The organism is Candidatus Methanomassiliicoccus intestinalis Issoire-Mx1 (assembly GCF_000404225.1).
Lineage (GTDB): Archaea > Thermoplasmatota > Thermoplasmata > Methanomassiliicoccales > Methanomassiliicoccaceae > Methanomassiliicoccus_A > Methanomassiliicoccus_A intestinalis.
The window spans coordinates 57,672-115,342 of sequence record NC_021353.1 but is presented as its reverse complement, the minus strand read 5'-3'; the positions used below and the strand labels follow the sequence as shown (position 1 = coordinate 115,342).

40 protein-coding genes and 3 tRNA genes (1 of these 43 only partly in view) are annotated in these 57,671 nt (G+C 38.5%); 20 read left to right on the top strand and 23 right to left on the bottom strand.

Features of this window, described 5'->3' with window-relative positions; all coding sequences use genetic code 11:
- Positions 1 to 84: 84 nt before the first annotated feature.
- Positions 85 to 159, bottom strand: a tRNA-Thr gene (locus H729_RS00465).
- Positions 160 to 1,317: 1,158 nt separating this feature from the next.
- On the opposite strand from H729_RS00465, the gene H729_RS00460 reads away from it, so the two are divergent.
- A complete protein-coding gene (locus tag H729_RS00460) occupies positions 1,318 to 4,656 on the top strand; it encodes a hypothetical protein (protein WP_020448033.1) in 3,339 nt (1,112 codons plus the stop codon).
- A 262-nt stretch (positions 4,657 to 4,918) separates the two neighbouring features.
- On the opposite strand, the gene H729_RS00455 is transcribed toward H729_RS00460, so the two are convergent.
- Positions 4,919 to 7,753 (bottom strand): hypothetical protein, encoded by a 2,835-nt coding sequence (locus H729_RS00455; RefSeq protein ID WP_020448032.1) that lies wholly within the window; start codon positions 7,751 to 7,753, stop codon positions 4,919 to 4,921.
- Positions 7,754 to 8,744: 991 nt separating this feature from the next.
- Here H729_RS00455 and H729_RS00450 point away from each other — a divergent pair.
- Together H729_RS00450 and H729_RS09355 are read left to right on the top strand one after the other, a co-directional pair.
- On the top strand, positions 8,745 to 9,005 hold the full coding sequence (locus H729_RS00450; protein ID WP_147554359.1) for a hypothetical protein: 261 nt from the start codon (positions 8,745 to 8,747) through the stop codon (positions 9,003 to 9,005).
- A 383-nt stretch (positions 9,006 to 9,388) separates the two neighbouring features.
- Positions 9,389 to 10,819 carry an NYN domain-containing protein gene (locus H729_RS09355; RefSeq protein ID WP_020448030.1) on the top strand — a complete coding sequence of 477 codons (1,431 nt, stop codon included), beginning with the start codon at positions 9,389 to 9,391 and terminating at the stop codon, positions 10,817 to 10,819.
- A 5-nt stretch (positions 10,820 to 10,824) separates the two neighbouring features.
- On the opposite strand, the gene H729_RS00440 is transcribed toward H729_RS09355, so the two are convergent.
- The 7 genes from H729_RS00440 to H729_RS09350 all read right to left on the bottom strand — a co-directional run bounded on the left by H729_RS00440 (position 10,825) and on the right by H729_RS09350 (position 17,483).
- Complete coding sequence (locus H729_RS00440) at positions 10,825 to 11,253, bottom strand: hypothetical protein (RefSeq protein WP_147554358.1); 429 nt, start codon at positions 11,251 to 11,253, stop codon at positions 10,825 to 10,827.
- A 25-nt stretch (positions 11,254 to 11,278) separates the two neighbouring features.
- On the bottom strand, positions 11,279 to 12,205 hold the full coding sequence (locus tag H729_RS00435; RefSeq protein WP_020448028.1) for a tetratricopeptide repeat protein: 927 nt from the start codon (positions 12,203 to 12,205) through the stop codon (positions 11,279 to 11,281).
- A complete protein-coding gene (locus tag H729_RS00430; protein WP_020448027.1) occupies positions 12,205 to 14,145 on the bottom strand; it encodes a DEAD/DEAH box helicase in 1,941 nt (646 codons plus the stop codon). Before H729_RS00430 ends, H729_RS00435 begins: the two co-directional genes overlap by 1 nt.
- Positions 14,146 to 14,209: 64 nt before the next feature.
- A complete protein-coding gene (locus H729_RS00425) occupies positions 14,210 to 15,028 on the bottom strand; it encodes an aldo/keto reductase (RefSeq protein WP_020448026.1) in 819 nt (272 codons plus the stop codon).
- A gap of 47 nt (positions 15,029 to 15,075) precedes the next feature.
- Positions 15,076 to 15,987 (bottom strand): hypothetical protein, encoded by a 912-nt coding sequence (locus H729_RS00420; protein WP_020448025.1) that lies wholly within the window; start codon positions 15,985 to 15,987, stop codon positions 15,076 to 15,078.
- Between the two features lie 75 nt (positions 15,988 to 16,062).
- On the bottom strand, positions 16,063 to 16,623 hold the full coding sequence (locus tag H729_RS00415; protein ID WP_020448024.1) for an MBL fold metallo-hydrolase: 561 nt from the start codon (positions 16,621 to 16,623) through the stop codon (positions 16,063 to 16,065).
- Entirely contained in the window at positions 16,620 to 17,483 is an 864-nt protein-coding gene (locus H729_RS09350; RefSeq protein ID WP_020448023.1) for a rhomboid family intramembrane serine protease, read from the bottom strand. Before H729_RS09350 ends, H729_RS00415 begins: the two co-directional genes overlap by 4 nt.
- Positions 17,484 to 17,594: 111 nt before the next feature.
- Between H729_RS09350 and H729_RS00405 the strand changes: the two genes are divergently transcribed.
- A tRNA-Phe gene (locus tag H729_RS00405) sits at positions 17,595 to 17,667 on the top strand.
- 883 nt (positions 17,668 to 18,550) lie between these two features.
- Entirely contained in the window at positions 18,551 to 20,905 is a 2,355-nt protein-coding gene (locus H729_RS00400; RefSeq protein WP_020448022.1) for an InlB B-repeat-containing protein, read from the top strand.
- A gap of 223 nt (positions 20,906 to 21,128) precedes the next feature.
- On the opposite strand, the gene H729_RS00395 is transcribed toward H729_RS00400, so the two are convergent.
- Complete coding sequence (locus H729_RS00395) at positions 21,129 to 24,023, bottom strand: hypothetical protein (RefSeq protein ID WP_020448021.1); 2,895 nt, start codon at positions 24,021 to 24,023, stop codon at positions 21,129 to 21,131.
- Between the two features lie 1,198 nt (positions 24,024 to 25,221).
- Between H729_RS00395 and H729_RS00390 the strand changes: the two genes are divergently transcribed.
- From H729_RS00390 to H729_RS00375, 4 genes are all read left to right on the top strand, one after another.
- Positions 25,222 to 25,294, top strand: a tRNA-Val gene (locus H729_RS00390).
- 735 nt (positions 25,295 to 26,029) lie between these two features.
- Complete coding sequence (locus tag H729_RS00385; RefSeq protein WP_020448020.1) at positions 26,030 to 26,212, top strand: hypothetical protein; 183 nt, start codon at positions 26,030 to 26,032, stop codon at positions 26,210 to 26,212.
- 639 nt (positions 26,213 to 26,851) lie between these two features.
- Entirely contained in the window at positions 26,852 to 27,055 is a 204-nt protein-coding gene (locus H729_RS00380) for a helix-turn-helix transcriptional regulator (RefSeq protein ID WP_020448019.1), read from the top strand.
- A gap of 91 nt (positions 27,056 to 27,146) precedes the next feature.
- Positions 27,147 to 27,575 carry a hypothetical protein gene (locus H729_RS00375; protein ID WP_020448018.1) on the top strand — a complete coding sequence of 143 codons (429 nt, stop codon included), beginning with the start codon at positions 27,147 to 27,149 and terminating at the stop codon, positions 27,573 to 27,575.
- Between the two features lie 10 nt (positions 27,576 to 27,585).
- Here the strand turns inward: H729_RS00375 and msrA are convergent, their stop codons facing one another.
- The 6 genes from msrA to H729_RS00350 all read right to left on the bottom strand — a co-directional run bounded on the left by msrA (position 27,586) and on the right by H729_RS00350 (position 33,194).
- Complete coding sequence (gene msrA / locus H729_RS00370; protein ID WP_020448017.1) at positions 27,586 to 28,539, bottom strand: peptide-methionine (S)-S-oxide reductase MsrA; 954 nt, start codon at positions 28,537 to 28,539, stop codon at positions 27,586 to 27,588.
- 110 nt (positions 28,540 to 28,649) lie between these two features.
- Positions 28,650 to 28,823, bottom strand: a complete 174-nt coding sequence (locus H729_RS09925; protein WP_172618638.1) for a hypothetical protein — start codon at positions 28,821 to 28,823, stop codon at positions 28,650 to 28,652.
- A complete protein-coding gene (locus H729_RS00365) occupies positions 28,823 to 29,401 on the bottom strand; it encodes a hypothetical protein (RefSeq protein ID WP_020448016.1) in 579 nt (192 codons plus the stop codon). The genes H729_RS09925 and H729_RS00365 overlap by 1 nt, the downstream gene beginning before the upstream one ends.
- On the bottom strand, positions 29,398 to 29,727 hold the full coding sequence (locus tag H729_RS00360) for a hypothetical protein (RefSeq protein WP_020448015.1): 330 nt from the start codon (positions 29,725 to 29,727) through the stop codon (positions 29,398 to 29,400). Before H729_RS00360 ends, H729_RS00365 begins: the two co-directional genes overlap by 4 nt.
- A gap of 646 nt (positions 29,728 to 30,373) precedes the next feature.
- Entirely contained in the window at positions 30,374 to 32,113 is a 1,740-nt protein-coding gene (locus H729_RS00355; RefSeq protein ID WP_020448014.1) for a leucine-rich repeat protein, read from the bottom strand.
- A 121-nt stretch (positions 32,114 to 32,234) separates the two neighbouring features.
- Entirely contained in the window at positions 32,235 to 33,194 is a 960-nt protein-coding gene (locus tag H729_RS00350) for a tyrosine-type recombinase/integrase (RefSeq protein ID WP_020448013.1), read from the bottom strand.
- A gap of 253 nt (positions 33,195 to 33,447) precedes the next feature.
- Between H729_RS00350 and H729_RS00345 the strand changes: the two genes are divergently transcribed.
- The 11 genes from H729_RS00345 to H729_RS00290 all read left to right on the top strand — a co-directional run bounded on the left by H729_RS00345 (position 33,448) and on the right by H729_RS00290 (position 47,666).
- A complete protein-coding gene (locus H729_RS00345; RefSeq protein ID WP_020448012.1) occupies positions 33,448 to 34,809 on the top strand; it encodes a hypothetical protein in 1,362 nt (453 codons plus the stop codon).
- 10 nt (positions 34,810 to 34,819) lie between these two features.
- Positions 34,820 to 35,836, top strand: coding sequence for an InlB B-repeat-containing protein (locus H729_RS00340; protein WP_020448011.1), 1,017 nt, complete (start codon positions 34,820 to 34,822; stop codon positions 35,834 to 35,836).
- Positions 35,833 to 37,128, top strand: coding sequence for an InlB B-repeat-containing protein (locus H729_RS00335; RefSeq protein ID WP_020448010.1), 1,296 nt, complete (start codon positions 35,833 to 35,835; stop codon positions 37,126 to 37,128). The genes H729_RS00340 and H729_RS00335 overlap by 4 nt, the downstream gene beginning before the upstream one ends.
- Complete coding sequence (locus tag H729_RS00330; protein WP_020448009.1) at positions 37,128 to 39,032, top strand: hypothetical protein; 1,905 nt, start codon at positions 37,128 to 37,130, stop codon at positions 39,030 to 39,032. The genes H729_RS00335 and H729_RS00330 overlap by 1 nt, the downstream gene beginning before the upstream one ends.
- Positions 39,029 to 39,874, top strand: coding sequence for a hypothetical protein (locus H729_RS00325; RefSeq protein WP_020448008.1), 846 nt, complete (start codon positions 39,029 to 39,031; stop codon positions 39,872 to 39,874). The genes H729_RS00330 and H729_RS00325 overlap by 4 nt, the downstream gene beginning before the upstream one ends.
- Positions 39,871 to 40,323 (top strand): hypothetical protein, encoded by a 453-nt coding sequence (locus tag H729_RS00320; RefSeq protein WP_020448007.1) that lies wholly within the window; start codon positions 39,871 to 39,873, stop codon positions 40,321 to 40,323. Before H729_RS00325 ends, H729_RS00320 begins: the two co-directional genes overlap by 4 nt.
- Complete coding sequence (locus tag H729_RS00315) at positions 40,313 to 40,840, top strand: hypothetical protein (protein ID WP_020448006.1); 528 nt, start codon at positions 40,313 to 40,315, stop codon at positions 40,838 to 40,840. Before H729_RS00320 ends, H729_RS00315 begins: the two co-directional genes overlap by 11 nt.
- On the top strand, positions 40,837 to 41,910 hold the full coding sequence (locus H729_RS00310; RefSeq protein ID WP_020448005.1) for a hypothetical protein: 1,074 nt from the start codon (positions 40,837 to 40,839) through the stop codon (positions 41,908 to 41,910). The genes H729_RS00315 and H729_RS00310 overlap by 4 nt, the downstream gene beginning before the upstream one ends.
- 140 nt (positions 41,911 to 42,050) lie before the next feature.
- Complete coding sequence (locus tag H729_RS00305; RefSeq protein ID WP_020448004.1) at positions 42,051 to 43,049, top strand: hypothetical protein; 999 nt, start codon at positions 42,051 to 42,053, stop codon at positions 43,047 to 43,049.
- A complete protein-coding gene (locus H729_RS00300) occupies positions 43,046 to 43,393 on the top strand; it encodes a hypothetical protein (protein ID WP_020448003.1) in 348 nt (115 codons plus the stop codon). The genes H729_RS00305 and H729_RS00300 overlap by 4 nt, the downstream gene beginning before the upstream one ends.
- A gap of 943 nt (positions 43,394 to 44,336) precedes the next feature.
- A complete protein-coding gene (locus H729_RS00290) occupies positions 44,337 to 47,666 on the top strand; it encodes an InlB B-repeat-containing protein (RefSeq protein WP_020448002.1) in 3,330 nt (1,109 codons plus the stop codon).
- Positions 47,667 to 47,924: 258 nt separating this feature from the next.
- On the opposite strand, the gene H729_RS00285 is transcribed toward H729_RS00290, so the two are convergent.
- The 7 genes from H729_RS00285 to H729_RS00255 form a co-directional block, all read right to left on the bottom strand.
- Entirely contained in the window at positions 47,925 to 50,774 is a 2,850-nt protein-coding gene (locus H729_RS00285) for a hypothetical protein (RefSeq protein WP_020448001.1), read from the bottom strand.
- A 1,415-nt stretch (positions 50,775 to 52,189) separates the two neighbouring features.
- A complete protein-coding gene (locus H729_RS00280; RefSeq protein ID WP_020448000.1) occupies positions 52,190 to 52,834 on the bottom strand; it encodes a hypothetical protein in 645 nt (214 codons plus the stop codon).
- A 1-nt stretch (position 52,835) separates the two neighbouring features.
- Positions 52,836 to 53,450, bottom strand: coding sequence for a hypothetical protein (locus H729_RS00275; RefSeq protein WP_020447999.1), 615 nt, complete (start codon positions 53,448 to 53,450; stop codon positions 52,836 to 52,838).
- A 64-nt stretch (positions 53,451 to 53,514) separates the two neighbouring features.
- Positions 53,515 to 54,732, bottom strand: coding sequence for a hypothetical protein (locus tag H729_RS00270; protein ID WP_020447998.1), 1,218 nt, complete (start codon positions 54,730 to 54,732; stop codon positions 53,515 to 53,517).
- Between the two features lie 398 nt (positions 54,733 to 55,130).
- Positions 55,131 to 55,631: a rubrerythrin family protein gene (locus H729_RS00265; RefSeq protein WP_020447997.1), complete on the bottom strand. Its 501-nt coding sequence runs from the start codon at positions 55,629 to 55,631 to the stop codon at positions 55,131 to 55,133.
- A gap of 41 nt (positions 55,632 to 55,672) precedes the next feature.
- The gene (locus tag H729_RS00260; protein WP_020447996.1) at positions 55,673 to 56,605 is read right to left on the bottom strand and encodes a branched-chain amino acid transaminase; all 933 of its coding nucleotides are present in this window, start codon (positions 56,603 to 56,605) and stop codon (positions 55,673 to 55,675) included.
- A gap of 39 nt (positions 56,606 to 56,644) precedes the next feature.
- Positions 56,645 to 57,671: the 3' portion of a glycosyltransferase family 4 protein gene (locus H729_RS00255; RefSeq protein ID WP_020447995.1), read on the bottom strand. 83 nt of this gene lie beyond the right edge of the window; 1,027 of the gene's 1,110 nt are visible here — the last part of the coding sequence; its start codon lies off the right edge, out of view; the stop codon is at positions 56,645 to 56,647.

Genomic DNA, 57,671 nt, shown 5'->3' with positions numbered 1-57,671 from the left:
AACGAAACATGCATTTGTCATGTAATGATCGTTCTTCAGACATCACTAAAAAAATTCGGTATATCTACGTGTGATGTTAAAAAGTGGAGCCACTGGAGGGAATTGAACCCTCGGCCTACGCCTTACCAAGGCGTCGCTATACCACTAAGCCACAGTGGCGATTAAAAGGGGGAGTCTTCTTGTCAGTTATAAAACTTTCTAAGAAATTACGTGTACTTTCCTGCAAAGATGCATAACTATTCTTAATCCAGATAATACAATGATACGAATGATTCGCATCTAAACAAGAGACATTATACTGTACGTTATGTAAACACATGCGGACATGCATCAACGCGCAGGGGAACCATCATCTCAATCATATTCCCCTGCGCATATGAAATGAGAATGAATTAAGTTAAGTTGAGTTTGATTTAAGTTTGATGATTGATTTTGAGTTTTGATATGATATTGATGATTGAATTCTTTTATTTTATTTTGATTTTGAAGTTTAATTTTGATATTGAATTTTATTGTTTTTGAGTCGAAGTATATGATTCATAAATGATTTGAGTTGATGATTTGAGTCTGAATTTGATTTATGATTTGTGAATTGATTTGTTTTGAGTTTTTTGATATGTTTTGATTGATTGTTTTTTATGTGATTTTGATATGTCTTGATTGTTTTTCTGTTTGTTTGGAGTTTCTTTTATTGAGTGTTAATTGTTTTGTTTATTGTTTTGTTCTATTTTTGTTCTTTTCTTTCTTTATTCTTGTTATTTTGTTTTGACTGTTTTGTTCTTGTTTGTTTATTGATTTGCAATTCTATTCTCTTCTTGTTTCTTTGTTCTATTTTCATTCTTCTTTCTTTTATTGTTTTCTTCTGTTTTTCTCTCTTTTGTTCTTTTCTTCTGTTTTGTTCTTTGTTTTATTATGTTTGATTATTCTTTCATTGATTCTGTTTGTATTGATTGTTTTGATTATTTGGTTTGATTTTTGATTATTTGGTTTTTAGTTTTTGAATCGATTTGCAATTCTCTTTCTCTTTTTCTTTGTTCTTTGATTATTCTCTTTTGTTTATTCTTCTTCTTTCTCTTTTGTTTATTCTGTTTATTGATTCTTCTTGTTTGTTTGGTTTTTAGTTTTTGAAATGATTTGCAATTCTCATTTCTTTTCTATTTTCTATTTTCTTATTGCTGATTGAGTTTGCAGTTTTGGTTTTGAAAAAAATTGTTTTTTTGTTTTTGATTTTGGTTTCTCTTTTCTTTTTTGAGTTTTGAAGTTAGAAAGTGATTTTAATTTCAGTCTTTGAGAAGAGAAGGCAAAAATGGTGATTGAATGAAAACAGAAAAGAGACTGACAATGGCTCTGAGCGTCTTAGTTGCGCTTATGATGCTAGCTGTCCCTCTCGCATCTTCAAGCAACTTGTTCGTGGATGGGGGACAGACAAACTCTAACGGCGATGCGCCAATTGTAAGTGACGCATCGAATGATGATATTACGATTAAAGATGTTTACATAATCGATAATATCACTGATCTTAATGACTTACCAATTTATGATAAGCTTAAAAGTATTCTTGGCAACAAATCTGATAAAGACATGAATAGTTACGCTCCATGTCTTGTCACAGTTTACACTGTAAGTGATAAAGTAAAGAGTAGTAACTTGGCGACAACTGGTGACTTGAAAGTCAAATTCGATGTTGATTACAACAACGGAACTAACGATATAACTAAGTATGGTGGATATTCTGGAATGAATCTTTACGATTCATCAAAGAAAGAGTACTATGCAACATTCCCACTTGGAACCTTTAATGGTGATAGTGATTCGCTAGGCATTTCTGAATCCAAAGATTACTACAATCAAGTATACACTGTAAGTGCTCAGTTATATGATTCCAGTAGCGAAACTGTTGGATCTAAAGTATCAATGACTTCTGAAGTTGACAACGTTACAGTTGATGAAGTCTGGATGATTGATGATCAGAACAGCTTTGAAAAGATTGCAAACTATGGGAAAAACTTAGAAGATTTTATTAAAGGTGGCAAATGGACAAAAATAAATGACGCTACTGAACGTGACCCTTGGGTTGCCGTTGCATTCACAACAACATCTCCTGGTACTGTAACACTTAACATATCTGCTGCTCATAATTTATCCAGTGAAAAACCATTCACAATGTACTGGAGTAAAGCCGGGACATATGTGTTTGTTGCTACTGTAAGCAATCAAGATGGTGGCACTAAGGATATGTTGGGGATGTCCAACGCGGCGCAGTGGGATAATAATATTTACAATGTTGAAATAACCGCTGCTAACGGAAACAAGTCTGTTGGATCTGCAACATACGGCAGTCCTTCTGGAACATACAACGTCATCTTTAAATTAAATTCTGATGAGAACAGTTTAGACATTCCTGTTGTTAAGATACCCACTGTGAGTAGCTCCAATACAAATGTAAAATCTTGGGAAGTAAACACCGATGGGGATCTGGTCGTATCACTCACCACTGAGAAAAATAAAGTTTCAATCGAGTATTTGATTACTGAAATATTTGATCAGATTACAAGAAATGGATATACACTTACTGAGTGGGCATCTGATGACGGTAACTACACAAACATGAGCTATGCAGGTGCAAATAATAATAAATACACTAGTTCTCAATATGCTGATGGAGACAAAGCAGTCGATAAAAATATGACCTTCACTGCAACCTGGGAATTAAAGGAAGGATTTGTTGAAGCTCCTATTCATGTTTACCAAGATGATGTTCTTGTAGGAGATTTCATTAAAGCATATGAGGTAAGAGACAAAAATACGATATTTATCAACCCTGTTGGTCTCGCTGGAGATATTACAAAAGCAACTGGAATCAACACATTTGGTATCATTGTAAATGATGCTACTAAGCCTGATGTTGTAAATGTTAAAGAAGTATATTCTTCAAAAGTAACATATGGAAGCAGCAATGATCTTCCTGCAAATGGATTAATTGCTTCAAACAGTGAGATCACTGTAAACTACAATCTCAATGACAGATTATACTCTAAAGTAGTCGTTCACTCTGAAGCATTCAAAGACGGAAAAGATGTTACTCCGTTTGCATTAAAAGGCGCCGATTACAAATACAGTAATGTTTTCGCTGCATTACAGCAAAAAGATGACATACATGGAATAAAAGCTGCACTTGCTTTGAATGATAGTGGCATATCTGAAAAAGATAAAAACGCTACTACATCTGATAACTACTATCTGTTAACAGGATGGAACAATGGTGCTGAACTGTTAGACAGCCAGAGAAACGCTCCTGCTGAATTAACACTTGATTCTGAACTGAATGGATACTATGTTATCTTTATGGTAAATGGTCAGTTTGAAGTTGTATATGTTCCATATGGAGAATTATCTGCTGATAAATGCACAATTGCCAGCAATGTGAAATACTGGTCATATGTTACCTATGACGACAACTACGCTAAGGATACTCTCAACAACATACAGACATTCAGCTTCACAAAGTCTCAGATCAAAGTCATAGAAGGATTAACGAACGATCATAAAACTCCAATTGCTGTCTTTATTGGATCCGAATATTCATTCAACAACACTGCATATGCAGTATTTGATGCAGGCGAAGGAAACTTCGGAAACAAATACGTTGATAAAATGATTGTTTCTGGAAAAGCTTCCTCAGGAACAACAAAGACAACGATATCTCTGCCTGAAGTATCTCCAGTTTACGAGAATACTGTAGTACTTGTTGGATATGTAGGATACAAAGCTAGTGGGGAAAGTGCTTCAACATTCAATGGTGCTGGATTTGTTCAGACATTCTATGCTGATGTAGTCCCATACAAATACACAATTACATTCTACAACGGCAGCGATGTGAATGGTATCTTCTACTATTCCGGTGAAACCACAGTAGATGAAAAAGACATAACTTCAAACCTTGTAGCATTCTCATACAAGGGAACTGCATACGATGCTGCTGATCTCAAGCTCAACGATTCATCATTAGATATAACAAAAGCATTCAATAATGTTCTCTACCCTGCTAAAGACGGATACAAAGTCACTCAGTGGAAAGACACTGACGGCAATGTAATGCTTGACAAAGTTAAGAAAGAGACTAAGGTAGAATCCGACAAGAATGTGACCAAAATCACATACGAAGTCAAATTCAAGAAGATCTCATCTGACATGAGCTTCTATGCTAACTTCGAAGCAGAGAAATACGCAATCATATACAGCGGTAACACTGCAACTGCAACAAACAACATGGTGCAGGTAGGCAGCGTTGATGAAGCTTTAACTCTCTTCAAGGACTCAACATTCAGCAACGACGGCTACAAACTCACTGGATGGAACACAAGGCCTGACGGAGACGGAACTTCATACAAGCTTGGAGACTCTTTCACCCTCGATGGAAAACAGTTCAAAGACTTGTCAGATGTCAGTAAGGTATCAAACGTACCCAATGACATAACAAAAGGCTTCACACTCTATGCTATCTGGGAGAAAGTAGGAAGTTCTGACAACCCAAGCGGCAACACTGATGGAAATGATAGCAGTGATAACACTGCATTATATCTCATCGCTGGAATGCTTGCTGTAATTGCAATTCTTGCTATTGTAGGAATTGTACTGATGAGAAAGAAGAACTGAAAACTTTAAAGATTGAAGAATAAACAATGAAAACTAACGAAGTTAGTAAATAAGAATCTTAACTGATTCTTTTTATTAACTTTTACTTACTTTTTTTCTATTTCTTTTGTTTACTTTTCTGAAACTTTTCCTGAAAAAACTTATTTTAAAAAGTGAACTTTGTAAAGTCTAACATTCAAAAACTCATTTTAAAAAAAGAAATTTGAAAAGTCAGAGATTAAACTCTGACTTTAATTGATTTTACTTAAGTGTTTTTTTACTTTCAGTTCTTCTTTCTCAGTACAACTGCAACAACGATGATCAGAATGATGATCACAACGAGTATTCCAGCTAACAGATATGTGTCTGTGTTGCTGTTGTCATTGTCTCCATCAGTGTTGTCACCAGATCCTGATCCAGAGCCGCTGTTGTTTTCCCAGACAGCATACAGAGTTAATGTTGGCACTCCCTCAATGATGTCCAGTTTTTCATATTGCTCTCCTGAGAGAGTAAAGTCTGATGAAAGATTGTATTTGGTTCCCTCTCCGTCAGCTCTTGTATTCCAGGACAGGAGTTTCTTTCCTTCGTTGTTGAAAGTTGAAGCTCCATAAAGCTTTAAGGACTCATCTACAAATCCAGATTGATTGATTGGGTTAGGGGCAGCCGCAATTCCGCTGTTGTATACAATGTTGAATTTCTTAGGTTCAAATTTAGCATATAAACTCAGATCATTCTTGAGTTCTTTTATATTGACTTTATCAACGCTATATACAGTCTCACCATCAACTAATTTAGATGAAATTGCAATCATTGCATTTCCGTCAGCATCGTTCCACTGTTTAAGATCATAACCTGCCTTTGTTGTATAGATTATGCTCTCATATACTTTATCTGCAGGATTATCATCTGATTTATTGTTGAGTGTTAATGAAGATTTCTGATATGCAATTCCATCAGCTTCAAATGCAACTAAGTTTGCAGTAATGTCTGTAGATGTTGGAGCTCCAGAATAATAATAGAATACTCCAACTGCATCATTGCCATTGTAGAATGTAACCTTATGAGAATATTTCTCAGTAATGGGATCATACTCAGTTACACTGCTTGAAGAATACTTATCTTCAGATGAATACTTTGTTTCACTGTGTTTCCAATCTATGAATAGCATTTTATTATCTTCATCACCGAATGCAGGTGTGGTTGCAGGTAATGGAATGTTCTCATTAACCTTTCCAGGTATGATTATTTTGTCAACATCCTCATTTCCAAAGTTGGCGTCACCTGCATCAAAGACTGCATAGGAAGTGCTGCTTGAAGGTGTAAAACATGCGATAAATACAGCCACTGGAGTTTCATGATCGTTTTTCAATTTTTCAATTACGTTTATCTGAGACTGGTTGAAATTGAAGGACTGTATTCCACTAAAGGTTGAGTCTGAATAATCAGTGTGGTCCATCCATACCCAATGGTTTAACCCAGACGTATCGAGTGTACATTTGTCTGCAGAAAGCTCTCCATATGGAATATATACAATCTCATATTGGCCTTTGGACATAAAGATTACATTATATCCATTGAGTCTTGAATCAAGTGTTAATTCAGCAGGAGCGTTTCTCTGGCTGTCTAACAGTTCAGCACCGTCATTCCATCCTGTTAACAGGTAGTAGTTATCAGATGTAGTGGCGTTTTTATCGCCATCAAGGTTGCCGTCATCTTTAAGTGATAATGCAGCTTTTATTCCATCAGTCTCAGTGGTTGGGAATTGTAAAGCTTTGAATATCTGATTGTAAGTGTAATCTGCATTCTTTAATGCAAAGAGTGTAACATCTTTTCCGCCTTTGAATGCTTCAGAATGGATTACAATCTTAGAATATTCTCTGTCATTGAATGTATATGTTGCAGTGAGTGTGCTGTCTGCTGAAATTATTGCAGAGTCTTCAATGGTCTTATCACCATATGTTAATTTAGCATCGGAATAAATCGGTTTAATAGCTGGAGAGTTCTTGTCGTCTACGTTATTTACAACAATACCGTTCAAATCCAGTTTTGCAATTGTTTTAATGCTATTGTTTAGACCCGCGTATTTAATTTCAACTTTATCATCGTTATTACCAATCAACATGTATGCTTTTACGTATTCCGTTGTCTGATCGTCAAATACAACATTTACTGGCACTTCTTTGTATCCGTCTTTAAGTAACCATACTGCAGAGAAACTCATATCTTTTTTAACAGATGTTGTTCCAACTGCGCTTGTAGAATACACATTTCCATCAGCATCTTTCCAAGAGTCTAAAGTGTATCCTGTTTTAGATACTGCATTTGAGATGATAGAAACTAATTGTTCAACATAAATAGAACCAGAGTTTACAATAGCATGATAAATGCCATTTTCATCAACGTACCAGCTGATTCCTGTAGTTGTTCCAAGTCCATTTACAATAACTTCATCAAGACTCTTCTTTCCGCTTTCATTTACATCATTTAAGTTAAATGAAACGTCATAAGACTTTCCAAGATCACCATAATTCATGGTGTATGTTGCTTCTACACCATCACTGCCTACTTTTGCAGTGACTGTATAATTATCAGTATAGAACTTAGATTCATCACTGATTTTCAGTGCATCTTTGCCAGCAGCAGATATACCGCTCGGTAGTTTTCCATTAGCATCAGGTGTACCGTTTAGATATGCAGTAAATACATATGTAGTGTCAGCGGCACAATTGGATTTTGTAAATGTATATGTATCATCAGTTAATGTGCTGTTTGGATTTGATACAGTTACGGTAGCTTCACCAGCTTCCAATGCTTTGAATGCTACTGCAATCCATGGACCATCTGCTATACATTCATCGTCCCATAGGTCTGTATAGTTTTTATTTTGAATTTCAGGAGTTAAATAACTTCCAATCTTGTTTAAGCTGGTCTGGTCATTTATAATCCAGACTTCTACTATTTCAACGGACTCATTAGCGCTCAACATTGGCGCATCGCCGTTAGAGTTTGTCTGTCCCCCATCCACGAACAAGTTGCTTGAAGATGCGAGAGGGACAGCTAGCATCATAAGCGCAACTAAGACGCTCAGAGCCATTGTCAGTCTCTTTTCTGTTTTCATTCAATCACCATTTTTGCCTTCTCTTCTCAAAGACTGAAATTAAAATCACTTTCTAACTTCAAAACTCAAAAAAGAAAAGAGAAACCAAAATCAAAAACAAAAAAACAATTTTTTTCAAAACCAAAACTGCAAACTCAATCAGCAATAAGAATAATCAAAATAATCAAAGAAAAGAAAGAATAAACAAAGAGAACAAAGAAAGAATAAGAGAAAGAAGAAGAATAAACAAAAGAGAATAATCAAAGAACAAAGAAAAAGAGAAAGAACAGAATCGATAAAAGAAAATAGAAAGAACAATCCAAACATAATAATCAAAAGAAACAGAAGAAAACAAGAAAGAACAAACAAGGAATGATCAAATGAGAAAGAATAAAACAAAACAGAAGAGAATAGAACAATCAAAATAAATCAAGAATAAAAGAATAAACAAAACAAACAAAAACAAAATAACAAGAATAAATAAAACAAAAAGTACAGCCAGACATATCAAAAAATCAAATCAAAAATCAATCAATTAATACTTACACAAATCAATCAAACTCAATTCAATTTCACTTAATATTCTCAATGTAATTAATATCAAATTCAAAATGAAATCAAACTTCAAAACTCAAATTAAAGTCATCTTACTCAATCATGACAGTGAATGCGCAGGGGAATATGATTGAGATGACGTTCCCCTGCGCGTTGATGCGTGTCCGCATGGTCTTATGACTATTCCAATGCCGTAACAACTCTTAATTTGATATAATCATATTCATCCCATAACTGTAGCAAATATGTTGCTGGACGATAGAGATTGAAAACGCATATCAGATCTTTGAACCCTGGAAATATCTAAATAACGTATGGTTATAAACTATACTCTGGTACAATAATCAATACTGGAGACCACAACAAATGCGAGTAATGCATAAAGGGTGAAAATATGGGCATTTCTAATGATTTTTTGATTGCATGCGTTATTAGGTTATTCAATAAACATGAATCTATGATCTGGTTCAATAAATTGTATGATGTACTAGGCGCCACAATCTCATCAAGGAATACATTATCACACAATATCGATAAATTGTTCGATTTGGGCATAATAACTGGAGATTGGACTAAATCAGAAAATGGCAATTGGATTAGAAGCTTTAAAACGTCTAGTGAAGCTGAACGTTTAATCGATAGAATAATTGAGACATATGACGTCATTGTTAATTTTGACACTCAGCCAGAAAGTGTTCAATTTCAACGGGATGCTTAAGATGTAGTTACCATCAGAGCGAATAAATTTCAAACTCAAATCAATAACGAGAATAAAACTCTAAAACAAATGAAACTCAAACATTATCACTTCGAACTTCAAAATCATATTACCTAATTAATTCTTCAAACTGAATATGTGAATGTGGAATGTGATGATGCCCAACAAGTTTTCTGTAAAATCCTGAGAAATTTCTCACATGCAACGTGTAAAACAGATGAAAATCATGAAAAACGTACTATTTTCAACTTTGCGAAGACTTAATTAGAGTGATTATGATAAAGCCCTATCAAAAATACGGCACTGTTTGAAGAATGGTGTCTCCCAATAGAGTATGAATTCAGATCTGGATTGATTTATACTCTATCTAATGGTGGTATCCAATGGATGAAAAAAGAATAGACGACAGAAAACTCGCTTTCTTAGTTGATGGTGATAACGCGTCTGCCGCATATGTTGAAGAAATGTTGGCAGAAGCTTCAAAATACGGATCTGTGATTATAAGAAGAGTATATGGAAACTGGACTGTAAACGGTCAGGTAAACAGTTGGAAATTAAAGCTGAAGGAATATGCTTTGATACCATACCAGCAGTTTCCAAATATCTCGAATAGACATATTACAAAGAACACTACAGATATAGCTCTGATAATTGATGCAATGGATATACTTCATGACGGCATCGTAAATGGTTTTGTAATAGTTTCAAGCGATTCAGACTATACCTCACTTGCCATACGAATAAGAGAACATGGAATATTTGTGATGGGTATTGGAAAGAAAGATACTCACGATTCATTCAGGCGCGCATGCGATGTATTCGTTTCAACTGAAAATCTTGGAAAGGATGAAGAAGAAGACAACAAAGGAATTTCTGAGAACAGCGGAAGCAGAGAGAAGAAACAGGCAAAGGATGCAATCGATCTGCTCTGCAGAGCATTCGAGTATGCAGTAAATGATGATGGAATGGCGTTAAATGGAGACATAGGCGCAGCTTTGAGGCGTCTTGATCCGGCATTCGATACCAGAACATACGGGGAATCATCACTGCTGAGCCTTATCGAAAAACTAGGAGATATCTTCGAAGTAGAAAGGTATGACCGCGGTGCCATATACATACGCAGAAAGGATGGCCGCAAAGTATCCACCTGCGAAGAAGAGATCGTTCCCATGCCGCCTGCAAAGCAGAATCCGATTGATGCTCTCCCAATTTTAATACAGGCATATACAACAGTAGATAAGAACCGTGATGGGACTGTTGATACATACCATCTTTTCAAAGCAGCACGCCGGCTGGATCCTAAGTTTGACAGCATAAACTATGGGAAAGAAAAGATTTCACATCTTCTCGAAGCCCTGCCGGAATACTTTACCCTCAGCCGCCGCGGCAAAGCTATGATGGTTATGATGGTAGATGACAGCACATCTGAAGAAGAGGAAACTGTAGAAAATACCGTTGAGGAAATTGCTGATGAGCTCGTACCTGAAGAAGATGTTAAAGAAGAGGTCATCGTAGAAGAGGTACGTCCGGCCAAGAAGAAGCTGAGTCAGATTGATGCACTTAAAATTGTAAAATCTGCATTTGACAGCATCGTGAAAGACGATGGCAGAGTATATCTTCCACGCCTTTCAAGGGAAGTCGGCGCTATGGCCCCTGATCTTGACTTTAATGACTTTGAGAAGAAAGGGATCAAAGAATTCATTGAGGAATTCGATGACGTTTTCACACTCATAAAAGAAGGGCGCACGGTTTACGTTGAAAGACGTAAGGGACGGCGCCCCAAACGCAGCATTTCAGAATTCAGTGTAGAATAAATTTTTCAGTGGCGTCCGATTTCGGATGCCACCCAGCCTACCCCCAGAATAACAACTGTGGCAGCAAGCAGAATTCCTGTGTTCTGAAAAATTGAATAATCTCCTGAAAAGAAGATGATCCACATGATGCCGAACACTGCCCAAATAATAAGACAAACGCCTGCAGTGACGGCTCGGATTTTCCTATTGCTGTGATAATAACCAGGCTGCACAGGTACCGGAAATGAGATAGACCAGGTAATCCAGATAGAAATTAATGCTCCGACTGCAACCAGCACTGCGATAAGAGTTACAGCAGCATTCACAGCATTGCTCATATCAGGGCTGGCCAAAAGCACCCAGCAAACCATGAATATCATAAGGCCGAAAAGAAGGATTATCGAAGCTACTGATCTCCAGAGCAGCGCTTTCCTTCTTTCTACGTCAACCATCATATATCTCTCATCAATCAGCTGTAGATTAATTTTGTCCTTGTTTTTCAGCCTTTTTCTTCTCCCAGATGGGTTCATATCTTTTGACTTCTGCATTGAATTCTTTTACCATTTTTTTACTCTTGTATAACGATAAAAGCCTCTTGTGACACTTCATGCTTTCAGGATTCAGTTCCACGGCTGATTCTGCTTCTCCAATCGCAGCCATAATCAGACCTTTAGACTCGTAGATTTCTGATTTTCGTATCATCAAATCTGATTTGGGCTCAACATGCAGCAGGATCTCATACAACATTAATGCAGATTCCAAATCTCCAGCGGCATCACAGGTTTCTGCATAGTCCAAAAGCTCGCCGCTTATATCTTCTTCAGAAGGTTCAAAGATATCATTCAGTATAGCATACATCAGCGTAGCAAGGGCTGCAGAACTTATTCCTGTTTCATCTGAAAGCCGGTTCATTGTCATAATGCATTCAATACAGTTCTGGACATTATCGCCCCTGCCGATTTCACCGTTTTTCTGCAGATATTTCATAGAATATGAGTTTACAACAGGCCATTCTTCAGGAGCCTGCAGATGCCAGAAACAAGCTGCCAGTTCAGGCCATGATCCGGCATTGGATGTATAGCTGCCCAGATAATCTTCAAAATCCAGAAGTTTTCCTTTAGCATCATTCAGATCTTCAGGCAGTTCCATCAGAGTTCTCATCTGAATCTCCAGTTTATCCAGATCCAGATTTAAAACAAGCCAGCTCATTGAAGCGGAAGCGTCCTGTGATGGGACTGGGTAGCTCTCATCCTCTGAATTATCAAGTTTGAATTTTACTGTGGCGAAATTTACCTTCTTATCAATAAACTTGGAGATTGTGCTTCTCAGCTCAGGAGAAGGTATCTCATGAGGAGACTCCCCAAACATTGTGAGGTACTCATAATATGCATTTATCAGCTCATTCATTATTTCACCTCGGTAATCAGTTTTCTAGATTTTAATTGGTCCGGTAGCATGTTGTGGAATGCTCCGTTCTGCTCATAAGTAGAAAATTTAGCAACATCAGCACGTCTGTCAACCTTTTCAACGATGATCTTATTCTCTTCCTTCTTTTTTACAGACCATGCCTGCCCTGACAAAATAAAGATATTATCTACAGGAAGTTCCACATGCCCTATCGGCATCCCGGTAGATGCCTCAATAACTAAATTTTGCTCATATCCAGCAATATTTGAATAAATTTTGGGTCCAAGACCTTTCGCAGCCGGGCCTTCACTGAGCATACCGTTCTCTTCAAGGATGTATTTTTTATCCATTAGGTGTGTGACTATTGATTTCAAATCCTCAGTGCTGCAGATATCTTTAAAAATATCAGAGAAAAACCCGAATCCCCTGGATCCGCTTGCCAAACATGACAAAATCTGCTGGATGATCACAGAGGGATCAAAAGTCTCGTCAGCAGGCTCGAATTTTCCAAAGAGTATTGTGTCCAGAACATTTCTGTAATAATCAGCTAATCCGCCTTTTCCCACAGCAGCGACTGAAATATATGAACCGCGGCGGTTTGAGCGTCCTATTCTCTGAGCAAGGGATGCTACAGATTTGGGAATCGAGTACAAGATAACCAGATCTACATCTCCTATGTCCACTCCAACTTCTAATGTAGAAGTGCACGCACAGACTGCGGTTTTAGCTTCTCGGAGAAAAGCTTCAGTTTCTTTCCTCATTTCCTTCTCAAGCTTTCCGTGATGGACTCTCACAGAGTCTGCTGGGAAATAATATTTCAGAGTATTGGAAGCAATAGTCTCTGCATCTTTGGGACTGTTGCAGAAAACCAGAATTTTGGAACAGTTATTCTGCCTCGCCCAGATCAGAGAATCCTCCAGAGTCGGAGTTATGTGATATTCTATGCCCCTTCCGCCCTTGGATTCGACAATATTTGGAGAAGGCATGAAGCGGGCGGCTGTCCTCTCAGGTTTTCCTATTGTGGCAGACATTGCACACACGTTGAATTTGATCCCTACCTCTCTTCTCAAACGTCTCAAAAGAATCTGCAGCTGATCTCCCCTGTAACTGCCGTCCAACATATGCACTTCATCAATTACGACCACTTTTACAGAATTAAGCTGGTGTTTTTTCCAGCAGATCATGGAATCCAGCGATTCGGGTGTTGTTACCAGAACTTCCTGCGGGTTAGATTCATCAAAGTCTTTGATGTCGCCGTCTCTCTGCGCAACCCTTATGCCTAAAGGAGAAAGTACTGTTTCCAATCTCTGCCTGATGTCTGAGATCAGAGCCCTGGTAGGGGAGATGTAGATTATTGAAAGTCCCAGCCATCCCTCTTGTATTAAGCGCTCTGCCAATGGTGCAAATACAGCTTCAGTCTTCCCGCTGGCTGTAGAAGAGATAGCAAGCACATTACGCCCCTGGAGAATCAGCGGAACGGCTTTTCTTTGTATTTCCTTCAATGATTCAAATCCGCCGAAGAAGTTGTCTCCGGTAAGCGGCAGAAGTCCTCTTACTTTTTTGTCTTCTCTTGTATTCAGACGCTCCTCGTTTTGAGGGTCGATTTTCCTGCTGTAGGTAATTTTCGGCTCAATTGTAGGAATCTTCCTTTTATCAGGTACGGGTTCCACGGCTTTTTTCACAGGAGCTTTCTTCGGATACTTGGGGATATTTGCAGGACCCCCGTGCATTGCCATGTCCATATGATGGCTTGACTTGATGAGTTCTCCTTTTTCTTCATACAGCTCTGCAAGACGATAATTGGCCTTTTTGTGAGCGGGATATTCAGCTACAGCTCTGAGGTATGCTTCTATAGCCTCATCGATCTTGCCGCTTTTCTCAAATTTGGCACCTAATCTGCACTCGCTTTCCGCTTTTTCTTTGCGTTCTCGCTCTGACAAGAGCCAATCACCATCAGTCAGAACACGCACTTCTTTTAAGTGGTTTGCGAGGGGGTAGGTGAAACTACTCTATCTCTTCAGGATTCCAAGTTGTATGATACTCTTCGTTGAGAGCGTCTAATCTGCTCATATCTTCTTTAGAAATTTTAAAATTGAAGATGTCTGCATTTTCTTTCATTCTCTCTTTAGAAGTTGTTTTGGCAATCAGCATCATGTCTTTCTGAACAACCCAGCGAAGCAGAATCTGTGCCGGCGTCTTATCATATCTTTGAGCAATTTCTTTTAAAACCTGATCATCTAAGCGCGTTCCTCTGGTCAGAGGGCTGTATGCTTCCAGTATGATATGCTTAGACCTGCAGTATTCCAGAAGTCCTTTTTTATAAAGAAACGGAGAAAACTCAACCTGATCTACAGCAGGCATATTCATGCCGTGTCTTTCAATCTCTTCCAGATGCCTTTCCATATAATTGCTTACACCGGCAGCCTTTATCCTGCCTTCCTGCTCTAAATGTTCAAGAGCTCTCCACATTTCAAGCCGGTTTCTGCCGCGAGGCCAGTGTATCAGATATAAATCGATCTTGCCGAGAAGCATCTCGCTTTTTTCAAAAGCTTTTATCGTCTCGTCATACCCGTCTTCGCTATACCATACCTTACTTGTTACAAAAATCTCTTCCAGAGGAATTCCTGAGTCCCTGATTGCCCTGCCTATTCCTTCTTCATTCCCGTAGTATGCTGCGGTATCTATGTGTCTGTAGCCGGCGTTTAGAGCATCCAGTACAGTCCGGTATACGTCTTCATTGGAGATCTTAAACGTCCCGAATCCCAATACCGGCATTTCTGTACCGTTGCGAAGCTTGATTTTCTCTGAAGACACATTATTCATAGGCAGAGCTAGGACTGCGAAATATCTTAAAGTTTGTACACGGAGTTTCAGTTCAAAGGTACATTATCCGCACCATATGCACCTCTGTATTCTAGATGATACCCGGCAAGAGAGCCTGAATAATCGAAGTACAGATCGATTTCCATCTTGTCATTTCTTAATGAATCTCCGCTGAAGTTTAACTCCCTGCTTTCTGGATTAGACAGCCCGGAATCAGCCTGGATAGACTTGGAGCCGTTTACAAGATAAAAATCAGAAGCGTTTATTACAACTCTGACATTTGTATTGTTTACAACTTCAGCTTTGATTTCGGTGTACTTCTTTCCATTTACGTCTTTAATGGAATGTTCATTAATGCTGAGCCCGACTTTACCGCTCTCGGGTACATTCAATCCAGAACACTTCAGAGGTGCAGACACGGGATTGCCTTTTTCATCAAACGCCTGGAATGTTACAGTGAATGTACCTACACGGTTGAATGTCACTTCAACAGGAATATTCTGACTTCCTCCATTTGACATGTTTACATTTTTGACCATTGCGCTCAGAACATTTTCAGGTTCAACATAATTTTTAGTTGTCTGTATGGTGTTTCCATTAACAGACACGCTCATGCATCCGATATCTATGCCGCCATCGCTGCGTTCACCGAAAATCATAATATTGCTTTTTCCTGCCCAGCCATTAGAATCTACAGTCAATTCAAATGTATATGTCTGATGAGTGGAATAACTGTATCCGCCTACACCCTGTCCAGGATATTTTACAGAAAGAGTGAGACTTTTATTGTCCGTTTCTACTGGAGCTACAACCGTCTTGTTTTGTTCTGGCTGATTTTGATTGCTGTTACTCTTACTATCATCAGCCTTATTATCGTCATAAACAAGCACGGCGTAAGCTGCAGCCCCGACCAACGCCAAAGCCACTATAATCACTATAGCCATACTGAATTTTTTCATAGCATTTCCCCACGCTCTTCAGGAGCTGGTGCTACTTTTTCAGCAAGCTGTATATTATATTGTCCATTGAATCTCTTACACACGCAGATTTATGAGATTTCCATGCCCCGGGATCACACAGTCTGCCATCGACAGAATTCTGTGCATACTTGCCATAGCCAAATCTCTATCGATATTTATGCCGGGGGGCAGGTTTTTAAGAATGTTGCTTTCAGTAGGAATCGCATCCCCTGCAATTATACAATGCTCGTTTTCTACAAATACGCTTACCGAACCGGCAGTATGTCCAGGAGTGTGAAGAATTCTGATACCTGGAAAAATTTCTTCATTGTCATGTACCGGTGAATATGAGATATCTGATGCTTCTAAAGGATGCATCATCACTTCAGCATTTGGGAACAGATCAAGATTTGCTGTGTGATCTTCGTGTGAATGTGTGAGTACGACTGCATCAACATCTTCTGCGTTTATCTCTGCATTGTTTAGATTATCGATGAGTTTGTTTCTGTATTCTTTTGAAGATGTGTCCACCAGCAGAATGAAACCATCTTGAATGACGGCAGTGACAGTGGAGTGGGCTTCCAGAAGCTGCCCGTTTTCCCTTCTTAAATAACCTTCGACAAGCACTCTGATCATTTCATCTTCCTTGAATAACCGCAGTTGCACTTAAGTGAGTTTTTACTCCAAGTCATCATACTGCCGCAGTTTGGACAAGGAGTATGCTCAGCAAAGTGCTCCATCCATGCTTTTCTGATATCTGGATTGGTTTCGCCTCTCAAGGCGTCAATGGCTTCTCTCTGTTTGCTGTTTGTAACCAGTTGCTCTAAAGAACTCGTCTCTGGAACTTTATCTTCATGTTCGCTCATTACTGACTTATAGAATAAAAGACCGATTACGGCTCCGGCCAGAAATCCTCCAAGGTGAGCTTCCCATGCAGTCTGGGGACTTCCTGCTGCAAGTATTACATTGAAGAGAAACCATACTGCTGAAACCGCCCAGACTGGAGCATCAGGAATTAAGATAAATCCCATGATCATTGTTATTTTATCTCTTGGATATGTGACTAGAAAAGTACCAATGATTCCAGATATTGCCCCGGATGCCCCGAGTAAATATACCGGCTCATTCCACAGAACTGCACTGAAGGTTAATGTTGCTATGATCCCTGAAATAAAATAAACCGCTGCAAACTTTAGTTTGCCTATTCTCTGTTCCAAGGCTGGCCCTAACAGAATTAGGAAAAGCATATTTCCCAGCAGATGAAAAATGCCAGCATGTGCAAACATGCTTGTTAGTATGGTGTATAGATTATCGCCTGTTTCAAGGTAAACTGGATTGAACGCCAATGCTGAATTCGATCCAGACCAAAACATGGTTAAGATGAAGATTACAATATTACAGAGAACAAGCGTTATAGATAAGTCCAGCTTTTTAAAAAAGGAAAGAAGCACGCATACTGCGATTATGCCTATTACCACGCCAGCTAAAGCATCCACGTACCGTGTATTTTGAATACTGCTTTTGTTACTTTCGCTTCAAATTCATAATTTGTAGATACAATAGAAGGCAAAGATTAATAAGGAATTGGTATTTACTCTCGACATAACGCCGCAGTAACTCAGCTGGGAGAGTGCAAGACTGAAGATCTTGAAGTCGCTGGTTCGAGCCCGGCCTGCGGCACTCTTGGTTTTTGAATATATTTGATGTCAAGTCATTCTGTTTATTTCTCAAAATACGAATGCTTATTCTTCAATTAATCTGTCTTTACGCACATATCATGCAATTGTGAAATGAGCAACGGCGATCATCAAGCGCAGGGGAACGTCATAAATCAAATCATATTCCCCTGCGCATATGAAGTGAGAATGAATTAAGTTAAATTGAATTGATTGAAGTTTGAAATGATTTTTGAAGTTTAATTTTGATATTGAATTTTATTGTTTTTGAGTCGAAGTATATGATTCATAAATGATTTGAGTTGATGATTTGAGTCTGATTTATTTTGAGTTTGAATTGATTTTGTTTTCATTTAAGATTTTTTGAGTTTGATATGTCTTGATTGATTATGTTTGATTGTTTTCTGTTTGATTCATTGATTTGATTGATTTTTGAATTTTGATTTTTTGATTTGTCTGGACTTAGTTTGTTTTAATTGTTTGTTTTTGTTTTCTTCTGTTTTGTTCTTTGTTTTATTATGTTTGATTATTCTTTCATTGATTCTGTTTGTATTGATTGTTTTGATTATTTGGTTTGATTTTTGATTATTTGGTTTTTAGTTTTTGAATCGATTTGCAATTCTCTTTCTCTTTTTCTTTGTTCTTTGATTATTCTCTTTTGTTTATTCTTCTTCTTTCTCTTATTCTTTCTTTGTTCTCTTTGTTTATTCTTTCTTTTCTTTGATTATTTTGATTATTCTTATTGCTGATTGAGTTTGCAGTTTTGGTTTTGAAAAAAATTGTTTTTTTGTTTTTGATTTTGGTTTCTCTTTTCTTTTTTGAGTTTTGAAGTTAGAAAGTGATTTTAATTTCAGTCTTTGAGAAGAGAAGGCAAAAATGGTGATTGAATGAAAACAGAAAAGAGACTGACAATGGCTCTGAGCGTCTTAGTTGCGCTTATGATGCTAGCTGTCCCTCTCGCATCTTCAAGCAACTTGTTCGTGGATGGGGGACAGACAAACTCTAACGGCGATGCGCCCTTGATAGGGGAAAATGAATCGCAAAGTACGCCTACTAAGGGTTACACTATAACATTTCAATTGAATAATTCAGACATGAATGGAAGAATAAGTTTAGATGTTCCAACAATCACAACTACTAGTCTTTCTGATGTAACTTGGTACACTAACGAAGATGGTAATCTATGTGCTGCTGTTACAGGCAATTTGGAAATATCAGCGTTAATTGGTGGAGTTAGTGTAAGTAAAGTAGGATACACCTTCGATTCTTGGAACTATGAAAATAAAAAGTGGGATTCTAGTACAGCACCAGATGATTATATCAAATCCGATATGACATTTTCTGCAAATTGGAATCTTGATCCTGCATACGTGCAGATTCCCGTAGATGTTACATTTGATGGAACTGATTATAAATATGTCAAAGCATATGCATTATTGTCAGATGGAAAGACTGTAACAATCAATCCAGATTCTTTAATTGCACTTATGCCATCTGAAATCAGCAATAAGGGTTATGTGTTGAATGGCTCTAAAACTGGTGCAGATGTAGAAGTTTATACATACACAGTTAAAGATGTAGCAGGGGAGATCAATAAAGATAAACCTGTAAACTCAAACAATACAGTTTCAATTATATACACTCTTAAATCATTCTACAATAAGATATCAATATCCTCCATAGCATTTGGTGATGAAAAAATTGTTATGTATGCATACAATAAATCCGATTTTGAATACATTACTTATGCAGATGTATGGGAAGCATTAACTAATGATAGTAATAATTTCCCTCTGAAGGGTGCATCACCAAATGCTGATGGAAGTTACACAACATCTGATAAAAAATACAATATAATTGATTGGGACAATTCTATCCTCTTAAAAGATATTAAATCTACACCCGGTAATGATTTAACTTTAAATGCTGTGTTAAACTCCTATAACGTTCTGTTTATGGTAAATGGAGAATATGAGATTGTAGAAGTGTTCCGTGGAGCATTGTCTGTAGATTCCTGCACGATGGATATAAGCGGAGTAGATCATTGGGTGAAGTATACTTACGATAGTGAAAAATCGGAAACTGCAGATAAGTATAAATTTGAAGCATTTAACTTCTCTACTTCAGATATCTCAAATATAGAATCCAGTACAATTACACCTGGTACACCAGCAGCATATTTAATTGCTTGTTTCACTAAAACTGACAAGACTGCCTATGCCATATTTGATGCAGGTGATGCTAATTTTGGAAGTAAATACGTTCATCAGGTTATACTTCCAGGAAACATAACCTCTGACAATAAAAAGAGTTATATTTCAACCCCATCGTCAGATCCAAAATTCACTGATGATATGACACTATTCCTAGGGTGGGAAACTGGTGGCAGTCAATACACATCATCTAATGAATATCCCAAATCTGCAAATGGCATAACTGTATATACAACAAATTCAGAAACATATGAACACGTAATTACATTCTACGTAGACAATAATCTCATTGGTGCACTTTATTACACTGGTGCACTTAGTGAAGATAACAATAAATTAAAAGGATCAGTAGTTGGATTTGAATTAGATGGAAAATTATATCCAATGAATGATACAACAAGAGAAAAAGCAATTAAAGCGTTAATGCCTGAAAAGTCTGGATATACACTCTTGCAGTGGAATGATGCAGATGGAAAGAAAGTCTTTTCAATATACTACGACAAAGAAAATAATCTTGTGTTTGATGCAGAATTTCCATCCGATGGAATAAAAACTGACCTATCACTGTATGCTGAATTCGATGCTGCAGAATATGTAATCATATACAGCGGTAACACTGCTGCTGCAACAAACAATATGATTCAGGTAGGAACTGTTGGAGAATCTTTGAATTTCTTCAGTGACTCTACTTTCAGCAATGACGGCTACAAGCTTAAAGAGTGGAATACCAGGCCTGATGGAAAAGGTACAACCTATGCTTTAGGATCTGCTTACACTCTCAGCGGAGCAGACTACGATAAACTTTCAAAGATCTCCGATAAGAATGGCAACATTCCAACAGGTATTGATCACGGCTTCACACTCTACGCTATCTGGGAGAAAGTAGGAAGTTCTGACAACCCAAGCGGCAACACTGATGGAGACAATGACAACAGCAGTAACACTGATACTTACTTACTTGCAGGTATCTTAGTTGTTATCATTATTCTCATTATTGTTGTAGCTGTTGTGCTGAGAAAGAAACAGTAAGAATAATGAAAAACTCTCTTTAAATGAATTAAAACAAAGTCAGAGTTTAATCTCTGACTTTTCAAATTTCTTTTTTTAAAATAAGTTTTTTCAAAAAAGTTTCACAAGATCAAACAAAAGAAATAGAAAAAAAGTAAGTAAAAGTTAATAAAAAGAATCAGTTAAGATTCTTATTTACTAACTTCGTTAGTTTTGTTCTTATTATTTTCAATATTTAAAGTTTTCAGTTCTTCTTTCTCAGTACAACTGCAACAACGATGATCAGAATAATGATCACAACAAGTATTCCAGCTAACAGATATGTGTCTGTGTTGCTGTTATCATTGTCTCCATCAGTGTTGCCGCTTGGGTTGTCGCCAGAGCCCTGAGCTGAGTCCCAGATAGCATAGAGTGTAATTGATACTTCACCGGATTTGTCTTTCAAATCTTCAAACTGTGCTCCAGTAAGAGTGAAATCTGCACCGAGTTTGTATGAATCTCCAAGACCGTCAGCTCTTGTGTTCCAAGACAGAAGTTTATGTCCTTCATTGTTGAATGTAGCTTCGCTGAGAAGTTTCAGAGCATCATCAACATATCCAGTCTGAGTCATCTCATTGATTGCAGCTGCGATAGCACTGTTGTAAACGATGGTGTATTTGTTTGCATCAAATTTAGCATAGAGACTCATGTCGCCTTCAATTGATTTGAAGTCCTTTGTTAAATCGAATTTGCTCTTATCCTCTCCAGTTATGGAAGGATCGTATGAGATCATTTTTGTGCCGTCAGCGTCGTTCCACTGTTTCAGAGCGTATCCGTCTTTCTTAGCAGTCAGAACGGTATCTAACTTAGAAGCACCATTGTAAATTGTTCCTTTGTACTGAATTGCTTTAATATCACTAGTTAGACTTTCTATATTTCCGTTGACATCTCCATTATCAACATACAATACTCCAACAACATCATTTCCTGAATAGAGGGTTATTGTAGAGGCATATGTTGCCCATGAAGCTGTGTAAGTTAGTACACTGCCCTTCTCAAAGTTGTTGAAAACTTTCTTATCAGATACTGTCACACCTTTGCTAAGTTCAGTATATGTTGTCTTAGTGCTGCCTATTGTTCTGTTCCAATCAACTAAGATTGCTTTAGCATCGACTGAAGGAGCAACGCCGGGCAGAGGAATATTCTTTCCATTTTCGCCAGAGATTATGATTTTATCGACATATTTGTTTCCGAAGTCAGCATCTTTCCCACCATCAGAAACATTACCTGCATCAAACACAGCATATGATGTGCTGCTCTGAGTTGTAAACACTGCAACAAATATTGCAGCAATTTCATCAGACTTCAAGCTACCAGCATAAGTCTCAACGTTCTTCACACTGGTTGAACTGTTGAAATTGAATGTTGTGAATGTGTCGGGAGTAAGAGCTGTGGCACCATTGTATTTACCCATATCAACAGATACCCATCTGTTAAGACCAGAGACATCAAGTGTGCAGAGTTTATCTGATAATTCACCGTACGGGACTTTTACAACTTCGTATTTGCCGTTAACCATGAATACTACATTGTATGAATTTAATTCAGCATCTAGTGTAAGATCAGCAGAAGCATTTCTTGTGCTGTCTGGTAACTCAGAGCCGTTGTTCCATCCTGTGATCTTATAGTATTTATCGGATGTAACGTATGATCCATTGTCTGGATTTACAGGTCCTACTTTTATATTCCCAGTATCTTTCAGAGCATCAAATACATCTTTGTATTTGTAATCGCTGCTGTTCAAAGCGTACAGAACAACATCTTCTTCAAACATTACTGAAGAAACAGTAATCTTTGAGTAAAGTGTAGTGTTCATTGTGAATTTTACTTCAAGTGATCCAGTAACAGAAATCTGTTTTGGATCTTTGTTTCCATTTGCATCAGTTACTTCTGATGTGTAAATTAATTTGTTATTGTTGTTTGTAACGTTGACAACATAACCATTTACATCCATGTCGGGTATCTGGCTTGGAGAAATTATAACATTAGACTTCTTGTCGAACTTAACTACTTTATCTTTATCATCAAATTTGTATGTTTTCGTGTATTCTCCAGTGAGTGTTCCGTCAACATAGACATTCACAGGAACTTCCACATAATTATCGGAATCTAATGTCCAGACTGCAGATAAAGTCATATCTCCTTTGACTAAGTCTCCACCTGAAGTGTATTTAACATTGTCATATTGTCCATTTTCTGAAGTCCAGGCATCAAGAGAGTGCCCTACTTTCATATCGGAACCATTGGCTGAACAGAATGCTCCGATCAGTTCCTGAATTGTTATGTTTCCCGATACAATAGCAAATATGTTTCCATCAGCATCTTTATGCCATGTATACCTTCCAAAAGCGTCAGCGCCAGGAAGATTGACATTCACATCATCAAGACTTTTTCCATCAGCATTTAAATTAAAGTTTACAGTATATTCTGTATCAGTATATACTACAGAGCTAGGTTCGCTTACAGTTGTGCCTGCTTTTACAGTTGTTGTGTATTCTCCTTTGTATTTGTCTGCTGAAAGACCGAGGCAATCATCGCTACCTGCTATAGTTCCTAACTCGAATACCAAAACTTGACACTCTTTTCCGCCTTCATCAGCATTTAACAGATTTTCTGGAAAGTTAGTGAACTGTACAGTTATCTTTCCATTTGCAGAATCAGCAGTAATCGTTTTTGTGTTTGAAACTTTAACATTGTTTAGTATAATGTTGGCATTTTCAAAAGTTATTGCAGGTACATTTGCAGTTCCAGTGGTTAATTCTGTAGGTACATGATACACTATGGCGATCCACTGATGTCCATCTGCCCAGCTGTCACTATTTGTTCCAACATCAGATTTGTCAAAATCATAATACTTAATAAGTCTATCATAACTAGCTTGACTGTCAACAATGAATGTTTCAATGATTTTCAAATCATTTCCCTTAACACTATTCCAATCAAACTTATCGGCATTTTCCCCTATCAAGGGCGCATCGCCGTTAGAGTTTGTCTGTCCCCCATCCACGAACAAGTTGCTTGAAGATGCGAGAGGGACAGCTAGCATCATAAGCGCAACTAAGACGCTCAGAGCCATTGTCAGTCTCTTTTCTGTTTTCATTCAATCACCATTTTTGCCTTCTCTTCTCAAAGACTGAAATTAAAATCACTTTCTAACTTCAAAACTCAAAAAAGAAAAGAGAAACCAAAATCAAAAACAAAAAAACAATTTTTTTCAAAACCAAAACTGCAAACTCAATCAGCAATAAGAAAATAGAAAATAGAAAAGAAATGAGAATTGCAAATCATTTCAAAAACTAAAAACTAAACAAACAAGAAGAATCAATAAACAGAATAAACAAAAGAGAAAGAAAGAAGAAGAATGAAAAAGAGAACAAAACAAACAAGAAACAAAACAGAACAAAAGAAAGAATAGAAAGAAATGAGAAAGAATAATCAAAATAATCAAAGAAAAGAAAGAACAGAATAAACAAAAGAGAAAATAGAAAGAAACAATAAGAAGAATAAACAAAAGAGAAAAGAAACAATCAAAATAAACAATCAAAACAAACTAAGTCCAGACATATCAAAAAATCAAATCAAAAATCAATCAATTAATACTTACACAAATCAATCAAACTCAATTCAATTTCACTTCATATTCTCAATGTAATTAGTATCAAATTCAAAATGAAATCAAACAAGTTCAAACAAAAATATCAAAGAATAACATCATCACAAATTAAATTTCAATCAGAAAAGAAATAAATTTCAAAAATGAATATCAAAATCATTTCAAACTCAAACTTCAATCAAATTTCAAAATCAAAGAAGAAGTAAAATCAAAATAATCAACTCAAACTTTCAGACTCAAATTTCAATCAAATCAAAGTCAACTTAACTTAATTCATTCTCACTTCATATGCGCAGGGGAATATGATTGAGATGATGGTTCCCCTGCGCGTTGATGATGATTTGAAGTTCTATTGATGATGTAATATGATATATTTGAACGAACTATTTTCTTAGTATCATATATTCTAATAATCTAGAATGATTGCATTTGATTGTAAAACCTCACAAAGTCAAGATAAAATCAATATTACTTGTGCAAAAGATTTTGTTATTGCTTAAAATGAGTGAATTGTTAATGTGAACATGATGATATTCATCACAGACTTTCATCACCTCTTGTTTCATAACGTACTTCAAAATAATCAAACCAATATCTTCGGACTGAGTTGAATCTGTGAATGGACAATATGCGAATAGCTTGGATTAGTTTTTAATAGTGATTTGTAATAGAGGGAGCAATACATGGGCTCATGGTCTAGCGGTTATGACGTCGCCTTTACACGGCGAAGGTCGCCGGTTCAAATCCGGCTGAGCCCACTCCAGACCATCTGGCAAGCGATTATTTTTCAGTCATAAATTACTGGATATTTTTACAGCTCTTTATAGAGTTGAATCCTGTGTTATCCAAGGAGGATTCTCAATGAGTGGAATCTTACCAATCCTTTGTCTCTTCTGCATTCATTCAACAGACTCAGAGGCAGTACCGATGATCTCCTGATCGCGGCCTTATCATTTTCACATTCACATTTGATGAATTAGCCTAAAAAATCAGGAGATTCAAAAATAATAGGTAAAATGAGAAAAACTAAACTTTGACGAACAAGTGATTGGGGCATTACATTGATCAGAACTCTGGTATCAGAACATCATGGAATCTAATGTTGCGCAGTTTGAGAATCAGACTCCAAGTCTTCACTACTGTATATCTACAGCTAGCCAATCCAATACTTTTTATCCTTTATCTTTTTTTAGAATTGTTGATTGATGTACCTATACTTACTGAATTTTTTATAAAGATCAAATGCAGATGTTGAAATGAGTGTTTCATGCAGATGTCGAATTTTCAAAATATCTTTGATTTTGATTAGGTTTTGGCCAACACTCTTGGTATTTTCCGGCTTCTCCGGACATGATTTTCACAGTCAAAGCTGCCTCTTAAATCCGCTTAAATTGCGATTTTTGGCATCATGAATAGAAAAATACATTAATTTATCTTGTAATACACGCTAAACTATTGTAAATACTTAAAAGTTTGACAAGGATTGTTGGTGTATGACACGAGAAAAGAAGAAGTCGTTAACAGTCACACTTCCGCCCGATGTGATTGAGTACCTTGGGAAGAAAGTAAACTCAAGGGAGTTCTCAAGCATGTCGCACGGTGTTGAGATCTGTGTGTTGAAGTATATGGAAGCAAAAGCAAAAGAGGAGAACAAATCAAATGATGTCATAGAATGATAAAACAGCTAAGAGTTATGCTTAGCTTTACCGGTCACATGGCCATCATTCAGCGCAGCAGATATTCGATAGTTTGAGAATAGGTCTACGTAAGTTTGATGGCTATGGCAATTTATTCTAAATTTATAATCGCTTTTTACAGATTTGTCTTTATATACGGTCAAAAAACAGATTGAAGTCTGATATTTTGCGGTGGACTGATTAAGGAGGAGACTTGTCCACCGCGTGTTCGCTTTGGGTGTATCTATTCTACTGCTGTGTGATTACTCATTTTCTTTTTTCTTGCAGCTGCACTTCCCCCTGTTCGGGCAGAACATACAGTTGCATTCTGAGTTATCCTTATCGATATAAATCACCCCTGAAGTTCCAGATCGCCTGCTTTTTTCTTTCTTTGGGTCTTACTGAGTTTACCACCATGTGTTTACCTCTGAGAGTTTTAGGACTCCCTAAATCCTATAGCATACTAGTACTTAATAAAAGTTTTGGTATACCTAAATTTTAAGAATAATGCATTGAACGTCTGCTACAAAATGAAAATGTCTAAAAATCGAAGAAAAAGCCTGTTGCTGCATTTTTAGAAAGACATGAATAGCTATAAATACAAATGGAAAGTTTACTTTCCATACGAGTTAAGAATGCATGAAAAATAATTTAGAAAAAATCAGGAAAGAAAGAAGAATCAAACAAGAAGAGCTAGCAGATGCTCTAGAGGTGTCCAGGCAAACAATCGGATCTTTAGAAAATGGAAGATATAATCCTTCAATACTGCTGGCTTTCAAAATTGCAAGATACTTTGGGATGAGTATTGAGGACATCTTCATCTATGAAGATGAGGAAAAATAAGTATTGAATCTCATCAGCAATCCGCTCATCATGGCGGTTCCTGAATCTGTGAATTTACAAACTTGGCTCGAACATCTTGGAGATGGTGCTAATGAATGAAAATTACCAAAAGACAGTGTATACTATCCTGACTGTTGCAGGAATAGTCCTGTTTACTATAGGATTTACAGTACTTTCGCCGGAAGAGTATTCCCGAATATCTGGAGTATTCATCGGCATAGGCGTGGGATTGGCAGCTGCAGGTTTTTCGCTGCTGGTCATATCAATTTCTAATTCTAAGCTGCCTGAGGAAGTTAAAAAAGCAAAAGAAATTGAAACGAATGATGAACGCAACACAGCGATCCGGGAAAAAGCCGGTTACAAAACATGCATTGCCATGAATTACGTATTGTGCATATTCATTATAGCAATAGGGCTTATGGGTGTGGACATTGAGATAATATTAATGGCCGTAGCAGTATTGATAATTCAGATCATTCTGGTAATCTACTACTCAAATCATTATTCAAAAACGATATGAGGCTGTTGCCTCATACTTTTTCAATTCTGCGTTTTTCCATGTATGGAATGAGATATTCATATCCTTCTTTTTCCATATCCTCTAAAGGAATGAATTTCAGTGCCAGACCATTTATGCAGTAACGCAGACCTCCACGGTCTTCGGGGCCGTCTTTGAACACGTGCCCCAGATGAAAATCTCCAGTACCGCTTCTTACTTCGGTTACAGCAGTTGTTCCAAACGGATGGAATGTTTTCTCAGATACTGCAGTGTCACTTATCGGTTTAGTAAAACTCGGCCAGCCCGATTTTGAATAAAATTTATCATAAGATGAGAACAATGGTTCGCCTGTTGCAGTATCTACATAGATTCCTTCTTTGTCATTTTTGACATACTTGCTGGAAAAAGGCAGTTCTGTATATCCTTTTACCATGATATTGTATTGTTCTCTGCTGAGTCTGTTTGAAATGTCGATCTGATCATCATAGTGATAATTCTTAGCGGTTTCAAATGCATCCGAACCCAAATGACAGTATCCATGTGGATTTTTGTCCAGATACTTCTGATGGTATTCCTCAGCTGGATAGAAGTTCTCCAAGGGAAGAACTTCTGTCACTATCTGATTTTGGTAATGTTTCTGCTGTTCTTTAATGAAGCTTTCAATCTCCTCTTTATCCTGCGAATCTACGTAATATATGCCAGTGCGGTATTGGGTGCCCTTGTCATTTCCCTGTCTGTCTTTTACTGTGGGGTCAACAGCCTTGAAATAAAGTTCGAGAATCCCCTGCAGAGGCAGAACAGATCCGTCATATTCTATCCGCACAGTTTCAGCAGATCCTGTCCTACCGCTGCATACTTCTCGATATGACGGTTTTTCATATGTGCTGTTTGCATAACCCACTTCTGTTTCGACTACACCATCCACACAGTCAAAGAATTTCTGCATTCCCCAAAAACATCCACCCGCCAAGTATATCTCTTTCATAGAATCACAACTCCGATCAATATGTATTTCTAAATCACCTGACTTTAGAACATACCTGCTATTAATTGATAGAACCGTTATGCTGCGTATCCGTTGATGTGCATTGATAATTATCGATTTTTTTCCAGATCATCTGCAGTACCCATGCGGAGCGCATAATACACAGCTACTGCTCTGTTTACTATCTCTGATTTGTTGCCATAGCCGCATTGATAAAGATCATCAAGATACTGCATTGTTTCATGCCTGAGCACATACGTCCTTTTGGAGTAATATGGGGCCATTATGATGCCTCCGTACTGCAGCCCATTTCTGTCGACTCCTGCGGATACTCTGACAAATATTCTGGACATTCGTCATCCAGATAAAATTCCTGAGAACTTGGAAATCCAGACGCTGCGATAGTTTCCAGATGAATTATACGTTCCAGGTGAGGGTATTTCTTAATGTTTACTATGGATATTCTGCATTCATGAATGTGCTCCAAATCAACAGTATCTATAAAGTCTGAGGTATTCAGAGGTCTTGCATTTTTTATTAAGAATTCTCCATCCAATTCATCAAAAATCTTCAGCAGTGAAGCATTGTCTCCATAGCAGTGGTTGTAACTGTACCAGAAGATCTCCTCCCTCATTCCTGGAACTACATCTCTAGACTGAGACATGGCCCAGATTGAAGCTATTAAACTTGCATTGAGGTGATACTGCCTTTTATCAGGAAATTCGATTGAGATGAACTTCTGATGCACATATGAGTCAGCACGCAGTGAAAAGTTCCTGTATTTCCTGAAGCTTCTATGATGAAACGTATGCCGTGTATGATTGGAGTTCTGATACTGCCTTTTAGCACCTAGAGCATTCATTGCACACTCTCCTTATGAAGATCATTCATCTGCAGGCCTGCTGCGTAGTTTTTATCAGTCTTGTTGTATTCCGCTGCAAATTCCTCTAAGTCCAGAGATCTGCTCTCAATTGCATTGTCCAAAAAATCTGATAATAACTGCCCATATATATGATGGACATTTTCCAGATGAACTCTCAAATGAGATCTGTCTGCAAAATTACGAGAATGTACGCAAACAGGACAAAATAGATAATGCCTGTTTTCACAAAAATTTAATTTTTCTGGAATGTTTTTAATTAAGATGTTTGCTTCTTTTATTTCCGTTTCATTACAATCCTTTATCATAATACTCTCCGATGTTTGCTAGCTTAATCGCTATATTTTCGTTCTAACGACCGGCCAGAGTCTGAGCATGTTTGATTCAATCAAAATTCGAATCATAAGTTCTTATCAAATGCACAGCTTACCGGGGTTTGAGCCTGCTCATTCCGGCATCTAACATTTGGTGAATAACTTCTGCATGCTGTACTCAGTTACACTATGTATGCTGTAAAATAAGTGATCTTAGGATGTATAACGACTATTTAAATGTATGTAATCAATTTAAATGTAATTTTTCAGATTGTTAGCCAGCATACAAAATATCTAATGATGTATGAAAGATACCCGATCAAATTAACAATATTTAATTTTAGGTGTAATTAAACGATATAATATTTTAGCTGATTAAATACAATAAAATCAATAGTTTAATGTTGAATTTGAGATATATTTAAATATCTAAACGGGAAAATCATTAAATATGAATTTCCTGCAGGGATCGTTTTCGCAAAGGTTGCTTACAATGTGCGCGCGCGTGCGCATACGCATAGCCCCCTGCCCGTCTTTTTAAGTCAAGTTTGCCCTGTTTTCGATCTTCGAAATTTTTCAAAAAATGTGCAAGTTTCTTCGCAAAAAATGGAGAAAATATGTGGATAAAATTAGCTAAAAATTAGCGCTTTTGAGCGCTCTTTCTGTAAAACAACAATGCTAGTAATACAAACGCAATAACTGCGATTATTGCTGCTATGTAATAGATGTTGTATTCCGAAGATGTCTTGCTGTTAGAACATTTTTCCCATGAAGCCGTGAGAGTGAGGTCTTTGTCAACAACCTTGCCGAAATCATACAGCTGCGTGCCATCGTACCATCCGTTAAACGCATATCCGCTTTTTTGAGGCGTATGAGGCTCTGACACTTTGTCGCCATAGTCTACAAACACAAATGCAGCATCTACCGATCCGCCGTTTGAATCAAAGGCCACACAGTAATTGTCGACGTAATCTACTTTGAAAATACCTTCTGGAATCTGGTCTGCAAGAGCCGCCGCATCATTTAGGCCGTCTTCCAGATATATCATCTTCTTTGCAGATTGATTTTCATTGATTCCAGAATTGTAAAAAGCAGCTTGTTCATTGTACTCAGTGATCTTAGGCATCATCGGAAGCGACTTTACGCTCATGAAGTATATTTCCCTGAGATTTCCCGCATCAGCAAATGCGGCATCACCTATTTGGATAACACTCTGAGGAATCAGTATGCTTTCCAAGAATTTTGTATCGGCGAAAGCCTGATTTCCAATTATCTCTAATTTAGATGGGAATATTATTGAATGAATGTCAGTGCCCTTGAATGCGCAGTCACCGATGTATGTCAGTGAATCTGGAAATTTTACACTTGTGATAGAAGTGTCTTCAAAAGCATGGCCCATAATGGATATCACGGTGTCTGAAAATTCAATGCTTTCTAAGTTTCTGACACCTTCAAAGGCGGATTCTGCCACTGTCATCACACCATCTGGTATTACAAGATGGATTTTTGCCGGGCTTTTGAGCAGATAACTTTTTACGAGCTGTTCCTGCGTAGATGCAGGAATCCTTATACACGGATCGGCAGCTTCCGCAAAACACCCGTAAAATGAGTTTTCACCGATGGATTTGATTTCTGTACTGCCTTCAATCACGAATTTTTCCATATTGCTACAGTCTTTGAATGCAGAATTTCCAATAATCTCCAGCCCCAAGATATTAAACTCCCTTAAGGATGAACAATATGAAAAAGCAGCATCGCCTATCTCGCGGACATTCTCTGGCAGCATCAAGTTCTTAAGAGAAGAACAGTTTGAAAATGCCCCGACTCCGATAGAATCTATGCGTCCAATTATTTTTACAGTCTCCAGAGATTTGCAGTTGGAAAATGCCCCCATTCCAATACTTATTGCGCCATTGGTCGATATGCTTATGGACTTAAGGCTGGTGCACATGTTGAAAACTTTCTGCCCCATGCTGTCCACTGTTCCTTTAAATACAATCGACTCCAGAGACTGACAGTTGGTAAATGCATAATCTCCAAGAGTTATGCTGGAAGACTCTAAAACAATGGATTTTACAGTTTTATTGTCTGCAAAAGCTCTGCTGCCTATTGCGGTTACTCTATGGCGTTCATCAAGATCAATAGCTGATGGCACCGTTACTTTGGAAGAGGCTCCAGTGTATTGGATCAGCACTGCCTCATTATCTTCATTGATGTTGTATGTGTAATAATCAGACCCGTCAACGACTACAATGCCGGAAGATGCTGCCGAATCTCCAAGTTTCAGCTCTGAAGCTGTGTCATGAGCAGGCAGCGAACACATGATGATGACAATGGCTAGAATTGTCAGAGATAATGCGGCAATCTTGAGTTTATTCATTTATGCATCCAACTGAAGAGAACATCTCCAATAATTTAACTAATGGCATATTGGTATAAATTCGTGATTATCTAAGCGCCAATATCTAAAACAGCTAAAAATTCTAAAAAAAGGCTGTTTGTCAATCTTCGCATATCACAATCCTGTTTCTGGGATGCTTTTCAGTTAGGATGTGCTTCTGCTTTTTAGAAGTGACATGTGTATAGATCTGTGTAGTCACTATAGAGCTGTGACCCAGGACTTGCTGGATATATCTTATGTCTACGTCTTCTTCTAAAAGGAGGGTTGCAAAAGAATGCCTGAACATATGCGGGGTTATGTGCCTGCTGATGTCTGCTTTTTCAGTGTACTTCACAATCATTGTTCTCACCGACTGCTCTGAAAGCCTGTTGTTAAGGCGGTTTATAAAGAAACAGCCGCTTTCAGGAATCTTGCCGCAGAAAGCAGATTTATACATACGCAATGCCGTGATTACAGATTTGTTGCCTATGTGAACTACCCGTTCTTTAGAGCCTTTTCCGTTTATGATGATATAATGATCTGAAAGATTGACATCTTCGGTCTTTAAAGAACAAAGTTCTGACACCCTCATTCCAGTAGCAAAAAGCAGTTCCAAGACTGCTATGTCTCTTATGCATTTTTCATGTTCAAAACTGCTTTTTTTGGAGTTTTTAAGATCTGAATACGCTGCGGTAAAGATCTCCTGGATTTCATCAAGCGGTATCGTTTTTGGAAGACAGAACGGCTCCTGAAATTTAGTTCTTATTTTGGAGAATGGATTTTTTTCAATAATCTCATCTTGCTCCAGACAGGAACAGAAAGACTTGATGCAGGCCACTTTGCGCTTTGCAGTTCTGGGTTTGTAATTTTTATGGAGGTGCGTAACATAATCGCTTAAATTTATCTTATTCAGCTCTCCGTCTGTCATTTTCATAAAATCTGTGAACTGACGCAGATCGATTCTATACGCCTTCAGAGTTTTAGGGCTGAGATTTCGTTGATACTGCCAAATGTCAAGATAATGTTCAGTTAGCGACTCCAGATCAAACAATGTATTACCCCGGATTACAAGAGAAGACACTGATTATTCTTCAATATTTGTAAAAAAACCTTAAGAAATTTATCAGTTTAATTTCATTGGTTTTTAAAACTATCGAAAGTCCAGATTTTTATATTGAGTGATTCGAAAAAAGTATTTAGATACTGTGAAGCGATACTTCAACGCCATGAGCCGACCCATCGACTCGGGCATCATTATTTTGATCTTGAGAAAAGGCCGGTGATTCTCTCAGTTCAGAGAGAAAAACGGAGGAATTAAAATAAAAGAAAAACAAATGAAAATATTAGCACTGGCAGTCCTGGCTGTGATCGCTGTATCCTCATTAACATTTATGAATGAAGATGACGGTAACAGCGGTCCCGTGATTTCTGCCGGAGAGACTCAGTCCGATCCGTACGAGTTCTCTCTTCTTGCAGGAGATCAGTATCGATATGCTCTCAGTGCAAACATAGACGTTACATACAGCATAACATCCGGCGATTTGAGTAATATCGGATTCCAATTGTCTGAAGGAATCATATCCGGTGTAGCAAAAGAAGGAAAAGAACTGATCTGCATAACAGCCACTTCCAATGACGGCGGTCCTGTAAGAACTGCAGATCAATGGATTCATTATTCTGTTTACAACATTCTTACCTTGAAAGGCACACCGCAGACGGCATCATGGTCTGGAACTCCTTATACATCTGCGTTTACAATTTCTGATGTAGATACAGATAATGAAGGGGAAACTGTTCTTTCTCTCAATGACGCCGCAGTTTCTGCAGGATACGTCATAAACAAGATATCCGAAACATCATACACACTCACAAGATCTGCTGATAAAAACATCGCAGGATCAGTTGATGTTACTGTAACGGCATCTACAAATGCAGGAGGAATTACGCAGATTAAAACCGCTTCTGCTACAATCAGTACTTACAGCCGTGTGGGAATCACATCCATGCCTGATAATCATCAGGGAACCGGGCTTGTTGTATGGCTGATAGAAGAAGACAGCACCTGGGAATATAGGCCTACAGCTGTTCCTGATGACGCATCCATCTCAGTATCAGGTCTTAATTCACAAATAACATGGAAAGATGGTGTTCTTAAAGTAAATAGAATCAACGCTTTTGATTCCACTAAAATAACATTTACTGCTGCAAGCAGCGCAGGCGGATCTGAAGAGACAGCTTCACAGGAGATTATAATCCGTAATTGGAACCGCGTAATTTTTGAATCGGCCCCATCCATATCTGATATCGTAACTTCAGTGGACGGAAGAAGTCTGCATGCTTCTGTAAATGCTGCAAACTACAGCTACATTAAATGGACGCTGAGCGATGGTACGGTTTACGAAGGAACGACTGAAATTGATCATACTTTCGCGGAAGGAACTGCAGGACCTCAGGATGTCAGAGTGTTAGTCAGAGATGAAGTCGGAAGAGAAAAAGCATCCCAGGTAACATTTAATTTAGAAGATGATGAGGCATCTGCAGAAAGCACAGAGTCTTCAGCCAACTGGCTGATCATTATAATTTTAGGAATAATCCTCGTAATCCTTGGATTGCTGAATAAACCGCACTGGTTTCTTTCGATAATAGGTGCGGCTCTTATGATCGTGGATTTACTGTTTTTCAGGGGAGGATTTTAAAGAAGGTGCCATGAAAAAAGTGGGTATCTGCTTGCTAAGTGTTCTGGCAGTCTGTTTGATTCTTTCTGCCAATACTGACACAGGAGGATGCAATAACATCATCCTGGGAAATAAATCTCTTCCTGACGGGACAATATTAAGCGATGACGGCAAGACGCTGATTAACGCTTCCTCAGCTGCTGTAAATTATACAATTCCCGACACTGTCGAAACAGTCGCTGGATACGCATTCTTCAAATGCAGCAGTATTAAGTCTATAACCTTTCAAGAAGGTGTAAAGACTATCGAATCTCATGCTTTCGATGGTTTAGGCTTAATCACAGTAAATGTACCGAAAAACGCTCCATATATGTCATCAATACCGCCATTCTTCAACATTGTAACTGTAGGCGGAGCGAACTATACTGTAACTTTTGAAAGCAACGGCGGAAGCGCGGTAGCTTCTCAGAACATATCTGAAGGAGAGTCTGCATCAAGACCAGTTGATCCAGTTAAATCAGGATATGTGTTTGGAGGATGGTACAGGGATGCTGCACTCAGCATGCCTTATACTTTTGGAACTGCGGTCGGAGGCAATATCACACTGTACGCAAAATGGTACGAAGACATAGTCTTCATATCAGTGCCTTCGGTGAATGACATAATTGCTACCGCTGACGGGAGAACAATAACTTTCAGCCTTGATGCGGAAGATTACGTTTACATAATCTGGAACATGGGAGATGATGCTGAGTATACAACTTATGGGAACAGCATCACTCATTGTTATGAAAGAAACGGATCATATACAGTCACTGCCACAGCAGTCAACTCCTATGGTTCTGCAGCCCCTGTCACATATAGTATTGATATTGAAAACGATGAAAAATCCAGCATTGACTATGCTGCAGTACTTGCAGGCTGCATTATTGCAGTGGTTTGTTTCATCTTAGTATTTTACTTCTGCAACATCTACTGGGCAGTTTTGTCTGCAGCGTTTATCTTCATAATCTACTGCATACTGATATTCTCGGGGGTGTTTTTATGAATGCATCCTCTGCATTACTTTTTGTAGTGCTCCTGTCTTCATGCATATCCCCTCTGGCAGATTCTGCGGACGGGGGAGATCTGCCGGATGCACCAGCAGATATTTCTGTAAATAGTCAGTATGTGTATGTTCCAGACATATCAAATGAAAAACATCCAATGCACATATTGGATAGAATTGTACTTAAAAATCTAAAGACCGGAGAAATCTCATCTTCGCTATCATATTCTGGTCCAGAATGGCTGAAGATTGCTGTAGAAACAGAATACGAGTACTCTAAGTGGGATCCTACAGTTATCAATGAAGTCTTGAAGGGTGTAAGTTTCAGCGGTACATGCGTAAACCCTGGCATATATAACCCAAAGCTCACGCTTACTGCACTGAACGGAACATTTGTGAGAGAATGGCAGTGGAGTATTGATGTTTCAGTTACTGGAGAAGAATCAATGGCAGTAACATTTTATTCCATGCAGGGAGGAGACTCCCTCTCCTATACCCTGACATCTCCATTCTCATTGACTTTTCCATCGTCTGATGTATTTTCAAGGGATGGTTATAAGCTTTCAGGATGGGGAGGAGGATTGTATGAATGCAGCCAGATAGTGCAGTTGGACTATAAACCGGAAGGCTACAGTTTCTACGCCCACTGGGTGAAGAGTGAAGACGTTCCAGATGCAGACGGCAGTCATGTTGTTACATTTAATTATGGAAATGAAGTTAAAAATGTAACCGTAAAAGACGGTGATCCAGTCAGCAGACCTTTAGAACCAGTCCGCAATGGGATGGCAGTTAAAGGCTGGTACACTTCACCGTCAGGAGGCAGCGAATGGAATTTTAACAATCCAGTTGCTGCAGACACAATCCTGTATGCAGTCTGGGCTCCGCACTTCAACATGGAAAAGAAAGGGCAGGATGTCACTATCTCAATTAATTCCATCCACTGGAACGGATATCAGCACCAGATATGCTGGGACATCAATTCAGAACTGGAATCAATTGGATATTCTACAGTTAAATCCCACCATTATGACAGCGGAAATCACACCATTACAGTAATTTCTGTTAAAGGAGATCATACAGTCTCTTCAAAAATTACCTTTGATGTGAAAGCAGCGGAAATACAAGATGATGCGGAAAAATATGACACATTTACCTTGGCAGCTATAGGCATTGCTTTGGCTGTATCTGTAGGATGCATCGCATTTCCGTTTTTAGGAATTCTGAGTCTTATTTTGATGCTAGCCGCCATTCTGATCTACATATTTATCCTCATATTCTCGGGGGCGATCTGATGGGTAAAATCCACAAGATCCTATCCTGCATGCTGGCTCTCAGCATAGTTGCTGTAGCGACCGTACCCCAAATGATAGAAACTAATGAAAGACCAGAAAAAGAATCCGCAGCAGTGCTGGGAATCCCGGCACTGGCAATACCATTGGCTGTAGCCTTAACAAAAGAAGTTGCAAAATATACACTGAAGCAGGTAATTGCAGCAGCTGTAGTCGGCGGAGCCGCCGGATGGATTCTGCATGAATATGTCGGCAGTGATATTAAAGCAGACACAGAGCCCCTGAAAGCCCAGGCCAGAGCTTATGAGGCAGATATCATCAACACAATACTCACCCGGGATACGGGTTCAATTCTAAGAAGCATCGATGGCTTTTCAGATATCTGGGAGTTCACCCTTGCCCATTGGATGAGGCAGTCTGAGATCACTGCTGTAGAATTATGGGATCCTGCAGAAGATTATACTGATGATACGGGGTCTGTTGTAATGGCCCTTTCAGGACTGATGGTAAATCTGGCACAGTTCTTTGAGAACATAGAATACGGACCAGACTCGTCATATGAGCTTTTAGCAGACAGACTGAAGATGTGGGAACAGAATCCAGACACATACGGCCCGATGAAGCTGGCCGTCAGATATGGAACAACAGCACTCACCAATAATGACTATATGGACATTCACATATGCAATGCAGTATATAATGCAGAAAACGGAAAAAATACTGTCTGGCTTGACAACAGGAACCTTTGGATTTTTGGATCTGGATTCAGCATAACAGCAACGCTGGATGACGGAACTTCTGCTACATACACTCTGCAGAAAGGCTACAATGATCTTACAACTCTTAAAAGCAGGGACGGAAAGGACTTTGCAGCAGGGTACTATACCCTTCCGGCGGGCCGGTCTTATGCAGGTTCAATTGTACCCGCTGTCAGTTCTACAGCGGCCGAAGTCACTTCTTCAGCAGTAATCGAAATGGCCGGAAAAAACTATTCTCTTGCTGCATACAACGATGATAAATCAATTAATTACATATCATCTACTAACTATGCATTTGGAAATACTTACAATTCTCTGGATGTCATGATCACTCAGGACAGTTCCACTCACTACGCTGTAGATATGATTGAACTTCTTGAAGGATACAAAAAGATGATTGATGTTGTAAAAACCACTCTGGAAAAATCAAACGTTTCTGCAGCTGCCGCATGGGATGTTTTTACAAGAGCTGGAGCTGCTAATATTTTGCTGTCTCCCTCATCATTCGTTCCTTCCAATGCAGATCTCTCAGAATCAGAGATGTATGTCGTAACTGTAATGGCTATGCATCAGCTGGCAGAATATACAGCGGCATCAGGAGATATTTTGAACAAGGAGGATTATCGTATTTCTCCAGAATCTCTGAATGTTTTAATTTTAGGAGACATATATGATGCCGGCGGAACACTCCTGTATAAGGATGTGGTGTTTTCACCGTATGTATGGCTGTATGATCAGAGTTTTACTGCATCTGCAACCACAACCATGAGGCAGACAGCGCTCTTTGCAATCTGGGGAAATGCTGATCATCTGGATGGCAGCATCGTTTCATCATCTGTTTCTAATGCCGGTCTCCTCTCTGCTTCAGACGGCTACCGGGTAGATGTTAAAGAAATAATGAAGTCCGGGAAGCCGGTCAGCGAAGTGAGCCTGAAAGTGTTCTCGGTGGATCAGTGGCATGAGTATGAAGATTCCAAGGGCTCCGGCGGATGGGATTTTTCAAATATGGAACGCAGTTCAATTGCAGCCGCGGCAATGCTGCTGATTGCGGGAGCATTCTTTGTCATTTCAATAATTACAAAAAGAATTGAATTTCTCGTTATTGCAATGGCCTGCGCACTTTTAGCTCTAACCGGGGTGATCAGATGAGCACATTTGAAATCTTGGTTATTGGGATAATCCTGATGTTTGTATCTGCTCAGTGCGGTGCCAAAATTCAGAAAACTGTGAAATTTTTGTATCCGGTAGATCCTTTCACAGTTTCTCTGATGGCTGCATGCATTTCCGTCATGATTATTCAGAAGCCTTTTGAGTGGTTTTGGTATCTGCCAGTCATTTTTGGATATATTCTAGGATTTGTAATAGTCGGACGTACCTCATACATAATGCTGCGTTATCTGCAGCCTAATATAAGGCACTCTGATGCAGATCCCTGGGTATTTTATCATGATAAGAATGGAAACATGTGTGTGCAGGATCAGTCTTGGAGACAGCTTCTGAAACGAATCTTTCTCGGAGTGCATCATTATGTGTTGTGCGACAGCGATCTTGCTCCAAACTGGGTAGAGAGTACACACCACCCGTTTATTCCGAGATTCAGGATTCAGGTAATGTACGTTGAATACCTCAGCACAGAGGAAGAGGAAGTGTGTCTGAAAGAATCCAGAAAGCTTCCGAAAAACGGAGAAAAACCCAGAGGTTTGTACGTTAAGCAGAGAATAAGCTACATCAAGGCGGCTCATGGTTCGCAGGTATCTCTTGCAGAATTAATTGCAGATGCAGGAGCCTTGGATAAAGCCAACAGCCGGATCGAAGAATTAGAGAAAGAGATTTACTGGCTTCGTAAAGAAGCTACTACTGTCACTACATCTCTGATTGGAATGTTTATAAAAGACAACTATGCGAAGAGCCCATTGGTTTTGGCTCTTTCGAGCAGAATTTCAAGATTAAATAAGAAAGAAGAAAAAACTATAACGGAGGTAACACAATGAGATGGTTATTTGGAAGACAGATATTAGGAGCTAAAGCTCCGTCTGGACTTCATCAAAAATCAAATGAAAGCAAAAAATCTGCCAATGACAGAGTCGATATGTCACTCAACAGGATCTATGGAGATTTTACTTTTCTGAAGGATGACGCTGACAGGAAGCTAAAGTCATTCAATGACTGCGGAGGGCAGATAATAAGAGATGAGAATTCTGTAACGTATAAACTCGGCCAGACATACATCACAAAAATTTTAGATGACAGCGGCAAAACAGAGCGCTTTGTTTACTGCACATCTGATTATTCTGATGAAGGCGAGAAAGTGCAGGAGGCTGCAATAGCTGACAGTGATGTCGCAGCATATTCATACTTCCGTGCTAAAACTTTCAGCTTAATGATGGACTTTGAAAAATACCGCCCTGAAATCGGGATAGTGATGAACTGTGCAAGATGAGTACTATCTTCCTGAAGATATTAAGGTATGGCTGCAGAGCTGTAAGGATCATAAGACTATTCTTCTTGATGGTCAGGTTCTTGAAAAACTTGCTTCTTCTCTTGAAGAAGACATATCCTGGGATGAGCAGAGAATTAAAGAATTTGAAGAAGCAGGAGGACTTGTAAAAGACGATGATGATTCTACAATTCTGTTCCTGAATGATGAAACCTTTGTGAAAGAATTTGAGTACAACGATCATACCTGCTACCTTGTCAGCATCCCTGCTGGAGAAAGTGAAAAAGTTAAGCTGCTGGAGGGTGCATGGATCGGACTCGTAGACCTATATTCTTCCAGAGGCGCCAGGGATGATGTTATCGCAGAACTCTACACGTGCATGGGTAACTATGACCACACGGAAGGCATGGAAAGGCTCACTAATAAATTCATAGAAAATGACGATCTTACTGCGTCTATTCTTGGAATATACGGCTATAGAAAAGAAAACCCTGAAGATTTTCTAGAGGAATCGCCTTGAGCGCTGTCTCGGTCGATGAAACAATCAGCAGCCTGCATAATCAATGCGGATCCCAAAACTTCCATTATTCCTATGACTTGAGAGGCTATGAAGATATGAATGAAAAAGCCTCGAGACCAAAGGATATCACACGGCAGGTCAATGACAGGCTTTTTCCTATGATCCCTGACAAAGATAAAGAAGACATCATCTGGGTGCATGCAACTCTTCAGGGATATCCTTCAACTGGTAAGACAAAAATGCTTGAATATCTTTATCTAGAAGCTTTAACTCGATACGGTGAAGAAAACATCAATCTAATCTGGACAAATGACCCTTCAATTGCATTCAGCAGAATAAACAGCAGACCTGTGCAGCTGATGATGATTGATGACGCCGCACGCTGTGCGAATTCACTTAATATGCTCAACCGGGAAGATATTGATGTAGCCACGATGTTTCAGCAGTTGAGGCATCAGTATGAGAAGGTCAGCGGCAATAAATACGGCGTAATCATATGCATCTTTTCGTGGCAGCGCCGCACGGAGCTTAGAAAAACATATAGACAGGGTTATATTCAATTTTTCAAATCTGCCGGCGCTGAAAAAGACGAGCGGGATTGGCTCATCTATAATTTTGGGGAAGCTTGGTACAACCGCTTAAGAATTATAACCGACAAAATTCAATGCGGAGACAGTCGATATAAATCATTATCAATTGGTTATCTTCCGACATTGGGAAAAGATCTTGGAGGAGTTGGGTTCTATCATTCTAAGCTGGTTCACGTACCGCAGTGGCCGGATAAAATGCTTGTCAAAGAAGATCTGGAGACGGATGATGCTCCGGATGAGCTTCCTTCTAGCGAGGATCCAAGCGCTCCATCTGCAGAAGAGCTGAAAGCACATGCGACATGGTATGCCGAAACTGATGAACTGAGCAGATATGCTCAGTTTTACCAGTTATATTACTTAGAAAAAGTACCAAAAAGCGTAATAGCCAACAGGTTCGGAGTCAAAATAAGAACTGTAGAACTTGGAATTAAAAATTATCGTGAAGCTCTGCTTTACGAACTTTATTCTAATAATCAATAAACGGAGATTCATATGACTAAAATTACAAAATCAAACATGAGTACACATTTCTCAGAATATGCAATATATCTCAGTTCACTGGAGAAATATAAGCAGCTAATGAATATGAGCGCATTTCATAAAATAGAATGGGGAAGGATATGCAGAACTACAAAATTGAAAAGGTAAAACTTTCAAACGGTCATGTATGCAACATCCCCGTAGGAAATGACGGTTTTGTTCCAGTTGAGGAAATGATCAAGAGATTCAACAGTGTTGTGGAAAAAGGACACATCAGAAACAGATCAAAAGATTATGACCGGGAAGCGTCTGTTGTTTTACCGATCAAACTTACAGCCAGAGAAGCTGCGGTGTGGTGGGATTCTCCCAATAAGTATGATATCGAGTATATCGACGCTCCCGGAAAAGTACAGAAAAATCTCAAATACATTAAAGATCCGGAGTCCAGGAAAATTCATGAAAAACTTGACATAATCTGCCTTCCGTCAGAAGAAAGAGATATAAGACGGATTATTGATGAGGCATATCCTCTGGAAGAAAGACAGAAACTTGTTAAAAATGGAAACGTCACAGTTGTTGTCAGGCCACTGGAAGACTCTGCTGGAAACATCATAGGACGAAAAATTGAGCTTGACAGAGATTACGGTAAGAATAACAGCACTTTTGTTCATGAAGGAATTCATCTTCTCCGAAAAGATGATGAAAGCAGAAGCGGAATTACAAAAACATCAATGACTTCTTCTAATTTTAACAAAACCACAGAGATCAACAATCTCAACCTTGAAGAATCATGTACTGTAGCAGAGCAAATGGCCAGAGGCAAAAACCCCTCGAGCGGATACTATCAATTTGTTCAGATTTTCGATGAGAATAAAAAAAGATGGAGATACCCAACTGAAAAAGAAGCTCTGGATATGATGAGGAAAGACCGTGCAATTTTCACAAACGGAACTAATAAACCGCTCAAAGGAAAGGCTGCAATCAAGTCAGTAAATGACAATTGGTCGCAAAGCAATATTTCCAGACTAAAAATAAAGGGTTCTAAGACCAGAGCTATAGATGAGTTTTCTAAACACACCAAAATGAACGAACTCAAACCAAAAAGGAGTATTTTTGGCTTTAGGAGGAGAAGTTCATGAAAGCTATAAAAATGAAAGAAACACGCTCTGGCAAATCTATCATCGGAAAGAAGGATAACGAGATCATAGTCCTCAATAAAAATGATTTGTTTGACCTGATTGAACTGCAGAGATTAGATCGAAAAGCAAAACAGGAATATTCAATTTTCAAAGGCGGTAAAAAACTCAGAAATGAGAACTATTCCAAAGAAGTCAAACTGGCAGATGGCAGAATTCGCATACTCTATGATGTTTCCGGGCATCCTGAACGTAATGTGATAATATATGAAGATGGTAAACGAAAACTTTTCAGCGGTCGATATAAGATCAAAAAATCATTAGAAGATGGTAATTGGAAAATGTGATTAGTTGAGCTGTGATTTCGACTACAAGATGGATACCGCCATCCATCAATTTTTTTAATATTGGCTACAACGCGCAGGGGAACCATCATCTCAATCATATTCCCCTGCGCATATGAAGTGAGAATGAATTAAGTTAAGTTGAGTTTAAAATGACTTTGAGTTGATTATTTTGATTTTACTTCTTTTTTGATTTTGAAATTTGATTGAAATTTTTGGTGATATTATTCTTTGATTTTTGATTTGAGTTTTATTGATTGAACTTGTTTGATTTATTTTATTTTGAATTTGAAGTTTGATTTTGATATGATTTTTGATTTTGATTTCTGATTGAAATTTAGTTTATGATGATATTTGATTTTGATATTTTTATTTGAACTTGTTTGATTTCATTTTGAATTTGATACTAATTACATTGAGAATATGAAGTGAAATTGAATTGAGTTTGATTGATTTGTGTAAGTATTAATTGATTGATTTTTGATTTGATTTTTTGATATGTCTGGACTTAGTTTATTTTGATTATTTATTTTGATTTACTTGGATTGTTTTGTTGAATTATTGAATTTAGATTGAAGTTTGATTCCTTCTTTTGTTCTTTTCTATTTTCTCTTTTGTTTTCTTCTGTTTTGTTCTGTTTGTTTTGTTTATTGATTTGAGTTTTTGATTGTTTGAGATTTGAGTTTGTGAAGTTTGAAATGATTTGCAATTCTCATTTCTTTTCTTATTCTTTCATTCTTCTTCTTTCTTTGTTCTCTTTGTTTATTCTTTCTTTTCTTTGATTATTTTGATTATTCTTATTGCTGATTGAGTTTGCAGTTTTGGTTTTGAAAAAAAATTGTTTTTTTGTTTTTGATTTTGGTTTCTCTTTTCTTTTTTGAGTTTTGAAGTTAGAAAGTGATTTTAATTTCAGTCTTTGAGAAGAGAAGGCAAAAATGGTGATTGAATGAAAACAGAAAAGAGACTGACAATGGCTCTGAGCGTCTTAGTTGCGCTTATGATGCTAGCTGTCCCTCTCGCATCTTCAAGCAACTTGTTCGTGGATGGGGGACAGACAAACTCTAACGGCGATGCGCCAATGTTGAGCGCTTCGACGAGCCTAAGTGTTTCTAAATATACTTGGCCAACTCCAGCTAATAATCAAATTATCAACACATTTATAATTGACAGTGAAGCCAGTTATGACATGTTTATTGACAAATATCTTAAGTTAACTACTACTAACTCAAACTCGATAGAGGGTTCATTTGGTGGAGAAAATAGAAGCGATGCTCAATGGAAAGCAGATCCATGGCTTGCCATTGTGTACCAATCCACTGACACTGTTAACTCTCTAGAACTCACAATTACAAATAGCAATATTAAAAAAATAGATGACATTAAATCACAAAATTCTCTGAAGAATGTTGTAATTGACGGAAAAGCTACAATCTCAGGCTCGAGTTTAAATTTCAGCGGAACCAGTCATGGAATTGTCGTTGGATTAAATGGTGATCTTGGTTTATCTTCTGATAAATTCCATGGAGACTATGATATTTTATTAAAAATAAATAATGCAGCTAATCCACTCCATGATACAGTAACATATGCAGATCCAAACGATATCGAAATCGTTGACTCGTGGATTGTATACGATCAAGCTTCTTTAGACAAGATCGGAACCTACGTGGGCAAAGATATTCAAAACAGTAACTTTAGAGAGAAATGGGATGGCAGTTTGAATGCATGGATTGCTATTGCATACACTGCACCTGAAGGAGTAGGATCTGTTGACTTTACAGCGAAGTTAAACGATGGTGATTATTCTACAATTACCACAAGTGTTGGAAATTCCAATGGAACTCATGTATTCGCTGCGTTTGTAAATGGATCTCACACTAATGAAGACTGTTTTAATCTTGCTGTCGGCAATGATAGTTCCATTGCTAAGTATCACGGAGAATATTTTGTAAATGTTGCCGGTGCAAATTCATCATATTCCTTTGCATTTGGAGCAGATGCAGGTGAGAAAATAACTGTTACATTTAACCTGAATGTTCCTGACTCCGAAGGAAGAATCAGCTTAGATGACGTTAAAGCAAATATTACAAAATCTACTGATGGTCTTGATGTAACATTCTCATACGATCCAGATAATAAAAACATAGTTTATGCTACGTTTGAGAAAAATGAAGTTTCAATTACTGGTCTGTTAAGTCTAATTAACCCAGCAAAAGCAGGATACATATTTAGTTCATGGACTGACGATAATGGTGTTCAGTATGAATCTGGTAGTGATAAAATTACAAAAAGCATGATTCTGAATGCTAACTGGGAAATTATCGATAACTGGGTTCAGGCACCGATTGATGTTATATACGATGGAACTACATACAAATATTCATTAGCATTATACAGTGCTGACGAAAAAACCGTAAATGTTTCTTCAAGTAACATTATCAGCCTACTTCCAGAAGCAATTAAGGACAAAGGATATGTAATCAATGTTAAAAATGCAAACACTGATAACGACTTACCAACAGTTTATTCATACACTGTAAAAGAAAACAATGCTGATGGTAAAGACTTAAAATCAACTGGACTTGTAAGCATGAATGCTGACAGTACTGTTTACATTGAATATGCATTGACTTCTTACACAAAGATTACTGTTTCATCTGAAATCTTTGGCGATGCAAAAGCAGTAATGTATGCATACAACAGCAACACCTATACCTACAATCAAGTCTGGAATGCTCTGATTGGTCTCGGGGAGGATAATAAAAATGCAACTGCAGCAAACCTTGGACTTAAGAAGAGCTTTGGTGGAGAAGTATCAGGTAGTAATAAAGCTCTCAATGTTAAACTTGATGATAATAAATACACAACTTCTGATGGAAAATACAAAGTTACAGGCTGGGACAGCGGTATTGCTTTAGATGATACAAAGACTGCTCCTGGAACAGATTTAACATTAAACTCTGAGTTAAACGGATATAACGTTATCTTCATGGTAAACGGTCAGTATGAAATCGTTTATGTTCCATATGGACAGCTTACTGCTGACAAATGCACACTTAATGTTTCTGGATTGAACCACTGGGTGTATATGGAATACAGTGACTATGAAAATGACACTTATAAATTCCAGACGTTTAACTTCAACTCTACTTCAGATGTTAAAGCAGTAAACGATAAAGCCGTATCTGGAGAAAAACCACAGTTTGTATTCATCGCATGCTTTGAGAAAGCAGACAGCACAGCATATGCAGTGTTTAATGCTTCAAACAATGGAATCGCTGGAAACTATGGAAACAAATACGTTAAGAGCATTATCATTCCTGGAAAAGCTGTTGCCGGTACCAACTCAACTGTAATTCCATTACCTGCTGTTTCACCAGTTTATGAGACAAAGAATGTTCTGATTGGATACTCTGGATACGTAAGCACAGGAGAAAACCCCTCTGCATTTGGTGTTAAGGACAGTGTTACATCCTTCAACGCTGATATAGTCTCATACAAATACACAATTACATTCTACAACGGCAGCGATGTGAATGGTATCTTCTACTACGGCGGAGACTCTCAGACATCAAGTGACTCTATAGAGACAGGACTTGTAGCATTCTCATACAATGGTGTAGCATACAAACATACAAATGGAATCACGCTTACAGGAGATGCTCTGAAAGCATTCAACAACATACTCTACCCTGCTAAAGACGGATACAAAGTCACTCAGTGGAAAGACACTGACGGCAATGTAATGCTTGACAATATCAAAGTTGAAAGAAACGATGACAAAACTGTAAAGTCTTCTTCTTATGAAGTCAAATTCAAAAAGATCTCATCTGACATGAGCTTCTATGCTGGATTTGAATCTCAAAAGTACACAATTGTATACAACAGCAACATTGCAGCATCTCCAAACCCAATGACTCAGACTGGATATGTTGATGAATCTCTGAAACTTCTCGGTGAAGCTACATTCAACAATGATGGATACAAGTTAGTTTCCTGGAACACAAGAGCTGACGGAGAAGGAACTTCATACAAAGTAGGAGAATCATTCTCAATCAACGGCAGCGCATATGAGAAACTCGATAAAATAAATGCCAACGACAAAGGCTTCACACTCTACGCCATCTGGGAGAAAGTCGGATCATCTGACAACCCAAGCGGTAACACTGATGGAAACAATGACAGTGACAACACTGCATTATATCTCATCGCTGGAATGCTTGCTGTAATTGCAATTCTTGCTATTGTAGGAATTGTACTGATGAGAAGAAAGTAAAATCTTTAAATCTTAAACTGATAAAAACAAAACTAACGAAGTTAGTAAATAAGAATCTTAACTGATTCTTTTTATTAACTTTTACTTACTTTTTTTCTATTTCTTTTGTTTACTTTTTTTGAAACTTTTACTGAAAAAACTTATTTTAAAAATAAAACTTGTACTTTTGAATCAAAAAATAATTTTAAAAAAAGAAATTTGAAAAGTCAGAGATTAAACTCTGACTTTAATTGATTTTACTTAAGTGTTTTTTTACTTTCAGTTCTTCTTTCTCAGTACAACTGCAACAACGATGATCAGAATGATGATCACAACAAGTATTCCAGCTAACAGATATGTGTCTGTGTTGCTGTTATCATTGTCTCCATCAGTGTTGTCACCAGGTGTTGCATTGCCATTGGATTTCTCCCAGATAGCGTAGAGCGAGAATTCGCCGTTCTTCAGATCTTCATACTGTTCTCCATTAAGGGAGAATGAAGCTCCTAAAGCATAGGTTGTACCTTTTCCATCAGGCCTTGTGTTCCACTCTTTCAGTTTGAATCCGTCATTGCTGAATGCGGAGTCACTGAATAGATTTACACTTTCATCAACTTTAACAATCTGCTTCATTTCGTTTGTCATGGTAGCAGTGTTACCGCTGTAAATGATTGTGTAATCTTTAGGATTGAATTGACCATATAGGCTGATGTCTGATTTGATTTCTTTAATGTTTACTTTTGAGACCTCATAATATGGAGAAGTCGTGGTCTCTTTTACAGTAATCATTGCTTTTCCATCAGCATCATTCCATTGTTTGAGAGCGTATCCATCTTTATCAGAGAATATGATTTTGTTGTATGCATCAAGGTATGCTTTAGCAGCGTTTGGATCGGCATATACAATCGTATCATCAGCCGCATTTTCTGCCTTAAGTGCAGATGCTGAGTATAATGTACCATCGTATTCAATTCCTACGATTGCACCATTTAGATCAGCAATTTTTAAGATGCCTGTTTTTTCATTGCAATAGAATACACCAGCAACATTGCTGCCGTTGTAGAAAGTCACAGCATATTTGTAATCGTCCCAGACTGCATTGTATGTAACTACTTTGTTATCAGCATATGCAACGAACGTGTCTTTCTTAGCATCATCACTACCCCAGTTTTCAGTGGTATTCCATCCAAAGAATAACCAGTGATCTTTAGATGATGATGGAGCGTCAGCCTTTGATATAGAGTCTCCTACTTTTCCAGTAACAATGATCTCAGTAACATCTTTGCTTCCAAAGTATGCATTTGAGTTATCGCTGTCAGATACACCCTTTGCATTGAATACTGCATAACCAGTTTGTGAAGCAGGATAGAAACAAGCGATGAACGTCTGAGTTATTTTATCCTTATCGGCCTTTGACTGGTTTTCCAGCTGAGCGATGTATCCCTGCGTAAATATTACGGGGGTAAATGTGTATTTATTATTAGCAGACTCGTACGTAACCCAATGATCGACAGTCATTCCAGAGATCAGAGTGCACTTGTCAAGAGGGTTCTCTCCATAAGCAACAGATACAACTTCGAATTTACCGTTCACCATGAACATTACTTTATACTCATTAAGAGAAACATCTAATGTAACAGCGTTTGAAGCGTTCTTGTTACTCTCAAGATTTCCTTTTACACCATCAAATCCAGTTATTCTGTAATAGTTGTCAGAAGTAACATATGATTTATCTGTAGCGTAAGTTGAAGATGTTGTTATTCCAAACAGTTCAGATTTGGTTCCATTATATTTCTGAAGTGCGTTGAACACTTGAGAATATGTGAAATCATCAGTTGCAGGAGCAAACAATACTACATCACTATCAAACATTTCAGATGAAACGGTTATTTTTTGATATAATGTAGTGTTCATTGTGTATGTAACAGTTAATGAATCATCGGTAGAAAGTACAGTTCCATTCTTTACTTCATTGCCGTTAGAAGATGTAACTTTCATTGTGTAAATCTGTTCATTAGATCCACTGACTACATTGTAGCCCATCTGGCTGATTCCAGGAAGAGATGTGATTAATGCGTTTGTTTTAGTTTTTGATGCATCTGAAAATGCTATCTTATTATCATCATTAAGAACAAATGCTTGTACAAACTTCTTGTCTGTTGTAATGTCGCCGGCAACGTTTACATCAAGCTGAGCATAGCCAGTTTTCAAGCTCCAGTTAGCCGTAATGGTCATATCATCAAGTATTCTATTGGATGCGACATTAGAATCTTTATCAGGAAGTTCTGAATTTTGATAGACTATTCCAGAAGCGTCTTTCCATGTATCAATCTGATAACCATCATTTGTAATGACATTAGTTTTAGCTAGACATGATATTAAGTACTCAACGGAAGTGAATCCGCTCAGAACAGATGCTCTTACACCATAGTCTGTCTTATACCAGTTGATTCCTCTCTTGGCATCATTGATTGGTAATGTAACATCAGTCTTATTCAGAATTGTTGCTCCGTTCATTTCATTTAAAACAAAGTCAACATTAACTGAAACAGGGTTGTAAGAGAATGTCTTTGAATTGTCTTTAACATCATCCCCAAGTTTTAAACTCACCACTGCATCAGAAATCTGTTTGGTTATCTCAAACCCAAATGCATCTTCAGAGTTATTAACTAATGCAGTTCCAAGATATCCAGTAGCTAGGTGATTTCCCTTCTTCATACCATTGAATGAAATAGTATTAGTATCACCGATTTGAATAGAAATATCTCCTTGCTCATCTGTTGTAAATGCAATAGCAATCCATGGAGTCATTCCAGCTTGCCATGTTTCACTGCAATTGACTGCCTCACACCACTTAGCAAAATCTACATAAGTTCCAATTTTATTTAATGTAGCTTGATCATAAATAAGCCACACATCATCAACCGACCATCCTTCGGTTGTTGTAGGACTATTTGTATTGTCACCTGTACTTGAAATATCGGCATCAGCCCCTATCAAGGGCGCATCGCCGTTAGAGTTTGTCTGTCCCCCATCCACGAACAAGTTGCTTGAAGATGCGAGAGGGACAGCTAGCATCATAAGCGCAACTAAGACGCTCAGAGCCATTGTCAGTCTCTTTTCTGTTTTCATTCAATCACCATTTTTGCCTTCTCTTCTCAAAGACTGAAATTAAAATCACTTTCTAACTTCAAAACTCAAAAAAGAAAAGAGAAACCAAAATCAAAAACAAAAAAACAATTTTTTTCAAAACCAAAACTGCAAACTCAATCAGCAATAAGAATTGCAAATCGATTCGCAATCAATGCATTCGAACGAATGCGGGACGGTTCTGATTGTTTTTTTCTTTGTTTTTGGCTTTTCTTTCTTTCCTGGCTCTGAAGAGTGATTTGTCCATGCAAAGAGCAGGTGTGGTTATCAAAAGAGGGGAAGATCGGACATCCATATAAAATTAATCATATAGCTATCACGCGACCCATCCATCGACATATTTCATAGCCTTGCATGTTTTTCAGTTGAGCATCTGAAGTGGTTTATGCGCTCTTATCAGTAATGGGGGATATAATACTTATGATATAGATATCGAAAATTAGCCCAAAATATATTGAATTGGTGAGATAAACACTTTTTAAATAATAACTGCTAGTTTTATTATTGAATATGAGAATCCTTGATGAGTGTTCAATAACATACATAAATCAAAAATAAAGTATCATTCTAAACATATTGTATTGTATAAAACATCATGTAAGAAATTACCGAGACTTATAAACATATTTCAAAAAATATGTTAAATTTCGTACATTTAGGAGATTTAGAGAAAGTCAGGGACTAAACGGTACTTTTCTCGGGATCTAAAAAAGGTAATGACTAAGCTTGTGATGAAAATCTAATCAAAATATACCAAGCCTGCACGCTTTCTGCAGATTTTTGCTCTGAAAACAGCTCAGCGGGAATTCTCCTTTTACTGTTATAGATATTATATCTTAGAACATAAAGAGGACATAGAACACAAAAAAGGAGAATATCAGTACAATTCACCAGCATAATTACAGGAAACAAATATCATTTATGATAATTTAGACTCAATATAACACAAATATTTTATAAGAATTCAATAACAGCCAGCAGTTATGAATAAATATAAGAAATTAAAACAATAGTCAGACAAAATAAATTATACAAGCAGTTTATAATAAAATAAATGATATGAACACTACCAGCATTCATACAAAGAATGCCGAATCAGCAAAAAAAAGCACACACATACCGGGCTCATAACGAACAGAATTGCTTAGGCATAACTATTCTAGAACATAAGAATACTAACAGCAGAACTCTTGAAAACAATAAATCAGCAGCAGAAAAGGAGATAATCACGGAGAAGTAAAAAAAGAATACAAGCCCGTAGAATCAGAGATACCTAAAAAAAATCAGCCGTTGCAGGGCAAAGCAGAGGCAGAGGAATAGAGACAAACGGGTAAAAAGAAACACAGCTGAAAAAATCACAAAAAAATAAGAATGAAGCAGGGTTTGAAGCCTGCTTTTTAACCTTTATGAAATGGAAGGATCAGCTTTGTAACATACGGATGAAGCTTCAGAGTATCAACAAAGCTGTCTTCGCTGTTGCGCTTCATGTACCACATAGCATAGATGGAAACAATCAGAGCTCCTGCTGTATCGCACACCAGATCTCTGATGGTATCCCAGGGGCTGTACTGCATATTGGTGCCTGAGACTTCATCAACGATCAGTTCAAACACTTCCCAGTAAGCACTGAATGTAAACATGATCAGAAAGATGAACAGCGGAATGCTCTTCGAAGTAAACCGGGTATCTGGATCGAATTCATTCACTACCATCAGGGTGTAGAAGACACACAGAGCCACAGTAACAGAGGAAATCGTGTGGGTCACAGTATCCCAGTAAGGAATGAAATCATATCTCAGCAGCAGCACTCCGTAAGCATGCAGGAAGATGGCGACTTCAATCAGCAGCACAAAGGGAAGGGGCAGCGTAACCCACTTCAGCCTTCTGAGGATCAGCGGCACTAAGCAGAAGAAGGCACAGAAGAAGCCTGTGTTGACTTCATAGCTCATACGCTGAGCCTGACTGATTGAGATTATCGACATTATAATCAGAATTATGCTCGCAAGGATGCAGATTCCATCGGACAGTTTGCCTTTATCCATTTCAATCCACCCCGTAATACAGAGAGATTTCTGTCTTGGGAATCCGTTTGAAAATACACCTGAGGATATATCCATAGATCAGCGACAGAAATGTAGTCAGGAAAGCAGGCAGCATCAGATGTCTGTTTGATTCGGTATTGTCCACTCCGTTTGCAAAATCATCATTTGATACAAGCCAGCCGTCTGCGGACATCTGCACGTAAATAACGAACATGCAGACAATGGCAAACATGCAGGCAAAGGCAATCGAAAACAGCAGGATCCAGCGTTTGGAGATCTTAATCTCGCTGCTGCCCGCATTTATCGAAATCATCAGCAGCATTCCGCAGACCATAGCGGCAAATGTCTGGACAGCATAGGAGTATACATCGAAATGCTCTATGGAGACAGCAGAGTCGATGAAGGATAAAACAAGATATGCAACGAAAGGAATAGGAAACAGGACTGCTACTTTCTTATGATATGTCTGATTGAAATCCTTGGTTATAACAGCAGGAAGCAGGATAACAATAAGCGCAATTACTGAAAGTAATGACCAGGTCCAGTCTCCTCTCCATCCCGATACCGCTAATGCTAGTACCGGCAGGATGATTGAGAGATAGTAAACTGTACGCATTAAATGCCCTCAGGTTGTGTATTCTGCCCCAATCAAAACCAAAGGACTATTTGAATGTATATTTTCAATTAGACGTATCGATTGGTATATCCAACAGACATTTTGCTTTTAAACAGGTCCGTGTGATATCAAGCATTACCAGAAGACCAGCAAGAACAAATGCAAAGGAGATTAACCAGCCATCAATAGAAGCTAAAAATGGAATCCCTTCAGCCTCGATTCCCTGGCCGATGAAAAGCAGGACATACATGATAATCAGCTTAAAAAATACATTCTTATCCTTTACAGCCCACAAGGAAAAGAAAGTAAAAGGAATTATAAAGTAACCCAGACGGATCATTGGATATACGCAGAGGAACAAAACAGTCGTAAGCATAGCAGAGCGCCAGATGTCTAACTTGTATCGATAGGCAATGAAATAAGAGAGTAACAAAACCGCTACCGTAATGATTATGCCTGCACTGCTTGGAATGTCGACACCTCCGCGGATTAAGAGGTTAATAAGAGACATGCCGCCGCTGGCGTTATCTCCTTCCGTAAGGAAATAATAGTGAAAAAGATCAATAATTCCCTCTCCAGATGCGATCATGAACGGTCCTATGATAAGCAGGGAAACGAGTATGCCGATGACAATTCCCAGCAAACGTTCTTTGTTATTCTTCATTTTGATGAGCAGGTTAGGGAAAATAAGCCCCTGCAGCATTTTAACCCATGCGGCCACTGTTCCTACCACGGCAGAGGTTCTAGCATAGCCAGCAAGAAAAACAATTACGGGAATAAGATAAAAGAATGCCACGATCGGCTCGTCCTGGATTCCAAAGGTTGCATCTACTACAGCATAAGGACAGAGTACTGAGAGAATTGCTGCATAAAATGCATGCTTTTCATCCCATTTTCTCATAGTCAGATACATGAAAAGTCCAGTGAGCAGGGGGAAGACAGAAAACCATATCTGATACATCCAGTCAGATCCGCCGAAAGCCTGCGGTGGAACAAAGAGATAGTTTATCAGAGGAGGAGACTCGAGATCGATATCCTTGTAGAGTATTTTACCGTCTAAGATCGCCTGCGCTCTTTCGCGGTAGATGTCAAGATCGGGGTTGGGACCAAATGTAGAGTTGATCCAACCACCAACAAAAAAGAAATCGGCAACGATGAATGTCCCGTAAACCGCCAGAGCAAGAAGGATGAGAAAAAGAACTTTCTGCTGATAATCGAGAGCTGTTAACTTTTCATCCAAACGTTTTAGTTTGCTCACAGAATCTGCAGACGAGTTTCCCATCCAATCCACCAAAGGTAATCAAGAGCTGTAGAAAAACGTATCCTCATTTAGTATATTTACAATTGTTCTTTTGATTCCATTATAAAATTTCATTAATTAGGGAGAAAGATGCATACTGGGCAATCATCCAAAGTACAATGGCAATAAGACCGTTTAAGCATGCCAGCCCGACAGATAGAAAATCAAAGCCTGTAATCAATCAGCATAGAACGTTTCTGAAAACTGGCCGGCGCTGTTTGATTCGTATGTGTGATTCAGAGTTATCAAATATAAAAAAAGACACAGTTTTCAGATAAAATTAATGAAAGAAATATCAACCACGCAAGTTATCATATCTGATGTTTATCTGAAGACCGTCATTGAAAATTAAAGAAAGCGTGCGTGAGCACGCCTATTGTTCAGAGAACTTCTTTGAAGACAGAGCCTTTGGCACCGCAGACCGGGCATACTTCTGGAGGTTCTCCGTATTCTAAATCTCCACAGACTGGACAGATGTAGAGCTTTTTTGCGCCCAGATCCTTGCCAGAAGCAAGCACTTCGGCAGCTGCTTTATACAAAGCCTCGTGGACCTTTTCGACTTCATTGGCATATGAAAAGGTTCTGACAGCGGCTTTGTTGCCTTCGGACTCGGCCTCCTTGATAAACTCTGGATACATCTCAGTATGTTCATAGTTCTCACCTGAGATGGCAGCCTGCAGGTTCTCTGCAGTGGATTTAATTCCTCCTGCAACCTTAAAGTGAGCAAGAGCATGGATTGTTTCGGCTTCAGCTGCAGCCCTGAAAAGTTTGGCAATTTCAGGATAACCATCAGCTTCAGCCTGCTTTGCGAAAGCTAGATATTTTCTGTTAGCCTGTGATTCGCCTGCAAAGGCGCTCATAAGATTATCTGCTGTAGACATTTAATCAACCATTTTACTCATGAGGCTTTTCCTAAAAATAATTAGCTCCGAATAGTTGGGGCATCCTCAATCATATCACACCAGGCCAGATGTTTAGGAATGCGCCCGTTGGCAGCATCAGAATATTCCCTCATGATCTGTTTTGTTATCCATCCGGGAGAGCCAGAGCCGATTATTCTGCCATCTATTGCCCTTACAGCCTGAATTTCTAAAGCCGTGCCGCACATAAAGACTTCATCGGCAGACACAGCCTCATCCCATACAATCTCCCTCTCTTCAACTGCATAGCCAAGGTCAGATGCAAGCTGCATTACCGTATCGCGGGTGATCCCGCCGAGAATACCTGCTGTCAGTGAAGGTGTGGAGATAGTCTCCCCCTTAACAATAAAGAAATTTTCAGCTGAACCTTCAGCAATCATCCCAGAGCTGTTCAGCATCAGCGCTTCGTCAGCTCCTTTCTGCATAGCATCACGTTTAGCCATGATCAGCCCGACATAGCCGCCGCATATCTTGGCAGAAACGGCTGCAGCCCTCCAACGGGGCTTTTCCCAAGGAGAAGTAAATACCTCAATTCCTCTTTCAGCTGCGCCTGGTACATACTCACCCATGCTTACAGCGGCCACCGCCACATGAACAGGCATATCCAGTGTTCCCAGTGACAATGAGCTGCCTTCTCCTGCAAAAGCTACCGGCCTGATGTAATCAGCAGCGGGATTTGCTTTCACAGTTTCTTTAACTGCCTGACAGAGTTCATCCGGAGAATTCGGGATCTCTAGACCCAGGATTTTAGCGGAACGAAAAAGCCGTTCGATGTGGTCTTTCAAGCGGAAAACGGAAACGTTAGTATTTGAGCGATAGGCTCTGATACCTTCGAAAACACCCCAGCCGTATTGCAGTCCAAAAGAAAGGAGAGAAACTTTAGCCTCTTGAGCATCCACTAACTCCCCGTCATACCAGATTTTTAAAGCGTTCACAGAATTCCCGATGTACTTTTTTGCAACGACTAGTATAAATTAGATACGTAGAGGCGCATCGTTGCCTTTAACATTACAGGGGCAAGCATCAGACGACAATACGGCAAGAAAATCCTTAGCAGTATTGTCCCAGGTAAATTTAGCCGCCCATTCGCATGCTTCACGGCTCATTCTCAACCTTTCACTGCTGTGCAGCAACAGCTCTAATGCGGCTTCAGAGAGGCGGTTTACACAACCATCCTCAACCAAAATAGCAGTATGACCGTTGCGCATAGAATCATGAATTCCCGGCACGTCATAACCGACAACCGGAGTACCGCAGGCATTGGCCTCCATCGGCCCGATTCCCCAGCCCTCTTTTACCGATGCAATCATCGAAATCCAGGAAGATGATAGGATCTGTGCCTTTTCTTCTTCGCTGACCTCTCCGCGGAATTCAACATTTGAAACTATCCCGAGTTCTTTTACCAGAGAGATTAAGTCTTCAGCATCTCCGCGTCCAGCAATGATCAGTTTTGCATCCGGCAGCCGTTTCAGGATCATCGAAAAAGCGCGTAAGATGTCATCAATCCGTTTGTAAGGTTTTATCCGCCCGACATAAGAAATAGTCGGTACCTCGCTTTTAGGCAGAAGATTTAGTGAATTGACAGCAACCCCGCAGTGTACAACTGCCAGACGAGACGCTGGAATCTTAAACCTGTCAGCCACATCCTGCTTAGTGCTTTCAGAAACAACAACAAACCTCTGCCGGTGGTAAATTTTAGGAATTAATGTCTGCAGAGTATATCCAAACCAGCCGAGAAAGGAAGAAAGTTCACGTTGAAATATTTCTTTATCCATTATATGATGGATCACCGGAATTACTTCAGCATCAGCATAAAGAGTAGAGAAAAAGGGAACTCCGTTGATGTCATCAATTACCAGATCATAGCGGTTCTTGCGGAAAGCCAAAGCGGCTCGGAGATAAACGCTGAAACGGTTTCCCATTCTCTGTATATGAATACCATCGATTACATCTTCTTTAAGGGAATGAGGATAACGAGCACAGAAAAGAGTCACTTCATGA

Coding starts and splice junctions, on each gene's coding strand:
- H729_RS00400 (WP_020448022.1), top strand. CDS start 18,551: ATGAAAACAGAAAAGAGACTGACAATGGCTCTGAGCGTCTTAGTTGCG.
- H729_RS00380 (WP_020448019.1), top strand. CDS start 26,852: ATGAAAAATAATTTAGAAAAAATCAGGAAAGAAAGAAGAATCAAACAA.
- H729_RS00385 (WP_020448020.1), top strand. CDS start 26,030: ATGACACGAGAAAAGAAGAAGTCGTTAACAGTCACACTTCCGCCCGAT.
- H729_RS00365 (WP_020448016.1), bottom strand. CDS start 29,401: ATGAATGCTCTAGGTGCTAAAAGGCAGTATCAGAACTCCAATCATACA.
- H729_RS09925 (WP_172618638.1), bottom strand. CDS start 28,823: ATGGCCCCATATTACTCCAAAAGGACGTATGTGCTCAGGCATGAAACA.
- H729_RS00340 (WP_020448011.1), top strand. CDS start 34,820: ATGAAAAAAGTGGGTATCTGCTTGCTAAGTGTTCTGGCAGTCTGTTTG.
- H729_RS00330 (WP_020448009.1), top strand. CDS start 37,128: ATGGGTAAAATCCACAAGATCCTATCCTGCATGCTGGCTCTCAGCATA.
- H729_RS00360 (WP_020448015.1), bottom strand. CDS start 29,727: ATGATAAAGGATTGTAATGAAACGGAAATAAAAGAAGCAAACATCTTA.
- H729_RS00300 (WP_020448003.1), top strand. CDS start 43,046: ATGAAAGCTATAAAAATGAAAGAAACACGCTCTGGCAAATCTATCATC.
- H729_RS00425 (WP_020448026.1), bottom strand. CDS start 15,028: ATGAATAATGTGTCTTCAGAGAAAATCAAGCTTCGCAACGGTACAGAA.
- H729_RS00305 (WP_020448004.1), top strand. CDS start 42,051: ATGCAGAACTACAAAATTGAAAAGGTAAAACTTTCAAACGGTCATGTA.
- H729_RS00415 (WP_020448024.1), bottom strand. CDS start 16,623: ATGATCAGAGTGCTTGTCGAAGGTTATTTAAGAAGGGAAAACGGGCAG.
- H729_RS00285 (WP_020448001.1), bottom strand. CDS start 50,774: ATGAAAACAGAAAAGAGACTGACAATGGCTCTGAGCGTCTTAGTTGCG.
- H729_RS00335 (WP_020448010.1), top strand. CDS start 35,833: ATGAATGCATCCTCTGCATTACTTTTTGTAGTGCTCCTGTCTTCATGC.
- H729_RS09355 (WP_020448030.1), top strand. CDS start 9,389: ATGGATGAAAAAAGAATAGACGACAGAAAACTCGCTTTCTTAGTTGAT.
- H729_RS00290 (WP_020448002.1), top strand. CDS start 44,337: ATGAAAACAGAAAAGAGACTGACAATGGCTCTGAGCGTCTTAGTTGCG.
- H729_RS00270 (WP_020447998.1), bottom strand. CDS start 54,732: ATGGGAAACTCGTCTGCAGATTCTGTGAGCAAACTAAAACGTTTGGAT.
- H729_RS00375 (WP_020448018.1), top strand. CDS start 27,147: ATGAATGAAAATTACCAAAAGACAGTGTATACTATCCTGACTGTTGCA.
- H729_RS00395 (WP_020448021.1), bottom strand. CDS start 24,023: ATGAAAACAGAAAAGAGACTGACAATGGCTCTGAGCGTCTTAGTTGCG.
- H729_RS00435 (WP_020448028.1), bottom strand. CDS start 12,205: ATGAATGAGCTGATAAATGCATATTATGAGTACCTCACAATGTTTGGG.
- H729_RS00275 (WP_020447999.1), bottom strand. CDS start 53,450: ATGCGTACAGTTTACTATCTCTCAATCATCCTGCCGGTACTAGCATTA.
- msrA (WP_020448017.1), bottom strand. CDS start 28,539: ATGAAAGAGATATACTTGGCGGGTGGATGTTTTTGGGGAATGCAGAAA.
- H729_RS00420 (WP_020448025.1), bottom strand. CDS start 15,987: ATGAAAAAATTCAGTATGGCTATAGTGATTATAGTGGCTTTGGCGTTG.
- H729_RS00460 (WP_020448033.1), top strand. CDS start 1,318: ATGAAAACAGAAAAGAGACTGACAATGGCTCTGAGCGTCTTAGTTGCG.
- H729_RS00320 (WP_020448007.1), top strand. CDS start 39,871: ATGAGATGGTTATTTGGAAGACAGATATTAGGAGCTAAAGCTCCGTCT.
- H729_RS00265 (WP_020447997.1), bottom strand. CDS start 55,631: ATGTCTACAGCAGATAATCTTATGAGCGCCTTTGCAGGCGAATCACAG.
- H729_RS00345 (WP_020448012.1), top strand. CDS start 33,448: ATGAAAATATTAGCACTGGCAGTCCTGGCTGTGATCGCTGTATCCTCA.
- H729_RS00280 (WP_020448000.1), bottom strand. CDS start 52,834: ATGGATAAAGGCAAACTGTCCGATGGAATCTGCATCCTTGCGAGCATA.
- H729_RS00450 (WP_147554359.1), top strand. CDS start 8,745: ATGATCTGGTTCAATAAATTGTATGATGTACTAGGCGCCACAATCTCA.
- H729_RS00355 (WP_020448014.1), bottom strand. CDS start 32,113: ATGAATAAACTCAAGATTGCCGCATTATCTCTGACAATTCTAGCCATT.
- H729_RS00455 (WP_020448032.1), bottom strand. CDS start 7,753: ATGAAAACAGAAAAGAGACTGACAATGGCTCTGAGCGTCTTAGTTGCG.
- H729_RS00440 (WP_147554358.1), bottom strand. CDS start 11,253: ATGATGGTTGACGTAGAAAGAAGGAAAGCGCTGCTCTGGAGATCAGTA.
- H729_RS00325 (WP_020448008.1), top strand. CDS start 39,029: ATGAGCACATTTGAAATCTTGGTTATTGGGATAATCCTGATGTTTGTA.